At 67.6% G+C, this 55,761-nt stretch carries 55 protein-coding genes and 4 tRNA genes (2 of these 59 only partly in view); 46 read left to right on the top strand and 13 right to left on the bottom strand.

Annotated features, from left to right (window positions below):
- From aspS to D577_RS0104625, 26 genes are all read left to right on the top strand, one after another.
- Positions 1–634, top strand: the final stretch of a protein-coding gene (gene aspS / locus D577_RS0104750) for an aspartate--tRNA ligase (protein WP_018946413.1). It extends 1,154 nt beyond the left edge of the window; 634 of the gene's 1,788 nt are visible here — the last part of the coding sequence; its start codon lies beyond the left edge, outside the window; its stop codon occupies positions 632–634.
- Between the two features lie 19 nt (positions 635–653).
- Entirely contained in the window at positions 654–1,283 is a 630-nt protein-coding gene (locus D577_RS0104745) for a triacylglycerol lipase (protein ID WP_018946412.1), read from the top strand.
- A gap of 57 nt (positions 1,284–1,340) precedes the next feature.
- Positions 1,341–2,084, top strand: a complete 744-nt coding sequence (locus tag D577_RS0104740) for a YebC/PmpR family DNA-binding transcriptional regulator (RefSeq protein ID WP_018870022.1) — start codon at positions 1,341–1,343, stop codon at positions 2,082–2,084.
- 29 nt (positions 2,085–2,113) lie between these two features.
- Positions 2,114–2,626: a crossover junction endodeoxyribonuclease RuvC gene (gene ruvC, locus D577_RS0104735; RefSeq protein WP_018946411.1), complete on the top strand. Its 513-nt coding sequence runs from the start codon at positions 2,114–2,116 to the stop codon at positions 2,624–2,626.
- On the top strand, positions 2,623–3,234 hold the full coding sequence (ruvA, locus tag D577_RS0104730) for a Holliday junction branch migration protein RuvA (RefSeq protein WP_018946410.1): 612 nt from the start codon (positions 2,623–2,625) through the stop codon (positions 3,232–3,234). Before ruvC ends, ruvA begins: the two co-directional genes overlap by 4 nt.
- Positions 3,235–3,332: 98 nt before the next feature.
- Positions 3,333–4,361: a Holliday junction branch migration DNA helicase RuvB gene (gene ruvB, locus D577_RS0104725; RefSeq protein WP_018946409.1), complete on the top strand. Its 1,029-nt coding sequence runs from the start codon at positions 3,333–3,335 to the stop codon at positions 4,359–4,361.
- Positions 4,358–4,795 carry a tol-pal system-associated acyl-CoA thioesterase gene (gene ybgC, locus D577_RS0104720; RefSeq protein WP_018946408.1) on the top strand — a complete coding sequence of 146 codons (438 nt, stop codon included), beginning with the start codon at positions 4,358–4,360 and terminating at the stop codon, positions 4,793–4,795. Before ruvB ends, ybgC begins: the two co-directional genes overlap by 4 nt.
- Positions 4,796–4,825: 30 nt before the next feature.
- On the top strand, positions 4,826–5,503 hold the full coding sequence (gene tolQ / locus D577_RS0104715; protein ID WP_024329003.1) for a protein TolQ: 678 nt from the start codon (positions 4,826–4,828) through the stop codon (positions 5,501–5,503).
- A gap of 3 nt (positions 5,504–5,506) precedes the next feature.
- Complete coding sequence (tolR, locus tag D577_RS0104710; protein WP_018946406.1) at positions 5,507–5,956, top strand: protein TolR; 450 nt, start codon at positions 5,507–5,509, stop codon at positions 5,954–5,956.
- Between the two features lie 10 nt (positions 5,957–5,966).
- Positions 5,967–6,926, top strand: a complete 960-nt coding sequence (gene tolA / locus D577_RS0104705) for a cell envelope integrity protein TolA (RefSeq protein WP_018946405.1) — start codon at positions 5,967–5,969, stop codon at positions 6,924–6,926.
- Between the two features lie 43 nt (positions 6,927–6,969).
- On the top strand, positions 6,970–8,259 hold the full coding sequence (tolB, locus tag D577_RS0104700; protein WP_018946404.1) for a Tol-Pal system beta propeller repeat protein TolB: 1,290 nt from the start codon (positions 6,970–6,972) through the stop codon (positions 8,257–8,259).
- Between the two features lie 53 nt (positions 8,260–8,312).
- Entirely contained in the window at positions 8,313–8,882 is a 570-nt protein-coding gene (pal, locus tag D577_RS0104695; RefSeq protein WP_018946403.1) for a peptidoglycan-associated lipoprotein Pal, read from the top strand.
- The gene (gene ybgF, locus D577_RS0104690) at positions 8,882–9,709 is read left to right on the top strand and encodes a tol-pal system protein YbgF (RefSeq protein ID WP_018946402.1); all 828 of its coding nucleotides are present in this window, start codon (positions 8,882–8,884) and stop codon (positions 9,707–9,709) included. Before pal ends, ybgF begins: the two co-directional genes overlap by 1 nt.
- Entirely contained in the window at positions 9,706–10,404 is a 699-nt protein-coding gene (gene queE / locus D577_RS0104685; protein ID WP_018946401.1) for a 7-carboxy-7-deazaguanine synthase QueE, read from the top strand. The genes ybgF and queE overlap by 4 nt, the downstream gene beginning before the upstream one ends.
- Complete coding sequence (queC, locus tag D577_RS0104680) at positions 10,404–11,090, top strand: 7-cyano-7-deazaguanine synthase QueC (RefSeq protein ID WP_018946400.1); 687 nt, start codon at positions 10,404–10,406, stop codon at positions 11,088–11,090. The genes queE and queC overlap by 1 nt, the downstream gene beginning before the upstream one ends.
- Positions 11,091–11,252: 162 nt before the next feature.
- A complete protein-coding gene (locus D577_RS0104675) occupies positions 11,253–12,524 on the top strand; it encodes a YeeE/YedE family protein (RefSeq protein WP_018946399.1) in 1,272 nt (423 codons plus the stop codon).
- Between the two features lie 103 nt (positions 12,525–12,627).
- Positions 12,628–12,703: transfer RNA gene (locus tag D577_RS0104670), tRNA-Lys, on the top strand.
- Positions 12,704–12,798: 95 nt separating this feature from the next.
- Positions 12,799–12,885: transfer RNA gene (locus tag D577_RS0104665), tRNA-Leu, on the top strand.
- Between the two features lie 76 nt (positions 12,886–12,961).
- Positions 12,962–14,269 carry a trigger factor gene (gene tig, locus D577_RS0104660; RefSeq protein ID WP_018946398.1) on the top strand — a complete coding sequence of 436 codons (1,308 nt, stop codon included), beginning with the start codon at positions 12,962–12,964 and terminating at the stop codon, positions 14,267–14,269.
- Positions 14,266–14,919: an ATP-dependent Clp endopeptidase proteolytic subunit ClpP gene (gene clpP, locus D577_RS0104655; RefSeq protein ID WP_018946397.1), complete on the top strand. Its 654-nt coding sequence runs from the start codon at positions 14,266–14,268 to the stop codon at positions 14,917–14,919. The genes tig and clpP overlap by 4 nt, the downstream gene beginning before the upstream one ends.
- A gap of 91 nt (positions 14,920–15,010) precedes the next feature.
- Positions 15,011–16,291, top strand: coding sequence for an ATP-dependent Clp protease ATP-binding subunit ClpX (gene clpX, locus D577_RS0104650; protein WP_018946396.1), 1,281 nt, complete (start codon positions 15,011–15,013; stop codon positions 16,289–16,291).
- Between the two features lie 87 nt (positions 16,292–16,378).
- Complete coding sequence (gene lon / locus D577_RS0104645; RefSeq protein WP_018946395.1) at positions 16,379–18,859, top strand: endopeptidase La; 2,481 nt, start codon at positions 16,379–16,381, stop codon at positions 18,857–18,859.
- Between the two features lie 232 nt (positions 18,860–19,091).
- Positions 19,092–19,379 carry an HU family DNA-binding protein gene (locus D577_RS0104640; RefSeq protein WP_255349426.1) on the top strand — a complete coding sequence of 96 codons (288 nt, stop codon included), beginning with the start codon at positions 19,092–19,094 and terminating at the stop codon, positions 19,377–19,379.
- Between the two features lie 11 nt (positions 19,380–19,390).
- A tRNA-Val gene (locus tag D577_RS0104635) sits at positions 19,391–19,466 on the top strand.
- Between the two features lie 40 nt (positions 19,467–19,506).
- Positions 19,507–19,583, top strand: a tRNA-Asp gene (locus D577_RS0104630).
- A gap of 118 nt (positions 19,584–19,701) precedes the next feature.
- Positions 19,702–21,591, top strand: a complete 1,890-nt coding sequence (locus tag D577_RS0104625) for a SurA N-terminal domain-containing protein (protein ID WP_018946394.1) — start codon at positions 19,702–19,704, stop codon at positions 21,589–21,591.
- Positions 21,592–21,718: 127 nt separating this feature from the next.
- Here the strand turns inward: D577_RS0104625 and D577_RS0104620 are convergent, their stop codons facing one another.
- Entirely contained in the window at positions 21,719–22,519 is an 801-nt protein-coding gene (locus D577_RS0104620; RefSeq protein WP_018870002.1) for an enoyl-ACP reductase, read from the bottom strand.
- An 88-nt stretch (positions 22,520–22,607) separates the two neighbouring features.
- On the bottom strand, positions 22,608–24,203 hold the full coding sequence (locus D577_RS0104615) for a LysM peptidoglycan-binding domain-containing protein (RefSeq protein WP_051073620.1): 1,596 nt from the start codon (positions 24,201–24,203) through the stop codon (positions 22,608–22,610).
- Positions 24,204–24,294: 91 nt separating this feature from the next.
- Here D577_RS0104615 and D577_RS0104610 point away from each other — a divergent pair, with 91 nt between their 5' ends.
- The 3 genes from D577_RS0104610 to dnaQ are packed head-to-tail and all read left to right on the top strand — an operon-like array spanning position 24,295 to position 26,177.
- Positions 24,295–24,969: a hypothetical protein gene (locus D577_RS0104610; RefSeq protein WP_018946392.1), complete on the top strand. Its 675-nt coding sequence runs from the start codon at positions 24,295–24,297 to the stop codon at positions 24,967–24,969.
- On the top strand, positions 24,962–25,423 hold the full coding sequence (gene rnhA, locus D577_RS0104605; RefSeq protein WP_018946391.1) for a ribonuclease HI: 462 nt from the start codon (positions 24,962–24,964) through the stop codon (positions 25,421–25,423). Before D577_RS0104610 ends, rnhA begins: the two co-directional genes overlap by 8 nt.
- A gap of 37 nt (positions 25,424–25,460) precedes the next feature.
- Positions 25,461–26,177 carry a DNA polymerase III subunit epsilon gene (dnaQ, locus tag D577_RS0104600; protein WP_018946390.1) on the top strand — a complete coding sequence of 239 codons (717 nt, stop codon included), beginning with the start codon at positions 25,461–25,463 and terminating at the stop codon, positions 26,175–26,177.
- A 7-nt stretch (positions 26,178–26,184) separates the two neighbouring features.
- On the opposite strand, the gene smpB is transcribed toward dnaQ, so the two are convergent.
- Positions 26,185–26,664 (bottom strand): SsrA-binding protein SmpB, encoded by a 480-nt coding sequence (gene smpB / locus D577_RS0104595; RefSeq protein ID WP_018946389.1) that lies wholly within the window; start codon positions 26,662–26,664, stop codon positions 26,185–26,187.
- A gap of 110 nt (positions 26,665–26,774) precedes the next feature.
- Between smpB and D577_RS0104590 the strand changes: the two genes are divergently transcribed.
- The 3 genes from D577_RS0104590 to D577_RS0104580 are packed head-to-tail and all read left to right on the top strand — an operon-like array spanning position 26,775 to position 28,895.
- Entirely contained in the window at positions 26,775–28,133 is a 1,359-nt protein-coding gene (locus D577_RS0104590; RefSeq protein WP_018946388.1) for a sodium-dependent transporter, read from the top strand.
- On the top strand, positions 28,133–28,573 hold the full coding sequence (locus D577_RS0104585) for a type II toxin-antitoxin system RatA family toxin (protein ID WP_018946387.1): 441 nt from the start codon (positions 28,133–28,135) through the stop codon (positions 28,571–28,573). The genes D577_RS0104590 and D577_RS0104585 overlap by 1 nt, the downstream gene beginning before the upstream one ends.
- Complete coding sequence (locus D577_RS0104580; protein WP_018946386.1) at positions 28,566–28,895, top strand: RnfH family protein; 330 nt, start codon at positions 28,566–28,568, stop codon at positions 28,893–28,895. Before D577_RS0104585 ends, D577_RS0104580 begins: the two co-directional genes overlap by 8 nt.
- Before the next feature lie 28 nt (positions 28,896–28,923).
- Here the strand turns inward: D577_RS0104580 and D577_RS0104575 are convergent, their stop codons facing one another.
- Complete coding sequence (locus D577_RS0104575) at positions 28,924–29,283, bottom strand: outer membrane protein assembly factor BamE (protein ID WP_018869993.1); 360 nt, start codon at positions 29,281–29,283, stop codon at positions 28,924–28,926.
- Between the two features lie 101 nt (positions 29,284–29,384).
- On the opposite strand from D577_RS0104575, the gene fur reads away from it, so the two are divergent.
- Complete coding sequence (gene fur / locus D577_RS0104570) at positions 29,385–29,810, top strand: ferric iron uptake transcriptional regulator (RefSeq protein ID WP_018946385.1); 426 nt, start codon at positions 29,385–29,387, stop codon at positions 29,808–29,810.
- A 23-nt stretch (positions 29,811–29,833) separates the two neighbouring features.
- Here fur and recN read toward each other — a convergent pair whose 3' ends face one another.
- Together recN and D577_RS0104560 are read right to left on the bottom strand one after the other, a co-directional pair.
- Entirely contained in the window at positions 29,834–31,498 is a 1,665-nt protein-coding gene (gene recN, locus D577_RS0104565) for a DNA repair protein RecN (protein ID WP_018946384.1), read from the bottom strand.
- A 1-nt stretch (position 31,499) separates the two neighbouring features.
- Positions 31,500–32,378, bottom strand: a complete 879-nt coding sequence (locus D577_RS0104560; protein WP_018946383.1) for an NAD(+) kinase — start codon at positions 32,376–32,378, stop codon at positions 31,500–31,502.
- A gap of 115 nt (positions 32,379–32,493) precedes the next feature.
- Here D577_RS0104560 and hrcA point away from each other — a divergent pair, with 115 nt between their 5' ends.
- The 4 genes from hrcA to dnaJ all read left to right on the top strand — a co-directional run bounded on the left by hrcA (position 32,494) and on the right by dnaJ (position 37,609).
- Positions 32,494–33,555, top strand: coding sequence for a heat-inducible transcriptional repressor HrcA (hrcA, locus tag D577_RS0104555; protein WP_018946382.1), 1,062 nt, complete (start codon positions 32,494–32,496; stop codon positions 33,553–33,555).
- 99 nt (positions 33,556–33,654) lie between these two features.
- Complete coding sequence (grpE, locus tag D577_RS0104550; protein WP_018946381.1) at positions 33,655–34,233, top strand: nucleotide exchange factor GrpE; 579 nt, start codon at positions 33,655–33,657, stop codon at positions 34,231–34,233.
- 159 nt (positions 34,234–34,392) lie between these two features.
- On the top strand, positions 34,393–36,327 hold the full coding sequence (gene dnaK / locus D577_RS0104545) for a molecular chaperone DnaK (protein WP_018946380.1): 1,935 nt from the start codon (positions 34,393–34,395) through the stop codon (positions 36,325–36,327).
- 136 nt (positions 36,328–36,463) lie between these two features.
- A complete protein-coding gene (gene dnaJ / locus D577_RS0104540; protein WP_018946379.1) occupies positions 36,464–37,609 on the top strand; it encodes a molecular chaperone DnaJ in 1,146 nt (381 codons plus the stop codon).
- 24 nt (positions 37,610–37,633) lie between these two features.
- Here the strand turns inward: dnaJ and D577_RS0104535 are convergent, their stop codons facing one another.
- From D577_RS0104535 to epmB, 3 genes are all read right to left on the bottom strand, one after another.
- Positions 37,634–39,700 carry an EAL domain-containing protein gene (locus D577_RS0104535; protein ID WP_018946378.1) on the bottom strand — a complete coding sequence of 689 codons (2,067 nt, stop codon included), beginning with the start codon at positions 39,698–39,700 and terminating at the stop codon, positions 37,634–37,636.
- A gap of 18 nt (positions 39,701–39,718) precedes the next feature.
- Complete coding sequence (locus D577_RS0104530) at positions 39,719–41,587, bottom strand: hypothetical protein (protein WP_018946377.1); 1,869 nt, start codon at positions 41,585–41,587, stop codon at positions 39,719–39,721.
- A gap of 104 nt (positions 41,588–41,691) precedes the next feature.
- On the bottom strand, positions 41,692–42,714 hold the full coding sequence (epmB, locus tag D577_RS0104525) for an EF-P beta-lysylation protein EpmB (protein WP_371180223.1): 1,023 nt from the start codon (positions 42,712–42,714) through the stop codon (positions 41,692–41,694).
- Between the two features lie 100 nt (positions 42,715–42,814).
- Here epmB and efp point away from each other — a divergent pair, with 100 nt between their 5' ends.
- Both efp and epmA read left to right on the top strand, forming a co-directional pair.
- Positions 42,815–43,378 carry an elongation factor P gene (gene efp, locus D577_RS0104520; protein WP_018869982.1) on the top strand — a complete coding sequence of 188 codons (564 nt, stop codon included), beginning with the start codon at positions 42,815–42,817 and terminating at the stop codon, positions 43,376–43,378.
- Positions 43,379–43,388: 10 nt separating this feature from the next.
- A complete protein-coding gene (gene epmA, locus D577_RS0104515) occupies positions 43,389–44,369 on the top strand; it encodes an EF-P lysine aminoacylase EpmA (protein ID WP_018946375.1) in 981 nt (326 codons plus the stop codon).
- A gap of 18 nt (positions 44,370–44,387) precedes the next feature.
- Here the strand turns inward: epmA and asd are convergent, their stop codons facing one another.
- Entirely contained in the window at positions 44,388–45,251 is an 864-nt protein-coding gene (gene asd / locus D577_RS0104510; RefSeq protein ID WP_018946374.1) for an archaetidylserine decarboxylase, read from the bottom strand.
- A gap of 84 nt (positions 45,252–45,335) precedes the next feature.
- Here asd and prmB point away from each other — a divergent pair, with 84 nt between their 5' ends.
- Positions 45,336–46,229 carry a 50S ribosomal protein L3 N(5)-glutamine methyltransferase gene (gene prmB / locus D577_RS0104505; RefSeq protein WP_018946373.1) on the top strand — a complete coding sequence of 298 codons (894 nt, stop codon included), beginning with the start codon at positions 45,336–45,338 and terminating at the stop codon, positions 46,227–46,229.
- Between the two features lie 22 nt (positions 46,230–46,251).
- Here prmB and D577_RS0104500 read toward each other — a convergent pair whose 3' ends face one another.
- Together D577_RS0104500 and D577_RS0104495 are read right to left on the bottom strand one after the other, a co-directional pair.
- Positions 46,252–46,713 carry a rhodanese-like domain-containing protein gene (locus D577_RS0104500; protein ID WP_018946372.1) on the bottom strand — a complete coding sequence of 154 codons (462 nt, stop codon included), beginning with the start codon at positions 46,711–46,713 and terminating at the stop codon, positions 46,252–46,254.
- A gap of 22 nt (positions 46,714–46,735) precedes the next feature.
- The gene (locus tag D577_RS0104495) at positions 46,736–47,284 is read right to left on the bottom strand and encodes a heme-binding protein (RefSeq protein ID WP_018946371.1); all 549 of its coding nucleotides are present in this window, start codon (positions 47,282–47,284) and stop codon (positions 46,736–46,738) included.
- A 130-nt stretch (positions 47,285–47,414) separates the two neighbouring features.
- Here D577_RS0104495 and aroC point away from each other — a divergent pair, with 130 nt between their 5' ends.
- The 6 genes from aroC to greA all read left to right on the top strand — a co-directional run bounded on the left by aroC (position 47,415) and on the right by greA (position 55,697).
- Positions 47,415–48,542, top strand: a complete 1,128-nt coding sequence (aroC, locus tag D577_RS0104490; protein ID WP_018946370.1) for a chorismate synthase — start codon at positions 47,415–47,417, stop codon at positions 48,540–48,542.
- A 139-nt stretch (positions 48,543–48,681) separates the two neighbouring features.
- Positions 48,682–49,848, top strand: coding sequence for an MFS transporter (locus D577_RS0104485; RefSeq protein ID WP_026288908.1), 1,167 nt, complete (start codon positions 48,682–48,684; stop codon positions 49,846–49,848).
- A gap of 55 nt (positions 49,849–49,903) precedes the next feature.
- The gene (gene dapB, locus D577_RS0104480) at positions 49,904–50,698 is read left to right on the top strand and encodes a 4-hydroxy-tetrahydrodipicolinate reductase (protein WP_026288907.1); all 795 of its coding nucleotides are present in this window, start codon (positions 49,904–49,906) and stop codon (positions 50,696–50,698) included.
- 79 nt (positions 50,699–50,777) lie between these two features.
- Positions 50,778–51,911 carry a glutamine-hydrolyzing carbamoyl-phosphate synthase small subunit gene (carA, locus tag D577_RS0104475; RefSeq protein WP_018946367.1) on the top strand — a complete coding sequence of 378 codons (1,134 nt, stop codon included), beginning with the start codon at positions 50,778–50,780 and terminating at the stop codon, positions 51,909–51,911.
- Between the two features lie 73 nt (positions 51,912–51,984).
- Positions 51,985–55,221 carry a carbamoyl-phosphate synthase large subunit gene (gene carB, locus D577_RS0104470; RefSeq protein ID WP_018946366.1) on the top strand — a complete coding sequence of 1,079 codons (3,237 nt, stop codon included), beginning with the start codon at positions 51,985–51,987 and terminating at the stop codon, positions 55,219–55,221.
- A complete protein-coding gene (gene greA / locus D577_RS0104465) occupies positions 55,218–55,697 on the top strand; it encodes a transcription elongation factor GreA (protein WP_018869971.1) in 480 nt (159 codons plus the stop codon). Before carB ends, greA begins: the two co-directional genes overlap by 4 nt.
- On the opposite strand, the gene yhbY is transcribed toward greA, so the two are convergent.
- On the bottom strand, positions 55,690–55,761 hold the final stretch of the coding sequence (yhbY, locus tag D577_RS0104460; protein WP_018946365.1) for a ribosome assembly RNA-binding protein YhbY. Its footprint extends 231 nt past the window's final position; 72 of the gene's 303 nt are visible here — the last part of the coding sequence; the start codon falls outside the window, past its right edge; its stop codon occupies positions 55,690–55,692. The two genes, greA and yhbY, sit on opposite strands and share 8 nt — an antisense overlap.

Raw genomic sequence — 55,761 nt, 5'->3', positions numbered from 1 at the left:
TACTGGCGCGGCCGCCGGCGACCTGATCTTCTTCGGCGCGGACCGCGCCGACGTGGTGAACGAGGCGCTGGGTGCGCTGCGCGTGCAGGTCGGCCATGATCGCGGCCTGGTCGAGCCCGGCTGGCGCCCGCTGTGGGTGGTGGATTTCCCGATGTTCGAGTGGGATCCGGACGACAAACGCCTGTACGCCCTGCATCACCCGTTCACCGCCCCGGCCACCGACAGCCCCGACGCTCTGCGCGAGAACCCGCGCGAGGCCATGTCGCGGGCCTACGACATGGTGCTTAACGGCACTGAGGTCGGCGGTGGCTCCATCCGTATCCACAACCCGGAGATGCAGCAGGCCGCGTTCGAGGCGCTGGGCATCGGCGAGGAAGAGGCGCGCGAGAAATTCGGCTTCCTGCTGGATGCGCTGAACTTCGGCGCCCCGCCGCATGGCGGCCTGGCGTTCGGGCTGGATCGGCTGGTGATGTTGATGAGCGGCGCCCACTCGATCCGCGACGTGATGGCGTTCCCCAAGACCCAGACCGCGGCCTGTCTGCTGACCGACGCCCCGGCGCCGGTGGGCGAGAAGCCGCTGCGCGAACTGGGCATCCGCCTGCGGGCCGGGGTTGCCGGCGACGGCGCGCAATAGGCCCGGGGGCAGCGCGGCGATGACGGCCATGCGGACCACGGTGGTGACCCTGCATGGCTGGCACATGACCGGGGTGGAGATGGTGCTGCTGCGGCGCCGTCTGCGCGCGGCGGGCTACCGGGTGCGGGCGTTTCGCTATCCGTCGCGCCGGGCCAGTCCCGAGGAAGTCGCGCGCGCCCTGGCGGCCTGGCTGGAGACCCTGCCGGACGACATGGTGCACCTGGTCGGCCACAGCCTTGGCGGGGTGATCCTGCGGCACCTGTTCGCGGTGGCGCCGGTGCAGCGGCCGGGGCGCGTGGTGATGCTGGGTTCCCCGCTCGCCGGCAGTCGGGTGGCCGCGCGGCTGGCCGCCAACCGGGCCGGGCGCTGGTGGCTGGGGCGCGCGCTGGATCGCGGTCTGCTGGGCGGCAGCCCGGTGCTGCGCGGGCGCCAGGTGGGGATGATCGCCGGTACCCGCGGGCGTTTTCCGGGGCCGCTGCTGACCGAACTGCCCGAACCGCATGATGGCCTGGTCGCGGTGGAGGAGACCCGGGGGCCGGAAGTGTCCCGGCATCTCCAGGCACCGGTCACCCACATGGGCCTGATCTTCAGCGATCCGGTCGCGCAGGCCGTCGCGCATTTCCTGGAGCACGGGGAATTCGACCTCTGAACCCCGTTACACTGAGCAGCGTTTCCCTGAGCACAGGCAACGAGGAGGCGGAACACCATGGCCGGTCACAGCAAGTGGGCGAACATCAAGCACCGCAAGAGTGCGCAGGACGCCAAGCGCGGCAAGCTGTTCACCAAGCTGATCCGCGAAATCACCGTCGCCGCGCGCCATGGCGGGCCGGATCCGGAGACCAATCCGCGGCTGCGTCTGGCCTTTGACAACGCCCTCAAGAACAACATGACGCGCGACACCATCGAGCGCGCGGCGAAGCGGGGTGCCGGGGAGACCGAGGGCGAGGCCTACGAGGAGCTGCGCTACGAGGGCTACGGCCCCGGGGGGGCGGCGATCATGGTCGACTGCATGACCGACAACCGCAATCGTACGGTGTCGGAGGTGCGCCATGCCTTCAACAAGATGGGCGGCAATCTCGGCACCGACGGTTCGGTGGCCTATCTGTTCGAGAAGAAGGGCGTGATCAGCTTTGCTCCGGGGCTGGACGAGGAGACGGTGATGGAGCCGGCGCTGGAGGGCGGTGCCGAGGACGTGCTGGTGGACGATGACGGTTCCATCGAGGTCCTCACCGACCCGGACGCCTATCAGGACGTGCGTCAGGCCCTGCTGGATCACGGTCTGGAGCCGGAAAATTCGGAGGTCACCATGCGTCCGGAGACCCTTTCCCCGCTGGACGAGGAAACCGCCGAGACGGTGCTGAAGCTCCTGAACATGCTGGACGATCTGGACGATGTGCAGAACGTCTACACCAACGCCAACTTCCCCGAAGGGGTGGGCGGCGATGGTTGAGCTCCGGATTCGGCGGCGGGGCTGAAACGGTGCGCATCCTCGGCATTGATCCCGGTTCGCGCCTGACCGGTTTCGCGGTGATCGAAACCGGGTCGCGGCAGTCGCGCTCGCTGGGGCACGGCGTGGTGCGCCCGCGGGCGAAGGCGTTCCCCGAGCGCCTCGGCGAGATCTTTGCGGGGATCGAGGAGGTGATCGCCGAGCTGGCCCCCGACGTGCTCGCGATCGAGAGCGTGTTCGTCGCACGCAATGCGCAGTCCGCGATCAAGCTCGGGCAGGCGCGCGGGGCGGCAATCTGTGCCGCTACCCGGGCGGGGTTGCCCGTCCACGAATACACCCCGCGCGCGATCAAGCTGGCCGTGGTCGGGGTTGGCGGTGCCGGCAAGGAGCAGGTACAGCACATGACGCAGCAGATCCTTTCTCTCGGCGAACCGGCGTCCAGCGACGCCGCCGACGCCCTGGCCGTGGCGCTGTGCCATGCGCATACCGATGCCAGCCAGGCGCGGTTGCAGCCGGCCGCCGCCATCGGCGGAGGCCGCACATGATCGCGCGTCTGGAGGGGACCCTGATCAGTCGCGAGCCCGGCGGCGTGCTGCTGGACGTTGGCGGCGTCGGCTACGAGGTGGACGTGCCGGTGTCCACGCTGGCCCTGTTACCGGACCCGGGCGAGACCGTGGTGCTGGCCACCCATCTGGTGGTGCGCGAGGACGCCCATCAGCTGTACGGGTTCCATCATCGCCGCGACCGTGACCTGTTCCGCCGGCTGATCCGGGTGAACGGCATCGGTGCGCGTCTGGCGCTGGCGATGCTGTCGACCTATGCCGGCGACGAGCTCGCCGGGCTGATCCGGTCCGGCGACACCACCGGGCTGGCGAAGGTGCCCGGGATCGGCAAGCGCACAGCCGAACGCGTGGCCCTGGAGCTGGGCGAGCGTCTGGGCGAACTCGGCTTTGGCGGGTCGGCTCCGGAGGCGGGGGGCGATGCGGCGCCGGTTACGGCCGGCCCGTCGATGGAGGACGAGGCCCTGGCGGCGCTGGAGGCCCTGGGCTATGCGCGTGCCAGCGCGGAGAAGATGGTGGCCGCGGTGCGCGAACAGGCGGATTCGGTGGAGACCCTGGTGCGCCTCGCCCTGCGTGCGACCGTGCGTTCCTGAGGCTGCATGCCGGGCCGGCGTGATCCGGCCCGGATTCCGCGAAAACCACAGCCGGGAGCCCCTGTAAATGGTTCCCGGCAGGATGCATACTGCAGCGCATGGAATCCCGCCTGGTCGACATGCAGCATCAGTCCGAGGACGCCGGCGCCGAAGTGAGCCTGCGGCCGAAACGGCTGACGGACTACACCGGCCAGCCGCAGGTCGTGGAACAGCTGGGTCTGTTCATCGATGCCGCCCGCGGCCGGGGCGAGGCCCTGGATCACACCCTGGTGGCCGGTCCGCCGGGGCTGGGCAAGACGACCCTGGCGCACATCGTCGCCCACGAACTGGGGGTGGGGCTGCGCCAGACCTCCGGCCCGGTGCTGGAACGCGCCGGGGATCTGGCCGCGATCCTCACCGCGCTGGAACCGCGCGATGTGCTGTTCGTCGACGAGATCCACCGCCTGCCCACGGTGGTGGAAGAGGTGCTGTACCCCGCGCTGGAGGACTCGCAGCTGGACATCGTGATCGGCGAAGGGCCGGCCGCGCGCTCCATCAAGGTCGATCTGCCGCCATTCACCCTGGTCGGGGCCACCACCCGCGCGGGGCTGCTGTCGGCGCCGCTGCGTGACCGTTTCGGCATCGTGCAACGCCTCAATCATTATTCCGTCACCGACCTGGCGCATATTGTCGAGCGGGCCGCCGGGCTGCTGGGCGTGGGCATCGATGCCGCCGGGGCCGAGGCCATCGCGCGGCGCGGGCGTGGGACCCCGCGGCTGGCCAATCGCCTGCTGCGGCGGGTGCGCGACTACGCCGAGGTGCGCGCCAGCGGGGTGATTACCGCCGAGGTCGCGGAGCACGGTCTGGATCTGCTGGCGATCGACGCCGGTGGCCTGGACGCCCAGGACCGGCGCCTGCTGGAGGTGCTGGTGGACAAGTTCGATGGCGGGCCGGTGGGCGTGGAGAGCCTGGCCACCGCGCTCAACGAGGATCGCGGCACCCTCGAGGACGTGGTCGAGCCGTTCCTGATCCAGCAGGGTTACCTGCAGCGCACCCCGCGCGGCCGCCAGGCCACCCGGCGCACCCTGGCGATGTTCGATCTGCCCGGCGGGGACGGCGACCTGCTGGCCGGCGGAGGGCGTGCATGACTGCAGCCACGGATTTTCGCTGGCCGGTGCGCGTCTATTACGAGGACACCGACGCCGGCGGGCTGGTCTACCATGCCAACTACCTGAAATTCATGGAACGGGCGCGCACGGAATGGCTGCGGGAACTCGGCTACGGGCAGGACCGTCTGAGGGCCGATTGCGGTGTGGTGCTCGCGGTCCGTCGCGCCAGCCTGGACCTGCGCCGGCCGGCGCGTTTCGACCAGTCCCTGGAAGTGACGTGCCGGCCGCAGCGGCTGCGCCGCGCGAGCGTGGGGTTTTACCAGGAGGTTATCCGCGACGGCGAGGTGCTGGTGCAGGGCGAGGTAATGATCGCCTGCATGGATCCGGATCGGGGCGTGCCGGCCCCGGTGCCCGAGCCCGTACACCGCGCGATGCAGACGGCCATCGCAGACACGACCGAAGCAACCGGCTGAGGGGGAGGACCCGTGGAAGTCGATTTTTCGATGTACCAGCTCATCATGGAGGCCAGTCTGGTGGTCCAGCTGGTGATGATCATCCTTGTGCTGGCCTCGGTGTTCTCGTGGCTGGCCATCATCGTAAAGGCGCGCACGCTGCGCGGCGTGGACCGTGCGGCCGATGACTTCGAGGAACGTTTCTGGTCGGGCGCGGATCTGTCCCATCTCTACGAGGGATTGCGGCGCAAGACCGTACTGAACCCGATGGAACATGTGTTCTCCTCCGGGTTCAAGGAGTTCCTGCGTGCGCGCCAGCACGGAATGGCGCCCGCCGAGCCGGCCCAGGGCGCGATGCGGGTGGCGATCTCGCGCGAGCTGGACGGCATGGAGCGCTATCTGCAGTTCCTGGCCACGGTCGGGTCGACCAGCCCGTACATCGGCCTGTTCGGTACCGTCTGGGGCATCATGCATGCGTTTCTCGGGCTTTCCGGGGTGCAGCAGGCGACCCTGGCAATGGTCGCCCCGGGCATTGCCGAGGCCCTGATCGCGACCGCGCTGGGGCTGTTCGCGGCGATCCCGGCGGTGATCGCGTACAACCGTTTCTCGGGGGACGTGGATCGCATCGCCGGGCGGTTGGAGAACTTCAGCGAAGAGTTCGCGGGCCTGCTCAACCGCCAGTCCCATCCGCGCGCAAGCGAGGCGTCGGTCGCCACGACCGGCGAATAAACCATGGCGAAGACCTCGCTCCGCAGTCAGCGTCGCAGCCGGCGGCCGATGTCGCAGATCAACGTCGTGCCGTTCATCGACGTGATGCTGGTGCTGCTGATCATCTTCATGATCACCGCGCCCATGCTGCAGCAGGGGGTGGAAGTGGATCTGCCCGAGGCTCAGGCCGAGGCGCTGGATGACGGGACCGAGGCGGCCGAACCGCTGGTCGTCACGGTGGACGCCGCGGGCGCGCTGAGCCTCAACCAGGGACCGCGGGTGAATGAACCGCTGGCGCCCGAGGAGATGACCGAGATCGTTATCCAGTTCCTCGAGGACCACCCGGGCACGCAGACCTACGTGCGCGGCGACCGCAATGTGGACTACGGACGGGTGATCGACGCGATGATCGCGCTGCAGCGGGCAGGGGGCGGCCGCGTGGGCCTGATCACCGAACCGCCGCGCGACGACTGAACCGGCCGCCGTGTTCGAACTGCTGCGACAACATCCGTTTGCCCTGCTGCTGGTGCTGGCGCTGCATGGCGTGCTGTTCGCGGCGCTGTTGCTGAACGTCAACCTTGCGCCGGACAGCCGTTCCGGGGAGCCCCTGGAGATCACGACCGGCGACGAGGTGGAAGTGGTTCAGGCCGAGGCGGTCGACGCCGAGACCTTCGACCGCATCCAGCATGAACGCGAAGTCGCGGAGCAGGAGGCGATCGCCGAGGCCCTGCGCGAGGAAGAGGAACGCCGCCGCGCCGAGGAACAGCGCAGGCTGGAAGAACAGCGCCGGCGCGAGGCCGAGGAGCAGGCCCGACGCGAGGCACTGGAAGAGGCGGAACGGGCGCGGCGGCAGGCACAGGAAGAAGCCGAACGTCTGGAGCGCGAGCGCGAGGCCGCTGAACAGGCCCGGCGCGAGGCGGAAGCGGAACGCGAGCGCGCGGAGCAGGAACGGCGCGAACGCGAGGAGGCCGAACGTCAGGCCCGCGAGGAACAGGAGCGTCGCGAGCAGGAGGAGGCCGAACGCAGGGCACGCGAGGAAGCCGAGCGGCGTGCCGAAGCCGAGCGCGAACTCGAGGAGCAGCGCCGGCGCGAACGCATGGAAGAGGAGATGCAGCGCATGGCCGAGGCCGCGGAACGGCGCGAGGCGGCGCAGGCGGCCGCCGAACGCCGCGAGGCGATCGAGGAGTGGCAGGCACAGGCCAGCGCGGTGGTCCAGCGCCGCTGGCGCGAACCCGCGGACGTCAGCGCGTCGGACCGGGCGACGGTGCACGTGCGGGTCAACGAGACCGGGCGTATCATCAGTTTCGAGGTGGAGCGCTGCGCCGGAGGGCCGGCCTTCTGCGCGTCCGTGGAGGAGGCGATCGAGCGCCTGCGTGCCCTGCCGGAGCCGCCGGATGCCGACGCCGCGGCGCGCGGAGTCCGGATCCAGTTCGAACCGCAGTGACGGTGAGGTTTCAATGGCATTGCAGGCACCAATGATGAAAAAGATGTTGCGGCCCCTGACGGGCCTGCTCGGGATTGCCCTGATGCTGGGGGCCTCCCAGGCGCACGCGGTGCTGGAGGTCACGGTGACCGAGGGCGTGTCGGGGGCGATCCCGGTAGCCGTGGCGCCGTTCGAGTGGCGCGGCGAAGGTGAGCCGGAGACCCGCATGAGCGGGATCCTGGGGGACAATCTGCATCGCAGCGGGTTGTTCGAGGTGCTGCGCGAAGACCTGCCTTCGGGGGCCACCGGGCCTGCGGACTTCATTCCGGAGCCCTGGGGTGCGGCCGGGGCCGAGTACGTGGTGGTCGGCAGCAAGCGCCCGGACGGCGACCGTGTGGTGGTGGATTTCCATGTGTTCGACGTGCTTGCCGAGGAACGCCTCGGCGGCTGGCGCATCCCGGTGCCGGCCGACATGCTGCGGCGCGGCGGGCACCGGGTGTCGGATCTCGTGTTCGAGGCCATCACCGGTGATCCGGGCGCGTTCAGTGCGCGCATCGCCTTCGTCCAGGTGCAGCGCGACGGCGACGGCCGCGAGTTCCGGCTGCAGGTCGCCGACTCCGACGGCGCGAATCCGCGCACCCTGTACCGCTCGTCGGATCCGGTGATGTCTCCGGCCTGGTCGCCGGATGGCAACGAACTGGTGTATGTGTCGTTCGAGAACCGCCAGTCCGAGGTCTTCCGCCACGACGTGCGCAGCGGCGAGCGGGTGAGCCTGGCCCGGTTCCGGGGAATCAACAGTGCGCCGGCGTGGTCGCCGGACGGACGCTACCTGGCGCTGAGCCTCTCGCGCGACGGCAGTCCCAATATCTATCGGCTGGATCTGCAGAGCGGGGACCTGGAGCAGCTGACGCGGTCCTCCGCGATCGAGACCGAGCCGGCGTGGTCGCCGGACGGCGGGACCATCTATTTCACCTCCGACCGTGCCGGGGCACCGCAGATCTACCGCATGGACGCCGACGGCGGGGATGTCCGGCGGCTGACCTTCGAGAGCGGATATGCGGCGGGTGTCACGGTGTCCCCGGACGGTGATTCGGTAGTGTACGTGGAGGGGGGCGATGGCGGCTTCCGTCTGGCCCGCCTGGATCTCGGCGACCGTCGTGTCACGCGACTGACCGATTCCGGTAATGCCGAATCCCCGAGCTTTGCTCCCAACGGCAGCATGATTCTGTACGCCATCAGCGAAGGCACTCGTGGCGTCCTGGGCTCGGTGAGCCGGGATGGCCGGGTACACCAGCGGCTGGAGGGCCGGGACGGCGAGGTGCGTGAACCGGCCTGGTCGCCACTCGGCGAATAATGAGGGTCTGCCCGGATTCTTTGATGATTGACAACACCCTGAGGAAACAAACGATGAACCACCTGATTCGCTGGGGCATTCTGGCCCTTGTCGTGGGCTCGCTGGTGGCCTGCGCCCAGCCGGTGCGCGATGCCGAGGATCCGGCCGAGCGTGAGGCACGTGAGGCGGCCGAAGCCGAAACCGAGGCCGAGCGTGAGGCCCGCGAGCGGCGCGAGCGCGAGGCACGCGGGTTGGGCGAGGACCGGCGCCTGGACGCCGCGGCGCTGGATGACCCGGACAGCCTGCTGGCCGAGCGTCTGGTGTATTTCGAATTCGACCGTGACGAGGTGAAGCGCGAGTACGAGGAGATGCTGGAGGCGCATGCCGAGTATCTCGCGGCCAACCCCGGTGCGCGGCTGCGTCTGGAAGGGCATACCGACGAACGGGGTACCCGTGAGTACAACCTGGGGCTGGGCGAGCGCCGTGCGCAGTCCGTGCGTCGGGTGCTGAACCTCAACGGGGCCGAGGACGAGCAGATCGAGGTCGTCAGCTACGGCGAGGAGATGCCGGTGGCCTTCGAACAGACCGAAGAGGCCTGGGCGCAGAACCGGCGCGTGGAACTGGTATACGACCGTCGGCAGTGATGATGGTGATGGATACGCGTCCCATGCAGGCGATTCGGCGGCGGGCCGGGCAGCGTTTCCCGCAGGGTGCCCTTCGGGGCGCCCTGCTGGCCGGGATGCTTCCGGCGCTGCTGCTGGCCGGCCCCCCGGTGCTGGCGCAGGAAGACGGCATCGTGGCGACGCAGTCGCAGGTGCGCGAGCTGGACCGCCGGCTGGATCGCATCGAGCGCAGGCTGGATTCCAGTGCGCTGGCGGACATGCTGCGCGGCGTCGAGGAGATGCAGCGGGATCTGCGCAATCTGCGCGGAGAAGTCGATACCCTGAATCACCGCCTTGACCGCCTGGAAGAGCGCCAGCGGGACCAGTTTGCTCATCTGGACGAGCGGCTGGCGACGCTGGAGGCCGGAGGCGTCGCCAGCGAAGGCGAGGCGCCGCAAGAAGAAGTGGTGGATTTCGATCTGCCGGACGCGGGCGAGCAGGAGGCCTACCAGGAGGCCTTCTCGGTCCTGATGGACGGGGATTATGCCGGGGCGATCCGGCAGCTGGAGGCGTTCATCGAGCGGTTCCCGGACGGGGATTTTGCCGCCAACGCCTGGTACTGGCTGGCCGAAGCCAAATACGCCAGTGGCGATTTCGAGGCCGCGCTGGAAGACTTCGAGCGGTTGCGTGAGCAGTTCCCGGAGAGTGACAAGCAGGGCGATGCCCTGCTGAAGATCGGTTACTCGCATTACGAGCTCGAGGATTTCGAGGCCGCAAGCGAGGCGCTGGAACAGGTGCGCGAGGAATACGGCGGCACCACGCTGGATCGCCTCGCGCGCGAACGCCTGCAGCGGATGGATGGCTCGTGAACGTGGAAGCACCGCTGCGCCGCGCCACGGCACCGGCCTCCGCGTCCGGGGGTGCACCCCGGCTGCGCCTGAGCGAGATGTTCGTTTCGCTGCAGGGCGAGGCCGCGCAGGTGGGCTGGCCCACGGTGTTCGTGCGCCTGACCGGCTGCCCGCTGCGCTGTCGCTGGTGTGACACCGAATACGCCTTCGAGGGCGGCGAGACCACCGACGTGGCCACGGTGCTGCAGCGGGTGACGGGCGAGGGGGTGCGCCACGTGTGTGTCACCGGGGGTGAGCCGCTGGCCCAGCCGGGCAGCCGTGCCCTGATCACGGGCCTGTGCGATGCCGGCCTGGCGGTCACGATCGAGACCTCCGGTGCCATGGACGTGAGCGACGTGGATCCGCGCGCCGGGCTGGTCATGGACTGGAAGGCACCCGCGTCCTGCGAGTCCGGGCGTAACCGGGCGGAAAACCTCGCGTATCTGGGGGAGGGCGACCAGCTGAAGTTCGTGCTCGCCAACCGGGCGGATTTCGAATGGGCGCGTGACGCCCTCTCCGGGATGGGCCTGGATTCGGCGGTGGAAGTCCTGTTTTCCCCGGTACATGGCGAGCTGGAGCCGCGGCTGCTGGCCGACTGGATCGTGGCCGAACGCCTGCCGGTGCGTTTTCAGATGCAGCTGCACAAGTGGCTGTGGGGCGACGAGCCGGGGCGTTGATGGCCACGGGGGCGAATGAACGCGCCGTGGTCCTGCTGTCGGGCGGACTGGACTCGGCCACCTGCCTGGCGCTGGTGCAGGAACAGGGGCTGGAATGTCACGCCCTGTCGGTCGACTACGGGCAGCGCCACGCCACCGAGCTGCAGGCGGCGCGGCGTGTGGCCGCGGCCGCCGGAGTGGCCGACCATCGCGTGGTCCGTGTCGACCTGACTGCCATTGGTGGCTCCGCGCTGACCGACTCGGCCATCGAGGTGCCCGAGGCCGGCGGCGAAGGTATCCCGGTGACCTACGTGCCGGCGCGCAACACCGTGTTTCTGTCGCTGGCACTGGGGTTTGCCGAGACCCTGGGCGCCCACCGCCTGGTGGTGGGCGCCAACGCGGTCGACTACTCCGGCTATCCCGATTGCCGCCCCGCGTTCATCGAGGCCTTTCAGTCCCTGGCGCGCGTTGCGACGGCCACCGGCGTGGAGGGCGCGCCATGGTCGGTGGAGGCCCCGCTGATGCATCTGAGCAAGGCGCAGATCATCCGCGAAGGGGCGCGTCTGGGCGTGGACTATTCGCTGACGGTGTCATGTTACCGGGCCGACGCGGACGGGCGCGCCTGTGGCACCTGCGATTCCTGCCGCCTGCGTGCCGACGGTTTTGCGGCGGCCGGGATCCCCGATCCCACCCGTTACGCCGGATGAGCCCCGGCCCCGGAAGATTCGCCCGGGGAAGCACGGAATGAAACCTCTCTCGATCTCGTCTGGTGGTCGATGTATGCTGCGCGGCCCTGAACGGCGAAACCGGATACCTTGCTCCGGTCGGTCGTGCAGCCCGAGTGACAACTGATCAAGAGGGTTTGACGCATGGAATTCTCCAGCTTTTCCGCAGCCGCCACGGCGGTGCTGGTCGGGACGTTCATCCTCGCCTTCATCATGGGGGCGGTCGCCAACAAGACCAACTTCTGCACCATGGGCGCGGTCTCCGACTGGGTGAACATGGGTGACACCGGGCGCATGCGCTCCTGGCTGCTGGCCATCGCCGTGGCCATGCTGGGCGTGAGCACCCTGGAATTCTTTGGCGTGCTGAGCGCCGAAGGTTCGTTTCCTCCCTATCGCATGGACAACCTGAACTGGCTCGGGCACGTGCTGGGCGGTTTCCTGTTCGGGATCGGCATGACCTACGGCTCGGGCTGCGGTAACAAGACCCTGGTGCGCGTGGGCGGCGGCAACATCAAGTCGGTGATGGTGATGGTCCTGATCGGCATCGTCGCCTACTTCCTGCTGAGCACGCAGTCGGTGTTCGGCACCGGCGAGACCCTCAATCAGCTGCTGTTCGGCTGGATGGACGCCACCGCGATCACGCTGTCCGGCGGCCAGGATCTTGGCTCGATCGTCGCGGGCGATGCCGACGGCACCGCGCGTCTGGTGCTGGGCCTGGTCATCGGCGTGCTGCTGCTGGCGCTGATCTTCAAGGCGGCGGACTTCCGCAAGAGCTTCGACAACATCCTGGGCGGGCTGGTGATCGGCCTGGTGGTGATCGGTGCCTGGTGGCTGACCAGCAACGTGCAGGTCGCCGACGAGATGGGTGACACCTACACCCCGACGGCCTATCTGGCCGACTGGGATTTCCTGGGCGAGCCCGGTGAAGAGCGCCCGGCCGACCAGGTGCGTTTCTGGAACAACCAGTCCTTCACCTTCATCGCGCCGATGGGCCAGAGCGCGGCCTACGTGAAGGAAGGCTTCGACAGCCGCTTCCTGTATTTCGGCGTGATGGCGCTGGCGGGCGTGATCCTGGGCTCGTTCTTCTGGTCGCTGGTGTCGCGCAGCTTCCGCATTGAGTGGTTCTCGTCCCTGCGTGATTTCTGGAACCACTTCGCCGGGGGCATCCTGATGGGCGTGGGCGGCATCCTCGCGATGGGCTGTACCGTGGGGCAGGCCATCACCGGGGTCTCCACGCTGGCGATCGGCGGGTTCCTGACCTTCATCTTCATCGTGTTCGGCGCGGCCCTGACCATGAAGATCCAGTACTACAAGATGGTCTACGAAGACGAAGCCAGCTTCGGCAAGGCGCTGATCACCTCGCTGGTGGACATGAAGCTCCTGCCGTCGAAGATGCGCAGCCTCGAAGCGATCTGATCGCCGGCGGGGCGGGAACCTTCTGCCCGGGCGGGCCGCGATCGCGGCCCGCCTTGCGTTTTGGTGACGGGGCCGTACACTACGCCCCCGTTGCAGATCACACGGGTCGTTAGCTCAGTTGGTAGAGCAGTGGACTTTTAATCCATTGGTCGTAGGTTCGAATCCTACACGACCCACCATCTCCCCGGTCCCGGACCGGCACAAGGCCCGTTCAGCGGGCCTTTTGTGTTTCCGGCATGCAGACACGCTACAATGTCGGGTTACGAAACCAACGGCGAAAGTGGCGGAACTGGTAGACGCGCTGGGTTTAGGTCCCAGTGGGGTAACACCCGTGAGAGTTCGAGTCTCTCCTTTCGCACCAGGAACCCCGTCCGGCCGCGAGACGACGGCCCCGCGCCCGGACACGACGATTTCCGAACCATTTGACGAGGCCCTCCATGCAAGTTTCCGTTGAAGCCACTGGCAACCTGGACCGCAAGATGACCGTCCAGGTCCCCTCCGAACGCGTCGACACCGAGGTCGACAACCGCCTGAAGAACCTCGCCAAGCGGGTCCGGCTCGACGGGTTCCGCCCGGGCAAGGTGCCGCTCAAGGTGGTGCGTCAGCGCTACGGGGCCGGGGTGTACCAGGAGGTGCTCAGCGAAGTCCTGCAGGAGAGTTACCGCGAGGCGGTGCAGCAGGAGGGCCTGGAGCCGGCCGGCAGCCCGAGCATCGAGCCGAAATCGGTGGAAAACGGTCAGCCGATCGAGTTCGAGGCGTCCTTTCAGGTCTTCCCGGAGATCGAGGTCGCCGACCTGTCCGGGGTCGAGATCGAACGCCCGGTGGCCGAAATCGGTGACGAGGACATCGATCGCGTGATCGACACCCTGCGCGAACAGCACAAGGAATGGCAGGCGGTCGAGCGTGCGGCGGCCTCGGGCGACCGCATCACCCTGGACTTCCTCGGCAAGCTCGACGGCGAGGCCTTCGAGGGTGGACAGGCCGAGGACTTTCAGGTGGAGATCGGCAGCGGGCGGCTGCTGGCGGAGTTCGAGAACCAGCTCGAAGGCGTGAAAACGGGCGAGGAAAAGACCATCGAGGTCACCTTCCCCGAGGATTACCCGGCGGAGGTCCTCAAGGGCCGGACCGCGACCTTCGATATCACGGTCAAGGCGGTGGAAGAGGCCCGGCTGCCCGCGGTCGACGCGGCCTTCGCGGAGAAATTCGGCATCGAGGACGGCTCGGTGGAGAAACTTCGCGAGGATGTGCGGTCCAACATGGAGCGGGAGCTGAATCAGGCTCTGAAGAGCAAGATCAAGCAGCAGGTCATGGATGCGCTGGTGGAACGCCACGGCTTCGACCTGCCGGATGCCCTGGTGAAATCCGAAATCAACCGCCTGCGCGAAGACGCCGAGAAGCGGTTCGGCGGGGCGGAGCAGACGCAGCCGCTGCCGGACAGCCTGTTCGAGGAAGAGGCGAAACGGCGGGTGCGCCTGGGCCTGGTGCTGCGGCATCTGATCGACGACAAGGGCTTCGAGGTGGATCGCGAGCGGGTCGAGCAGGAGCTCGACAACATGGCCGCGACCTACGAAGACCCCGAAGAGGTCAAGCAGTACTACCGCACGCAGCCCCAGGCCATGCAGAACCTGGAGTCCATCGTCCTGGAAGACCAGGTGGTGGACTGGGTGGTGGAACAGGGCAACGTCACCGACAAGCCCACCACCTTCCAGGACGTAATGAATCCGAACAAGGAGTCGAGCGAATGACGCACGACATGGGCGATCAGGGCGCGCAGCATACCCAGGGCCTGAACCTGGTGCCGATGGTGGTCGAGCAGACCGCCCGCGGCGAACGCGCCTATGACATCTACTCCCGGCTGCTGAAAGACCGGGTGATCTTCTGCGTGGGGCCGGTCGAGGACTACATGGCCAACGTGATCGTCGCGCAGATGCTGTTCCTGGAATCCGAGAATCCGGACAAGGAAATCAGCCTCTACATCAATTCGCCGGGTGGTGCGGTCACCGCCGGCATGGCGATCTACGACACCATGCAGTTCATCAAGCCGCAGGTGTCCACGCTTTGCGTGGGCCAGGCGGCGAGCATGGGGGCGGTGCTGCTGGCCGGCGGCGCCGAGGGCAAGCGCTACGCCCTGCCGCATTCGCGCGTGATGATCCACCAGCCCCTGGGCGGCTTCCAGGGTCAGGCGACGGACATCGACATCCATGCCCGCGAGATCCTCAAGATCAAGGAAGAACTCAACCGCGTGCTGGCGAAGCACACCGGTCAGACGGTGGAACAGATCGAGCAGGACACGGATCGCGACCGCTTCATGACCGCGGCCGAAGCGCAGGAATACGGCCTGGTCGACAACGTGCTGGCCGATCGTGCGGAAGCCGGCGAGAAAGCCGGATCCTGATGCCTAGACCGCACGAACACTTGGCTCGTTTGCACCGGTCGGTGAAACGGGGCATGTTCGAAAGGAATTGCAATCCAATCGAGGGCAACGGATGAGCGACGACAAGACCCCTCCCGCGGACGGCAAGCTGCTGTACTGCTCCTTCTGCGGGAAAAGCCAGCACGAGGTGCGCAAGCTGATCGCGGGACCCTCCGTGTTCATCTGCGATGAGTGCGTTGAGCTGTGCAACGACATCATCCGCGAGGAAATGCAGGAGGCCGGCCAGACCGAGCATGCCTCGCTGCCGCGGCCCCGTGAAATCCGGGACACCCTGGATGATTACGTAATCGGCCAGAACGACGCGAAGAAGATCCTCTCCGTCGCCGTCTACAACCATTACAAGCGCATGGAGGCGCGGGCCGGCAAGGATGAAGTGGAGCTGTCGAAGTCCAACATCCTGTTGATCGGCCCGACCGGATCCGGCAAGACCCTGCTGGCGGAGACCCTTGCGCGGGTGCTCAACGTCCCGTTCACCATCGCCGACGCGACCACCCTGACCGAGGCGGGCTACGTTGGCGAGGACGTCGAGAACATCATTCAGAAGCTGCTGCAGAAGTGCGATTACGACGTCGAGAAGGCCGAGAGCGGGATCGTCTACATCGACGAGATCGACAAGGTGTCGCGCAAGGCCGACAACCCCTCGATCACCCGTGATGTCTCGGGCGAGGGCGTGCAGCAGGCCCTGCTCAAGCTGATCGAGGGCACGACCGCCTCGATCCCGCCGCAGGGCGGACGCAAGCATCCGCAGCAGGAATTCCTGAACGTCGACACCAGCAACATCCTGTTCATCTGCGGTGGTGCCTTCTCCGGCCTGGACAAGGTGATCCAGCAGCGGGCGGAGAAAGGGACCGGCATCGGTTTTTCCGCGGCGCTGGCAAGCAAGGACGAGGACGCCTCCTCGGACCGCTGGCTGAAGCAGCTGGAGGCCGACGATCTGGTGCGTTACGGCCTGATCCCGGAATTCGTCGGGCGTCTGCCGGTGCAGGCGACCCTGGACGAGCTCGACGAGGATGCGCTGATCACGATCCTCACGCAGCCGAAGAACGCGCTGATCAAGCAGTATGCACGGCTGTTCGAGATGGAGGGTGTCGAACTGGAGTTCCGCGACGATGCACTGCACGCGATCGCCGCGAAGGCGCTGGAGCGCAAGACCGGTGCCCGCGGCCTGCGGACCATCCTGGAGAACATCCTGCTGGACACGATGTACGAACTGCCGTCCATGGAGGGGGTCACCAAGGTCGTGATCGACGAGGCGGTGATCCGCGGGGACGCCGAGCCCTACCTGATATACGACAACACCTCGTACACCCGGCAGGCCGCCGCGGACTCCTGAGCGGGAAACATCGGCCGGGCGACCCTTGAAAGCCGCGCGGGTCGCCCCCATTTCCCCCCTACATTCGCCCAGCCCTGAGGGGGCCACATGACCGACGACCGTCCTTCCCAGAACGAGGTGGAATCGCCCGTGAAGCGCGTTGCGGTGCTGCCGCTGCGCGATGTCGTGGTGTATCCGCACATGGTCATTCCGCTGTTCGTCGGGCGCGAGAAATCGATTCGCGCGCTGGATTCGGCGATGGCAGAGAACAAGCAGGTCCTCCTTGTCGCGCAGAAGAGCGCCGAGGTGGACGAACCCGACGCCGGGGATCTCCACGAGATCGGAACCCTCGGCAACATCCTGCAGCTGCTGCGCCTGCCCGACGGCACCATCAAGGTGCTGGTGGAAGGCGCGCAGCGTGCCCGCGTGATGGATGTCTCCACCACCGGGGATCCGGAGCAGGAAGAAGACTACTTCGTCTCCGACATCAAGCTGATCGACGAGGAATTCGATACCGAGGACAAGGAACTCGAGGTCCTCGGGCGCTCCGCGCTGAACCAGTTCGAGCAGTACATCAAGCTGAACAAGAAGGTCCCGCCCGAGATCCTGACCTCGCTGGCCGGGATCGACGACACCTCGCGCCTGGCCGACACCATCGCCGCGCACATGTCGCTGAAGCTCGAGGAGAAGCAGCAGGTCCTCGAGATCGCCAACGTGCGCGAGCGCCTGGAGCATCTGGTCGCCAAGATCGAGGGCGAGATGGACGTGCTGCAGATCGAGAAGAAGATCCGCGGCCGCGTGAAGCAGCAGATGGAGAAGTCCCAGCGCGAGTACTACCTGAATGAGCAGATGAAGGCCATTCAGAAGGAGCTGGGCGACCTCGAGGACGCACCCAACGAGCAGGAGGACCTGGCGGAAAAGATCGAAAACGCCGGGATGTCCGAAGAGGCGAAGAAGAAGGCGACCGCCGAGCTCAACAAGCTCAAGATGATGTCGCCGATGTCCGCCGAGGCCACGGTGGTGCGCAGCTACATCGACTGGCTGGTGTCGCTGCCGTGGAAGAAGAAGACCCGCGTCTCCAAGGATCTCAAGCGTGCCGAGAAGATCCTCAACGAGGATCACTACGGGCTGGAAGAGGTCAAGCAGCGCATCCTGGAATACCTCGCCGTGCAGTCGCGCGTGCGCAAGCTGAAGGGCCCGATCCTGTGTCTGGTGGGGCCGCCCGGCGTCGGCAAGACCTCGCTGGGGCAGTCCATCGCGCGGGCCACCAACCGCAAGTTCATGCGCATGGCGCTGGGCGGGGTACGCGACGAGGCCGAGATCCGCGGTCACCGGCGCACCTATATCGGGTCGCTTCCGGGCAAGATCATCCAGAACCTGTCCAAGGTCGGGGTGCGCAACCCGCTGTTCCTGCTCGACGAGATCGACAAGATGGCCATGGATTTCCGTGGCGATCCGGCCTCGGCGATGCTCGAGGTACTGGATCCGGAACAGAACCACACCTTCAGTGACCACTACCTGGAGGTGGACTTCGATCTCTCGGACGTGATGTTCGTGGCCACGGCCAACAGCATGCACATCCCCGGGCCGCTGCTGGACCGCATGGAAGTGATCCGCTTGTCCGGCTACACCGAGGACGAAAAGGTCAATATCGCGCACACCTACCTGATCCCCAAGCAGATCAAGACCAATGGTCTGAAGAAGGGCGAAATCAACATCTCCGATGCGGCGGTGCGCGACGTGGTCCGCTACTACACCCGCGAGGCCGGGGTGCGTGCGCTGGAGCGCGAGATCGCCAAGATCTGCCGCAAGGTGGTCAAGCAGCGCACCCTGTCGAAGGGCAGAGACGCCGACCGCATGACTTCGGTGACGCCGAAGACCCTGGACAAGTACCTGGGTGTCCGGCGCTACCGCTTCGGCCAGGCCGACGAGGCCGACCGGGTCGGCCAGGTTACCGGGCTGGCGTGGACCGAGGTGGGCGGTGAACTGCTGACCATTGAGGCCTCGGCGGTGCCCGGCAAGGGCAAGACCCAGCAAACCGGCAAGCTGGGGGACGTGATGCAGGAGTCCATCCACGCCGCGCTGACAGTGGTCCGGTCCCGCGCTGCCGCCCTCGGTCTGGAAGAGAATTTCCACGAGAACAAGGACCTCCACATCCACGTTCCCGAGGGGGCCACGCCCAAGGACGGACCGTCTGCAGGTATCGGTATGTGCACGGCCATCGTTTCCGCCCTGACCGACATCCCCGTGCGTGCCGATGTGGCCATGACCGGCGAGATCACCCTCCGCGGGCAGGTGCTGCCGATCGGCGGGCTCAAGGAGAAACTGCTGGCGGCGCATCGCGGGGGTATCCGTACGGTCCTGATCCCCGAGGAAAACGAGAAGGATCTGGTGGATATCCCGAAGAACATCAAGCAGAAGCTGGATATTCGCCCGGTGCGCTGGATCGACGAGGTGCTGGAAGTCGCCCTGGCCGAGATGCCGGAAGCCCGTACCGGCGAGCCGGCGGAGGGCGAGGAGCCCGCCGAAGAAGTCGTCTCCGGCAAGAAGAAACCGTCGCGGGGGCGTGGTCGAGTCCGGCATCACTGATCGGTCCGCACACCCGGGGGAGAGGGCCCGGGGGAGAGGGCTTTTGTCGAGCCGGTCGCAGGGAGCGGCGACCGGCGTTTGACACCATTTTCGCAGCCTTGCTATAACCCTGATCGCATTGTCCGGATCCGGCTGTCGAACCCATTCCCGTTCCCTGCACAGGCCGTGGCGGCATCGGCCCGGATTGTTGTAAGCTTGGCTCTGCCGGCTGCACGCCCGAGTCACCAAAACGATAAGGAACCGTTTCATGAATAAATCCGAATTGATCGACGCGATCGCCGCGGAAGCCGATGTTCCCAAGGCTCAGGCCGGCAAGGTGGTCGATGCCATGGTCAGCGTAATCGGGGATTCCCTTGCCAAGGGTGATCAGGTATCATTGGTTGGCTTCGGGACGTTCCTCGTCCGCGAACGTGAGGCGCGCACGGGGCGCAACCCGCGCACCGGCGAGACGATTCAGATCGCCGCGTCGAAAACGCCCGGTTTCAAGGCTGGCAAAGCGTTGAAGGATCGGGTAAACTAAAGAGCTTTACCGGGTGCTTAGCTCAGTTGGTAGAGCGTCGCCCTTACAAGGCGAATGTCGGCGGTTCGAATCCGTCAGCACCCACCAGGCGCAGACCTGCTCGATGCGGCTGCGCTGAAAAGAATACGGAGCGGTAGTTCAGTTGGTTAGAATACCGGCCTGTCACGCCGGGGGTCGCGGGTTCGAGTCCCGTCCGCTCCGCCATATTTCGAAAGGCGCCCTCCGGGGCGCCTTTTTTGTTGGTGCGTCCGACAGACGGCGGAGGACGCGCCTGCTACCATTGATCTGTTTTTCCTGCTGAACCCGAACGGACAAAACCAGCATGCTGCAAGCAATTCGAGATCGGGCGACCGGCTGGCTCGCCTACGTAATCATCGGCCTGATCGCGGTCCCCTTCGCCCTGTGGGGCGTGGGCGAATACTTCGGCGGAGCCGGCGACATCGTGGCTGCCGAGGTCGATGGTGTGGACATCGATACCCGGTCCGTGCATCAGGAGGCGCGCGCCCAGCGTGATGAGCTCCGCCGCATGTTCGGCGGCGAGATCCCGGACGAATTCGACGACGAGGGGATTCGGCTGCAGGCGCTGGAGAGCCTGATTCGCGAGACCCTGTTGCGTCAGGCGGCCGGTGATCTCGGGTTTACCGCCGCCAGCGAATCGGTGCGCCGCGAGATCCGTGCGATGCCGGTGTTTCAGGAGGGCGGGCAGTTCAGTCCCGAGCGCTATTCCCAGCTGCTGTCGGCCCAGCGCATCAGCCCCGCGGATTTCGAGGATGACATCGGTCGCTCGCTGGTGATGTCGCAGATCCAGACCGGGATTCGGGAGTCGGGTCGCTTCGACGAAGGCCTGGTGGACGAGTACGCCGCGCTGCGCAATCAGGTGCGCACGGTGAGCTGGCGGGTGTTCGCGGCGGAAGACTTCGATCGCCCCGGCGTGGTGGATGAGGACGCCGTTGAGGCGTACTACGAGGCGAATCCGGACGAGTTCACGACCGAAGAGCGTCTGCGGGTGGAGTATCTTCAGCTCGATCCGGCATCGCTGGAAGAGGCCGTCGAGCTGAGCGAGGAAGACATCGAGGAGCACTACCGTGCCAACCGGTCGCGTTACGAGGAACCGGAGCTGCGTGATGTCCGGGTCATTCGCCTGGCGGACGAGGATGACGCCGAGGCACGGATTGGCGAGCTGCATCAACGGGTCGAGGACGGGGAAGATTTTGCAGAGCTTGCCGAGGAATACTCCGAGGACTCCCTGAGCGCGCCGCGGGGCGGACGCATGGGGGAGCTGGCCCGCGGGGATCTGGGATCGTCGACCCTGGAGACGGTGATCTTCAGTCTGCCCGAGGGGATGGTGAGCCAGCCGGTGCGGACCGATCAGGGCTGGTACATCATCCAGGTGACTGCGGTCGAGGATGCCCGCGCACAGCCGCTGGAGCAGGTGCGTGACGACGTGGAATCCGACCTGCGCGACCGGCGTGCCGAGCAGATGCAGATCGATGCACTGGACGACTTGATGTCGCTTACCGTCGAGTTTCCGGAAAGTCTGGAGCCCGCGGCCGAGGCGACCGGGCTGGAGATCCGCACGACCGACTGGTTCACCCGCGACTCGGGCAGCGGCATCGCGGACTCACGTTCCGTGCGCGATGCGGCCTTCGGCGAGCGGGTGCGCGAGCGCGGAGAGAACAGCGATGCCCTGGATCTTGATGATGGCTCGACGATCGTGCTGCGCGTGGCCGAACGGGAAGAGTCGGAGCTGCGTCCGCTGGCCGAGGTCGAGGACGAGATTCGGTCCCGGCTGCAGGCCGAAGCGGCCGCCGACGCGGCGCGCGAAGCCGGCGAGGCCCTGCTGGAAGACCTGCGCGAGGCTGACGACTGGGCGGCTGCCATCGAAGACGAGGGCAGCTGGACGCGCTCGCGCGAGCTGCGCCGGGATACCCGCGACGGTGACGTGCCGGACGGCCTGGTGGCACCGGTGTTCCGTCTGGCCGCACCCGAAGAGGACGCGCCGCGGCTGGCGGGCCTGACGCTGTCCGGCGGTGACTTTGCCGTGGTGGCCCTGGAGGCGGTGCAGGCCGGGGGCGTGCAGGAGGACCCGGCTCTGCGCCAGCAGGCCCGCGATCAGCTGCGCAACGCCTACGGCGGTGCCGAGATGCGTGCCTATCTGGAGTGGCTGGAGTCCGAGGCCGATATTCAGCGGTATCCGGAGAACCTGGATTAGAGGGAGTAGAGAAAGAGCCGGGCGGTACCCAGACCGCCCGGCCGCGCACAAAAAAGGCCCGGCCAGATGACTGGCCGGGCCTTTCTCGGTTCAGAGCCCCGGCAGCCGGCAGGCCGCTGCTTGTGGCCTAGCTGTCCAGGCCGATCTCGTGCTGGCCGAGGCCGACGGTGTTGTAACCGGAGTCGACGTACATCACCTCGCCGGTGATTCCGGAGGCCAGGTCGGAGCACAGGAACGCCCCGGCATTGCCAACCTGATCAATGGTGACGTTGCGCCGCAGCGGGGCGTTGCTCTCGACATGGTCGAGGATGCGCTTGAAATCCCCGATCCCGGATGCCGCGAGGGTGCGGATGGGGCCGGCGGAGACGGCGTTCACGCGGGTGCCCTCCGGACCGAGGGTGTAGGCCAGATAGCGGACATTCGCTTCGAGGCTCGCCTTCGCCAGACCCATCACGTTGTAGTTGGGCATGGATCGCTGGGCGCCCAGGTAGCTGAGCGTCAGGATGGAGGCATCGCGATCCTTCATCATCGCGCGTCCGGCCTTGGCGAAGGCCGCCAGCGAGTAGGAGCTGACATCATGCGCGGTGCGAAAGCCGTCGCGCGTCATGTTGTCGAGGAAATCGCCGTCCAGTTCCTCCTTGGGCGCATAGGCCACGGAGTGAACCAGAATGTCGACGCCGTCCCAGTAGTCGTCCAGGTGCTCGAAGACCTGTTCGATCTCTTCGTCGCTCTCGACGTTGCAGGGAATCAGGATGTCCGAGTCGAAATCGGCGACCAGTTTTTCCACGCGGTCGCGCATCCGTTCGTTCTGATAGGTGAAGGCCAGCTCCGCGCCCTCCCGGTGCAGCGCCGCGGCGATGCCATAGGCGATGGAACGGTTGCTGGCGACCCCGACGACCAGGGCGCGCTTGCCGGTGAGAAAGCCCATGAAACTCTCCTTGCGGGTTTGATGCGATTGGCGTCGCGGACGCGTGTTTCCGGGATCATACCGATGTGCCCCGGGTCGGGCCAGCGCGTCAGGTGTCCGCGCGGGCCACGGTCGCGTCATCGTCGCGCTCGATGTGCAGGACCAGGGTCTCGCCGGCGCGGATGCGGTCGCCGTTAAGGCCGTTCCAGCGCCGCACGTCGTCCACCGAGACCTCGAAGCGCCGGGCGATGCCGGACAGCGAATCCCCCGGGCGGACCTCGTACTGCACCGTGCCTTCATCGCCGGGTGCCGCCGCGACCTGGAGTACATCCCCGGGCTGCAGGGTGGTGTCGCGCCCGAGGTCGTTGACCCGGCGCAGTTCGCTCAGGCTCATGCCGGTGGACTGGCTGATGGTCCAGAGGCTGTCGCCGCGGCGGACTTCGTATTCCGTCAATGAATCCGCATCGCCGGCCTCGGCGACGGCGGTGGTGGCCCCGGCGTCGTCCCCGCCCACTGGCAGGCGCAGGGTCTGGCCCGCGCGAATCAGGTCGCCATTGAGATCGTTCATCTGCCGTACGACCGCGACCTCGGTGCCGGCGTCGCGTGCGATACGGCCGAGGTTGTCGCCCGCGCGCACGGTGTATTCGCGGAAACGCAGTAGCGGATCGTCGCCGTGTTCCGCCAGCGCGGTTTCCAAGCGGTCCGCGGCTTCGGTCGGCACGAACAGGTGCCGCGCATGCTCGGGATGCGTGGCATGCCGGTGGTAGCCGGGGTTCAGGCGTTCCAGCTCGGCGGGGTCCAGCTCGGCCATGTCCGCGACCAGGGCCAGATCCGCCTGGCGTTCCGGGCGGATGATCTCGAGTGCCGGTTCGTTGGCCACGGGGGTCAGGGTCACGCCGTGTTCATCCGGGGCGCGGAACAGCTCGCGCAGGGCCAGCAGGCGGGGAACGTAGGCATGCGGTTCGGCCGGCAGGTCGAGGCTCCAGTAGTCGGTGTCGCGGCCCTGCGCGGCATTGGCATCCATCGCCCGGCGGACGTTCCCCTGGCCCCAGTTGTAGGCGGCCAGGGCGAGGTACCAGTCGTCGAAGCGGGAATGCAGGTATTCGAGATAGTCGAGTGCCGCCAGGGTCGACTGGTAGACATCGCGCCGGCCGTCATACCAGTCGTCGCGGTGCAGGTCGAAATGATCCCCGGTGGACGGTATGAACTGCCAGATCCCGGCGGCACGTCCGCTGGAGGTGGCTTCCGGGGCATAGCCGCTCTCCACGATGGGAAGCAGCAGGAGTTCCGCCGGCATGTCGCGAGCCTCGAGCTCCGACAGGATAAAATAGGCGAAGGGTTCGGCCCGCCGCGTGGAGAGTTCGATGATCCGCGGCTGATCGCGATAATGGTCGAGATAACGCTGGACGCGATCGTGGTCGAGTTCGTCGCTGAAACCGTAGTTCAGTCGGGCACGTTCCCACAGGTCGTCGGTTTCGGCAGCACGCTTTTCCGCCTTTTCGGCCTGGCGCTGCATGGCGGATTCGACGTCTTCGGTGTCGTAGGTGCGCGCCTGTGGCGTACGCGCCTCGGCCGGACTCCCGGTACCGGTGTCGGCGGTATCCAGTGACCGCTCGCGGTCGTGTAGGCTACAACCGGAGAACAGGGCCACGGTAACGGCGAGGGCCAGCGGGCGAACGGGGACAGCGGGGCATCGAAGTTTCATGGGGACGAAGGATAAACCAGCCAACCCGGAGCACCAAGCACGCGCACGCGATTGCCTCGCCCGGTGGTATGCCCAGCCTCAGGGCCAGCGGGTGCGCGCGCGCCTGCTGGACCGCATGCGCCGCCACGCGACCGGGAGCCCGCTGAACGTCGCGGTGGAGCTGGCGCCGGCGCCGTTGATGGATCCCGACGCCCCGGATCAGGCACGGGTGCTGCGCGTGGCGGATCCGGGGGCGCAGGTCCGGATCGATCCGGAGGCCTGGGCGCTGGAATCCGCCGGGGCGCGGATCATCGTGCTGGGCCATCCCTGCAGCTGGAGTCCGGAGCCGCAGGTGGTGGTCAACGAGGCGGCCCGGGTCCTGGAGCCCGAGGGGCATCTGTTCATGCTGGAGGCCAACCGGCTGCACGGCGATCCGGAAGCCGGCCTGCGCCCGTCCCCGCTGCCCGAGGGACTGCGCAGCGTACGCTATCGCGGGATGCTGGCGGCCGCCGGCCTGGAAGTGCTGGAGCAATGGAACCTCAGCGTGCTGCCGCCCGGCCTGTCGGTGGCCTGGCAGCGACGGCTGGCGCGACTGGATCCGTGGACCCTGCGCGGGCTTCCGCCGCTGGCGGGGGTGATCCTGACCATCGCGCACAAGCGGGTGGAGGAGCCCCTGCGGCCGGCACGTGCGCTGCGCTTCGCGCCGCCGACGGGTGCTCCCGGCGTGGCCGTTTCGCGCGTATCATGCGCCGGCGAACGCGGCCGAACGAGGGACGGCAATGAGTGACGACGACGAGCAGGTGTACATCTATACCGACGGCGCCTGCCGCGGCAACCCCGGTCCCGGCGGCTGGGGGGCGGTGCTGCGCTACCGCGGGCACGAGCGCGAGCTGTACGGCAGCGAGGCCGAGACCACCAACAACCGCATGGAGCTGACCGCGGCCATCCGGGCGCTGGAGACCCTGCAGCGGCCCTGCCGGGTGGAGCTGGTCACCGATTCCAAGTACGTGAAGCAGGGCGTGACCGAATGGCTGCCCGGCTGGAAACGGCGCAACTGGCGCTCGGCCAGCGGCCAGCCGGTGAAGAACCGGGATCTTTGGGAGGCCCTGGATGCCGAGGCGGCGCGCCATTCGATCGAGTGGTACTGGGTCCGCGGCCACAGCGGGCACCCGGAGAACGAACGCGCCGACGAGCTGGCGAATGCCGGCATCGATGAACTCCTGAGCGGGGCGGCCAGCTGAGCCATCCGCGGGACGACCGAATCGAAGGGGACGCAACATGCGCCAGATCGTGCTGGACACCGAGACCACCGGCCTGGAACCGGCGGACGGGCACCGCATCATCGAGATCGGCTGTCTGGAGGTGGACAATCGCCGGCCGACCGGCCGGGTGTGGCATCACTATATCCAGCCGGACCGGGAGATCGATGCCGGTGCGGTGGCGGTGCACGGGATCGACAACGAGTTTCTCGCGGACAAGCCGCGTTTCGCCGATCTGGCCGGGGAATTCGTGGAGTTCGTGCGCGGGGCGGAACTGGTGATTCACAACGCCCCGTTCGACATCGGCTTCCTCGATCACGAGCTGGCGCTGCTGGGCGAGCAGGCGCCGGCGGGCTCCATCGGGGAGATCTGCGGGGTGCTGGATTCGCTGGTGCTGGCGCGGCGCATGCATCCGGGCAGCCGCAATTCGCTGGACGCGCTGTGCAAGCGTTACGGGGTGGATGCCTCGGACCGGACGCTGCACGGCGCGCTGCTGGACGCGGAGCTGCTGGCCGATGTCTACCTGGCGATGACCGGCGGGCAGGTGAGCCTGACCCTGGACAGCGACAGCGAGCAGGATGCGGGGGATCAGGCGCCGGCGCGGGCGCGGCGGTCGGGGCAGCCCCTGCCGGTCGTGGAGCCGTCGGCGGAGGAGGCGGCCGCCCATGCCGAGCTGCTGGCGGTGCTGGACGAGGCGGCCGGGGGTGCCTGCCGCTGGCGCGCGGCCCGCGAGTGAGGCCGCGTCAGCCGTTCTTCATGATGCGCGCGCGTTCGCGCTGCCAGTCCTTTTCCTTCTTGTCGGCGCGCTTGTCGTAGGACTTTTTGCCCTTGGCCAGGCCGATCTCCACTTTGGCCCGACCGCGTTTCCAGTACAGGGCCAGCGGGACCAGGGTGAAGCCGCGGCGTTCCACCGCACCGATCAGTCGGTTGATCTCGGAGCGGTGCAGCAGGAGCTTGCGCGTGCGGCTCGGATCCGGATTGATGTGCGTGGAGGCGGTGGGCAACGGAGTGAAATGGGCGCCGAACAGAAACGCCTCGCCGTTGCGCAGCAGGACATAGGCCTCGCTGATCTGTGCGCGGCCGGCCCGCAGCGACTTGACCTCCCAGCCCTCGAGGGCCAGCCCGGCTTCCAGCCGGTCCTCGATGTGGTAGTCGTGACGCGCGCGGCGGTTGAGCGCGATGGTACTGGAGCCGTCCCCGGCGGTTTTCTTCTTCTTGCCCATGGGGGCGGAGTGTACTCCAGGCGTCAACGTCGGGCATCCATGGACCGGCACTCAGTTGAGTGCCGGCCGGCCTTGGCTCACAATCCACGGGCAAAAACACGGAGATCCGCATGCCACCCACCGCATCGATCCATGGTCAATGGACCACCCGTCTGGCCTTCATCCTCGCGGCGACGGGCTCGGCCGTCGGGCTCGGGAATATCTGGCGTTTCCCCTACATCGCCGGCGAGAACGGCGGTGGCGCCTTCGTGCTGGTGTATCTGGGCTGCATATTGCTCATTGGCCTGCCGGTGATGATCGCCGAGATCATGCTGGGCCGTCGCGGGCGGCAGTCGCCGATCAACACCATGACCAGCCTGTCGCGCGAGGAAGGGGTGTCGGCCGGCTGGTCGTCCATCGGCTGGATCGGCGTGGTGACCGGTTTCCTGATCCTGTCGTTCTACTCGGTGGTCGCGGGCTGGGCCCTGTCGTACATCTTCAAGAGCGGGGCGGGCGGCTTTGTCGGCCTGGACGCCGGGGGCTCCGAGGCGATGTTCGACGGCATGCTGGCATCGCCCGAGGCGCTGCTGGCCTGGCACACCATCTTCATGGTGATGGTGGGCATTGTGGTCGCGCGCGGGGTGCAGTCGGGGCTGGAGAAGGCCGTGACCATCCTGATGCCGCTGCTGTTCGTGATGCTGCTGGTGATGGTCGGCTACGCGGTGGTGCAGGGCAACTTCGCCGAGGGTCTGGCGTTCATGCTGGCTCCGGACTTCTCCGAGCTGTCCGCGAACGCGGTGCTGCTGGCGATGGGGCAGGCCTTCTTCACCCTGAGCCTGGGCATGGGCGCGATCATGATCTACGGCAGCTATCTGCAGAGCGATGCCTCCATCCCGCGCACCGCCGGGGTCGTCGTGGGGGCGGATACCCTGGTCGCGATCGTGGCCGGGCTGGCGATCTTCCCGATCGTGCTGGGCGCCGGGCTGTCGCCGGGCGAGGGGCCGGGGCTGATCTTCGTGACCCTGCCGCTGGCCTTCGGCGAGATGCCCGGCGGGCTGATCTTCGGCACGGTGTTCTTCATCCTGTTGAGTTTCGCGGCCTGGACCTCGGCGATCTCGATCGCCGAGCCGGCCGTGGCCTGGCTGGTGGAAACCGTGGGCATGACGCGGGTGGCCGCGACCACGGTGCTGGCGATCGCGGCATGGACTCTGGGGCTCGCCGCGCTGCTGTCGCTCAACGTCTGGTCGGACTACACCCTGTTCGACATGGGCGTACTCGATTTCCTCGACTACCTGACCGCGAACATCCTGCTGCCGCTGGGCGGATTCCTGATTGCCGTGTTCGCCGGCTGGCGCATGACTCGCGGGTCGGTGAGTGCGGAGCTGGCGATGCGCTCCCCGGCGCTGTTCGGGCTGTGGTACTTCCTGGTGCGTTTCGTCGCGCCGGTCGCGATCCTGCTGGTGTTCCTGCGTGCGGTGGAGCTGATCTGATGGGCTCGAAGATCCAGCGTTCGGCCGACGTACCGCATTCGCGCGAACAGATGTTCGACCTGGTGGACGACATCGACGCCTACCCGGAATTCCTGCCGGGCTGTCGCAGCGCGTCCGCACGCAACCGGACCGAGACCCAGGTGGAGGGCACCATCGAGCTTGCCAAGGGGGCGCTGCACAAGTCCTTCACCACCCGCAACACGCTGCGGCGGCCGGAGTCCATCGACATCCGTCTGGTGAAGGGGCCGTTCCAGCGCCTGCACGGTACCTGGCGCTTCACCGAGCTGGAGGGCGGCGGCACGCGTATCTCGCTGGAGCTGGAATTCGAGTTCGCCAGCCGGCTGATGTCGTTCGCCATCGGACCGGTGTTCCACCAGATCGCCAACTCCCTGGTGGACGCCTTCGTCCGTCGCGCGCAGGAGGTGCACGGGAATGGCTGAGGCAGACGATGGCGGCGAGGGGCCGATGACGGTCGAGGTCGCCTATGCGCGGCCCGACCGTCAGGTGATCCTTGCGCTGGAGGTCTCGCCCGGAACGACCGTGGAGCAGGCGCTGCGCCAGTCCGAGATCGACCGGCAATTTCCGGAGATCGATCTGGACAATGCGAAGGTCGGCATCTTCGGCAAGATTACCCGCCGCGATACCGTGCTGCGGCCGCGCGACCGGGTGGAGGTCTATCGGCCGCTGATCGCGGATCCGAAGGAGGTCCGGCGCCAGCGCGCCGGCAAGGGCAAGACGAAAGAAAAGGGCGGGGAGGCGTGACCCCGGTGACGCAGCTCGCTCGTCTCCCTCAGTCGTCCATGTCCACCGGGTGGTCCTCCAGGGCGACCGGCTGCGGCACGTCGGAGTCGATGTAGGCGACCACGCCGTCCTGGAAATACACGCTCACGCGCTGGCGTTCGGTGGGGCCGATCCCCGGACGCCGATAATAGACGTAATCCCAGCGGTCCTCGCTCTTGAAGGCCGCGTCCAGTTGCGGCGTCCCCAGCAGGAAACGCACCTGGCCGGGCGTCATGCCGGGCTGGACGCGCGCGACGTCGGTGGCGTCGATCACGTTGCCCTGCTGCACGTCGAGACGGAACTGGTTAAAGCCACTGCACGCGGTAAGCGTGCTTGCGGCGACCGCGATAGTAATGAGAATCTTGTACATCAAGCGCGCGGGACCTTGAACGAGTCTGGAAACGCGCATGGTACACCAAAGCATCCGGTGGCTCTCAATGCCCGGAGCCCGACGCGATGCAGGGATCGTGCATGGAAACGAGCAATCTCAAGAAGGCCGGTCTGAAAGTCACGCTGCCGCGGATGAAGATCCTGGAGATCCTGGATCAGTCGGAGACGCGGCACCTCACGGCCGAGGCGATCTACCGCGAGCTACTGGATTCCGGCGAGGAGATCGGCCTGGCCACGGTGTATCGCGTGCTCACCCAGTTCGAGGCCGCGGGCCTGGTGTGCCGGCTGCATCTGGAAGGCAATCAGGCGGTATTCGAGCTGGAGCGTGGCGGTCATCACGACCACATCGTCTGCAACCAGTGCGGGCGGGTCGAGGAGTTCTACGACGAGACCATCGAGCAGCGCCAGCAGAAGATCGCCAGTGACCATGGGTTTTCGATCCGGGATCATGCCCTGGTGTTGTACGGCGACTGCAGCGACGAGGCCTGCCCTCGCCGCCCCGCCTGAACCTTCTCCCCCGGGAGCGGGGATCAATCGCCGGGCGTTTCCAGCAGCTCCCGTGCGTGGGCGCGGCTGCTCTCGGTGAGGGCACTGCCGCCGATCAGGCGGGCCAGGGCGTCCACCCGGTCCTCGTGATCCAGGCGGCGGATGCCAGTGCAGGTGTGATCCTCGGCCGTGGTCTTGGCCACTTCCAGCTGATGATGGGCCTGCGCGGCGACCTGCGCGAGGTGGGTGACGCACAGCACCTGGTGGCGTTCCCCCAGTCGCCGCAGCTTGCGCCCGACGACCTCGGCCACCGCGCCGCTGATGCCCGAATCGACCTCGTCGAAGATCAGGGTGGGCACGGTCTGCTGCTGGCTCGCGAGCACCTGCAGGGCCAGGCCGATACGGGACAGTTCGCCGCCCGATGCCACCCGGGCCAGCGGCTGCGGGGTCTGGCCGGGGTTGGCGGCGACGCGGAATTCCACCCGGTCGGCACCATGGGCGCGGGGTTCGTCGTCGGGTTCCACGGCGATCTCGAAACGCCCGCCGGCCATGCCCAGTTCCTGCATGGTCTCGGTGACCGCGGTCTCGATGCGCCGCGCGGCCTGTTCGCGTGCGCGGGTGAGTTCCGCCGCGGCGTCCTCCAGCGCGGAACGCGTCTGTGCGGCCCGGGTTTCCAGTTCTTCTACCGTGCGGTCTCCGGATTCCAGACGCTCCAGTTCGTCCATCAGACGCCGTTGCAGCCCGGGCAGTTCCTCCGGTTCCATCCGGTGCTTGCGCGCCAGACGCAGGTATTCCCCCAGTCGCGTATCCAGCTCCGCCAGGCGCTGCGGGTCGGGGTCGATGTCCTCGGCCAGACGGCGCAGGGTGTCTCCGGCCTCGTCGATCTGGATGCGGGCCGATTCCAGCAGCTCGATCCCGGGCTGCAGGCGGTTGTCATGGCGGGCCGCCTCCTGCAGCCGGTGCAGCATCTGGCCGAGGAGGGCATCCAGCCCGTTGTCCTCGCCGATGGTGTCGTCGGCGGCCTGGAGGGCCTGCAGGACCTCGGTGCCGTGCGCCAGCCGGCTCTGTTCGGTGGATAGCTCGGGGTATTCGTCGGGCTCCGGCGCCAGTTCGGCCAGTTCGCCGGTCTGAAAGCGCAGCAGGTCCAGCCGGTCGCCGGCCTCGGCCAGTTCCGCGCGGGCCTTTTCCAGGGCGCTGCGGGCCTCGCGCCATTGCTGGAAAGCCGTGGTGACTGCGTGGCGCAGGGGCGCCTCGACAAAGCCGTCGAGCCAGGCCCGCTGGGTATCGCGCCCGAGCAGCTGCTGATGGGCATGCTGCCCGTGGATGTCGACCAGCCATTGGCCCAGTTCCCGCAGCTGGGTGACGGTCGCGGGGCGCCCGTTGATCCAGGCGCGGCTCTTGCCCTGGCGCGTGAGCACGCGCCGCAGCAGGAGCGGGTCGCCGTCCTCGCCGGCCAGGCCGGCCTCGGCGAGCCAGGCATGCGCCGGGCTGTTGTCCGGGAGTTCGCATTCGGCCCCCAGTTCCGCCTGTTCGGCGCCCTCGCGCACCATGGAAGCGTCGGCCCGGTCGCCCAGCAGCAGGCCGACCACGTCGACCAGGATGGACTTGCCGGCGCCGGTCTCGCCGGTCAGGGCGTTGAGGCCGTCGTCGAGCTCGAGTTCGAGTTCGTCGACGATGGCGAAATCGCGGATGTGGATCAGGCGCAGCATGTCAGGGCTGTTCTCCCCAGCGCAGCTTGGAGCGCAGCATGCGCAAGAACTGGTGGTTGTGCGGGTGGATCAGGGTCATGCCGTATTCGCGGCGGCGGATGCGCAGGCGGTCGCCGGGCCCGAAGTCGACGTTCTCCTGACCGTCCAGCGCGACCTGTGCCGGCGAGCGGCTGTCGGGGGACAGCTGGATCTCGATGACCGAATCACCGCCTACCACCAGCGGGCGGTGGTTCAGGCTGTGCGGCGCGACCGGGACGATCACCATGCCGTCCATCTGCGGGGTGAGGATGGGGCCGCCGGCCGACAGGGCGTAGGCGGTGGAGCCGGTGGGTGTGGCTACCACCAGCCCGTCGGCCCGCAGGCGCCCGACGTCCACGCCATCGATGGTGGTGTCGAACTCGATGATGCGCACCACGCTGAGCACGTGCAGGACGGCGTCGTTGACCGCCACTCCGGTGTGCACGGTTACGCCGTCGCGGATAACCTCCGCCTCCAGCATGGAGCGGGGTTCCAGGACATAGGCCCCGTCGAGGACCTCGCCCAGTTCCTCCACGGCGTCCTCCGGCGAGACGTCGACCAGGAAGCCCAGGCGGCCGAGGTTGATCCCCAGCAGCGGGGTACCGATCCCGGCGGTCACCCGGGCGGTGGCCAGCAGCGTGCCGTCGCCGCCAATCACGATCAGGAGGTCCGCTTCGCGCGCCAGCTCGCCGACCGGCCGGATCGGAACGTCGGCCGGGCGCTGGAAACCCTCGATGTCGGCCTCCATCAGTATGTGTCGCTCGCGCTCGCACAGCAGCTGCACCAGCCGGTCCACCAGCGGAGCGGTGCGCGGGTCGTTGGCCTTGCCGATCAGGCCGACGGTCTTGAACTCTGGCATCATGCCGGCATTATCCGGAAAACGGGGTGGTCCTGCATCCAGCCGCTTGACGCTGGCGCAACGCCCCCGAAAACTTGGACGGTTGTGGCACTCGTCCGGAAGGAGCGCTGATACCAGCATGAATGACTCGTCGATCCAGCTCGATTCCCGCGAGCGGACCCTGCTGCGGACGCTGATCGAGAGCTATATCAGCGACGGTCAGCCGGTGGGGTCCCGCAACCTCGCGCGCGCATCGGGCCTCAAGGTGAGCGCCGCGACGGTGCGCAACGTGATGGCCGATCTCGAGGATCGTGGCCTGATCCAGGCGCCGCACACCTCGGCCGGGCGGGTTCCGACCACCGCCGGCTACCGGCTGTTCGTCGACAGCCTGCTGGAGGTGCGCAAGCCCAGTCGCGAGCAGATCGATGCGATCGAATCGCGCTTCGATCCCGGCGCCTCCACCCAGGACCTGCTGGACAGCGCCAGCAGCGTGCTGTCCCAGGTGACGCGCATGGCCGGGATGGTGCGGCTGCCGCGGCATCGCAACGTCGCGTTGTCGCAGATCGAGTTCCTGCGGCTGGGCGAGGGCCGGGTGCTGGCGATCCTGGTGATCGACGGCCGCGAGGTGCAGAATCGCGTCCTCGAACTGGAGCGGGACTTCAGTCAGGACGACCTGCAGCGCATGGCCAATTATCTCAACGCGCATCTCGCGGGGAAGAGCCTGCATACGGTGCGCGCCGAACTCCTGCGGGAAATGCGCGAGGTGCGCGACGACCTGGACGTGCAGATGCTGGCTGCCATCGACCTGGGCGAACAGGCGCTGGGCGACGAGGACCCCGACGACGTGGTGGTGGCCGGTCAGACCCAGCTGCTGGGTTACGAGGAGCTCGCGGACATGGAGCGCCTGCGGCAGCTGCTGGAAGCGTTCAACGAGAAGCGCGAGATCCTCGGTATCCTGGACCAGTGCATCCGCGGGGACCGGGTGCAGATCTTCATCGGCCGCGAGTCCGGTCTTGACTGGTTCGAGAACTGCTCGGTGGTGACCGCCCCCTACAGCGTGGATGGCGAGGTCGTGGGCGTGCTGGGTGTGATCGGTCCGACACGCATGTCCTACGACCGGGTCGTCCCCATCGTGGACGTCACCGCCCGATTGCTGGGCTCGGCCTTGAATGTGCGCGGGGAATCCCCAGACTCCCAGTAAACACCGCGAAGGCGGGGCCGCGAGCCCCGCCTTCCTGCTTGTGCGCCGGCGACAGGCGGCGCCCGTCCGAACAACACTCGATACGAACGCGAGGGAAGCATGTCCGAACAGCCGGAATCCCGGGAAACCCCCGAAAACGAAGCGCAGGAGTCGCCCTCCCCCGAGGAACAGGAAGCGGCCGCGGCGGCCGGCGAGGCCGATCGCATCCAGGAGCTGGAGGCGCTGGCCGAGGAGCGGCGCGACCAGGCCCTGCGCGCGCAGGCCGAGCTGGAGAACCAGCGCCGGCGCTTCGAACGCGAGCTGGAGAACGCGCACAAGTATGCGATGGAGAAATTCGCCTCCGAGATGCTGGAGGTCTGTGATTCCCTGGAGATGGGGCTGCAGGCCGCGCGCGAGTCGCAGGACGTGGACCGCGTCATCGAGGGCGTGGACCTGACCCTCAAGAACCTGCACAAGGTCTTCGACAAGTTCGGCATCCAGGCCGAGGAGCCCACCGGCGAGCGTTTCGATCCGGAGCGCCATCAGGCGATGTCGATGCAGGAGGATCCCGAGCAGCCGCCGAACACCGTGGTCGCGACCATGCAGAAGGGTTACATGCTGCAGGACCGGGTCCTGCGTCCGGCGATGGTCATGGTTTCCAGGGCTCCCAGCTCCCCTGGCATCGACGAGAACGCCTGATCGCCCTTCGCGCCCGGTGGCGAGCGTCCCGGGCGTGGCGGCTCGACAACGATTTTTTGTCCGCGGCGGTTGAAAAGACCGTCACGGCCCCCAGATCACCGGACAAACGGGCAGGGTTCCCCCTGTCCCGCGAACTTTCAATTTCAGGAGAATTCAGCCATGGGCAAGATGATCGGAATCGACCTCGGGACCACCAACTCCTGCGTCGCCGTGATGGAAGGCGACCAGGCCAAGGTCATCGAGAACGCCGAGGGCGCGCGCACCACGCCGTCCATCGTCGCCTTCAGTGAAGACGGCGAGGTGCTCGTCGGCCAGGCGGCCAAGCGCCAGGCGGTGACCAACCCGCAGAACACGATCTTCGCGGCCAAGCGTCTGATCGGCCGCAAGTTCGACGAAGGCGAAGTGCAGAAGGACATCGATCTGGTGTCCTACAGCATCGTCAAGGCCGACAACGGCGATGCCTGGGTCGAGGCGCAGGGCAAGAAGATGGCCCCGCCGGAGATCTCCGCGCGCGTGCTGCAGAAGATGAAGAAGACCGCCGAGGACTACCTGGGCGAAGAGGTGACCGAAGCGGTCATCACCGTGCCGGCCTACTTCAACGACTCGCAGCGCCAGGCGACCAAGGACGCCGGCAAGATCGCCGGGCTGGAGGTCAAGCGCATCATCAACGAGCCGACGGCCGCCTCGCTGGCCTACGGCATGGACAAGCAGCGCGGTGACCGCAAGATCGCGGTGTACGACCTGGGTGGCGGTACCTTCGACATCTCGATCATCGAGATCGCCGAGGTGGATGGCGAGCACCAGTTCGAGGTGCTGGCGACCAACGGCGATACCTTCCTCGGTGGCGAGGACTTCGACAACCGCCTGATCGACTACCTGGCCGACGAGTTCAAGAAGGACCAGGGTATCGATATCAAGGGCGATCCGCTGGCCATGCAGCGCGTGAAGGAAGCCGCCGAGAAGGCGAAGATCGAGCTGTCCTCCGCGCAGCAGACCGAGGTCAACCTGCCGTACATCACGGCCGACAATACCGGGCCCAAGCACCTGGCGATCAAGGTTACCCGGGCCAAGCTGGAGAGCCTGGTCGAGGACCTGATCCAGCGCTCCATCGAGCCCTGCAAGGTGGCGCTGAAAGACGCCGGCCTGTCCGCCTCCGAGGTGGACGACGTGATCCTGGTCGGCGGTCAGACCCGCATGCCCAAGGTGCAGGAAGCGGTCTCCGGCTTCTTCGGCAAGGATGCACGCAAGGACGTGAACCCGGACGAGGCGGTCGCGGTCGGCGCCGCGGTGCAGGCCGGCGTGCTGGGTGGCGACGTCAAGGACGTGCTGCTGCTGGACGTGACCCCGCTGTCGCTGGGCATCGAGACCATGGGCGGCGTGATGACCAAGCTGATCGAGAAGAACACCACCATCCCGACCCGGGCGCAGCAGGTGTTCTCCACCGCCGAGGACAACCAGACCGCGGTGACCGTGCACGTGCTGCAGGGTGAGCGCGACATGGCCAGCGCCAACAAGTCGCTGGGCCGCTTCGACCTGCAGGACATCCCGGCCGCGCCGCGTGGCGTGCCGCAGATCGAGGTCACCTTCGACATCGACTCCAACGGCATCCTGAACGTCTCGGCCAAGGACAAGGCGACCGGCAAGGAGAACAAGATCGTCATCAAGGCCTCCTCCGGCCTGTCCGAGGACGAAGTCGAGCAGATGGTCAAGGATGCCGAGGCCCATGCCGAAGAGGACAAGAAGTTCCAGCAGCTGGTGCAGGCGCGCAACCAGGCCGATGCGATGGTGCACTCCGCGGAGAAGTCGCTCAGTGATCTGGGCGATCAGGTCTCCGACGAGGAACGCTCCGAGATCGAGTCGGCGGTGAGCGAGGTCAAGACCGCGATGGAAGGTGACGATGCCGAAGCCATCGAACAGACCACCCAGAAGCTGGCCGAAGCCTCCGGCAAGATCGCCGAGAAGGCCTACGCGCAGCAGGGCGGCGATGCCGCCGGGGACGATGCCGGCGGGGAAGCCGGCGGCCAGCAGCAAGGTGACGACGTGGTCGACGCCGAGTTCGAGGAAGTCGACGACAACGACAAGAAGAACGGCTGATCCGCCGTGGCCGGCCGGCCACGCGCCGGTCGGCCCCCCCTTGCCAGCCACCACGCCCGGGCCCGCGCACGCGAACCCGGGCGCTTTCGTTCCCGGCAACGGCTGAACGCCCCGGACTATCCGCAGGAAAACGATCATGGCAAAACGCGATTACTACGAGGTGCTGGGGGTGTCGAAGGACGCCTCCGCCGCCGACATCAAGAAGGCCTTTCGCCGTCTGGCGATGAAGTATCACCCCGACCGCAACCCCGGGGATGAGGATGCCGAGGCCCGTTTCAAGGAGGCCCGCGAGGCCCACGACGTCCTGAGCGACGATCAGAAACGGGCGGCCTACGACCGTTACGGCCACGCCGGTGTGGACGGCTCGGCCGCCGGCGGCTTCGGCGGCGGTGCCGGAGGGTCCAACTTCAGCGACATCTTCGAGGATATCTTCGGCGACATCTTCGGTGGCGGCGGCGGTCGCGGCGGGCAGCGGGCTTACCGCGGTTCGGACCTGCAGTACAACCTGGAGCTGACGCTGGAGGAGGCGGTGTTCGGGACCGAGGTGCAGATCCGGATCCCGACGACCAGCACCTGCGAAGTCTGTGACGGATCGGGGGCCGAGCCGGGGACCTCCACCGAGACCTGTCCCACCTGTAACGGCATGGGTCAGGTCCGTATCCAGCAGGGCTTTTTCTCGGTGCAGCAGAGCTGCCCCCGCTGTCATGGCAGCGGGCGCATCATCCCCACGCCCTGCAAGGCCTGCGGCGGCCAGGGCCGGGTGCAGGAACAGAGCACCCTGGATGTCAAGGTGCCTGCCGGAGTGGACACCGGCGACCGCATCCGCCTGTCCGGGCAGGGCGAGGCCGGACTCAACGGGGGCCCGCCGGGGGATCTCTACGTGCAGGTGCGGGTCAAGCCGCATCAGTTGTTCCGGCGTGACGGCAACGACCTGCACTGTGAGGTCCCGATCTCCTTCGCCACCGCCGCTCTGGGCGGCGAGCTGGAGGTGCCGGCGCTGGACGGCCGCGTGAACCTCAAGATCCCGCCGGAGACCCAGAGCGGCAAGCAGTTCCGCGTCAGCGGCAAGGGCGTGAAATCGGTGCACGGTGGCGGCGTGGGCGATCTGATCTGCCGCGTGGTGGTGGAGACGCCGGTTAACCTGACCAAACGGCAGAAGGAACTGCTGCAGGAATTCGAAGAAGAGACCCGGGCCGGCGGCACCAAGCACAGCCCCAAGGAACACTCCTTCTTCGACGGGGTGCGCTCGTTCTTCGACGACCTGAAGTTCTGGTCGAAATAGGGGCGCGAGCCGGCCCCGATTGCCTCAGACGGACTCGAAGTCGAAGTCCGGCTCGGGCATCGGGGCCTGCAGGAAGAAGCCCTGCACCAGGTTGACGTTGAGGCCGTACAGCACGGCAAGCGCGGAGGCGTCCTCGATGTGCGGGACGATGACCTGCTTGCCCTTGGCGTGGGCGGCCTCGGTATATTCGCGGATCGTCTCCTGGTTTTCCTCGCTTTCGGCGAGGTTCTTGACGAACGAGGCGTCCAGCTTGATGTGGTCGGCATCCAGGTGTTGCAGCAGCTGGAACGGCTTGAGGCCGTTGCCGAAATCGTCCACGCACAGGTGACTGTGCATTTCCTTCAGCCCGCGGCCCACGTTCATCGCCGGCTTGAGATGGGTGACGATGGTCGGTTCCTTGAGTTCCACCACCACGTTGTCCGCGGGGATGCGCAGGGCGTGCAGGTCGTCGTTCAGCCAGGTCAGGACGGACGGGTCGCCCAGCGAACCGTTGGTCAGCTTGAGGAAGAACTGCGTGCGCGAGTCCTTCTTCAGCTGCCGGGCCAGCACCGCCAGGGCATGGCGCAGGATCCAGCGGTCGATCCGGGTCGCCACCTCGGTGCGTTCGGCGCTGGGCAGGAATTCCACTGGCTCGTGTACCGTGCCGTCGGCGTCCAGCAGGCGTACGAACACGCTGTAGCGCGGCCGGTCGGCGCCGTGCAGGTTGACCACCGGCTGATAGCGCAGCTCCAGACGGTTCTCTTCCAGCGCCTCGAGGATGCGGTTCTTCCATTGCTGATCCAGCTGCGCCTGGGTCAGCTCGCCCTCGGCGGGGCGGTAGAAGCGATGGGTGCCGCCACCGGCCTTCACCGCGTCTTCCAGTGCACGGTCGGTCTGCGCCAGCAGTTCCTCGGTGTCCGGCGCGGTCTCGTCGGCGATGACCCCGCCGGCCGAAACGCTGCCGTGGGTGGACAGCGTGCCCACCTCGAACACCCGCGAGGCGATGGCCTCCTGCAGCGCATTCAGGCGTTCTTCTGCGGCGGCCTGCTGGGCTTCGGGCAGCAGCACACCGAAGCGTTCGGCCTCCAGCCGTGCGATCACCGCGGTTTCCGGGAAATGGCTCTCGATGATCTGGCCGACGTCGGCCAGCATCAGGTCGGCCCCGGACATCCCGGCGTTGGCGCGGATTTCGGGGAAATGGTCCACCGCCACGGTCAGCAGGGCGAAGGGCTTTTCGGTTTCCGCGGCCCGCGTGCGCGTGGTTTCGATGGCGTCCTGGAAGTACTGCCGGTTGTACAGGCCGGTGACCAGGTCGCGCTGTGACAGATAATCGATCTTCTGCGCCAGCTCCTTGTCTTCGCCGGAGCTGAGCTGGACCTGGGTCGCGGCCTCGCCTTCCACGGTCGTGGAGGACAGGTGCAGCTCCGCCTCGAAGGCCTCGCCGTCCAGCGTGCGTAACTGGAAATGTTGCGCCATGGCCTCCTCGCTGCCCTCCTGGTAGCTGCGCAGGAAGCGCTTGAGGTCGTCGCGGCTGTCCGGCGCGACCAGATCCATCAGCGGCAGACCCTCGATGTCGTCGGGATCGTCAACGCCGAAGCGTTCGCGCCAGGAGGCGTTGGCGTACACATGCATGCCGTCATGGATGTAGGCGATGGCGTCGCGCGAGTTGTCCAGCAGCAGCTGGCTGCGCCGCTCGGACTCCTGCAGCGAGTTCTCCATGCGCTTGATCTGCTGTCGCAAATGCAGCGAGTCGGCCGCACGCAGGGTCAGGATCGCGGTGAGCTCCACCAGCTGATGGTCCACCACGGCGAATACACCGGCCTCGTAGTCGGGCAGGCGTTCCTCCTCCGGGCGTTCCGTCATCAGGACCAGGGGGGTGCGGCGGCCACTGGCCTGCAGGGCCGCATCCACGTCGCTGCGCGCCAGATTGAGACCAGGTTCGGTGAAGACGACGACCTCGAAGCGGGTTTCCCGCAGCGCCGTGGTCAGACCCTCGCCGTCATCGACCTGTTCCGGGCGCACCGCGCACCCGCGGGACCGGATGCTGCTGATGACCTGTTCCGCCAGGTTGGGATTGGCGGTCACGAAGAGGACGCGAATGGATTCGATCATGGAAGTGGGGGTACTCGGTTAATGCGGGTCCAGGGAGAGCGCATCTCCCGCATCCGGGGTTCCCGGTTCGTCCGTCGGGGCCTCGTCCAGCTCGATATCGGTCATGCGGCAGCCGACTTCCGTGAACAGTGTAGTGCCCGTGCGCTCTGCGTCCAGAGCCAGCACGCGTGCGCGGCCGTTGAGCCAGACCACGAGGCGCTGTTCGTGATCCAGTTCCTGTGCCGGCAGCATAAGTGCCGCCCCCTCCTGACCGATGCGGACCGGCGCGAACAGCCCCGGTCGTGGCTCGCGCACGGCACGGCCGGCGCGATACAGCTGGACCAGGACCGGCATGCAGCGCTGGGCGAGATATTCCACGCCGATGCTGATCTCGTCGTCGGTTTCGAAGCGGATCCAGCGCAGCACGCCCACGGTCCACCCGATCTGACCGGGGTCCTGTTCGCGCAGTCCGACCAGATCCCCGATCAACAGTGTCTGCTGCGGATTCTGCAGGCGCAGGCGGACACCGCCGGCGCCGATGTCCTCGACCTGCCAGTGCTCCGGCTGCTGGCGCTTGACGATCGGGGCCTTTGGCTCTTCGTGGTCTGCGATTTCCAGGCCCCGGCCAACGTCCTCCCAGGCGTGGCCGGCCCGGTCGGTACCCTGGTCGGCCAGGGGGTGCGGATCGTCGTCGGGCTCCGTGGAACGGTGGCCGTCACTGAGGCTCAGTCCGCTGTCGGCGCGCGCAGCATCCGACATCTGAATCACGTTAACCGTGGCCGGTCGTCCATCGGGATGAACGTCGTCGTCTTGCGGGGCCTCGGTTGTCGCCGTATCGGTGGGTGCCGGCCGGGCAGGGCCCTGCCGGCTGTCCAGTGCCGCCTGCATGTAGGCCTGGATGCGGGTCAGGCCGAACAGGCAGTAGCGTTGTTCGTTGACGCTTTCGCGCGAGTGGCGGCGGGTGGGCAGGCGCGACCACAGGCGCAGCATGCGCTCGGCCAGAGTGCGACCGTCGGCCCGGCGTGCGGGGTCCAGCGATTCGGGCTGGTTGCGCAGGGCTTCGAGCAGGGGGCCGAGTTCAACATGCGTGCTGTTTTCTCCGGCCGGCAGGTTGCGCAGTACGAGGCCGGGCGGGTGATCGGTATCGAGGTCCGCGCGCAGCACCGGAAGATCCGGGTGCTCCTCCGGATTCGGGGTCGCGCTGCCGTGCACCGGGAGCTCGGCGATCCAGCGTGCCAGGAGGTCGATGTCGCCGATCTCCAGCGCGTTGACGCCGGTGCTGCCCAGCACGAACAGGCGTGCCGTGGTGGCGTCGATGGTGTCGGGGCCCAGCGGGCTGATGGCCTCCCGGCGCAGCGCTTTTTGCTGATCCACGCCCAGCTCACGGGCGAAGAACAGCAGGCCGTAGATCTGTCGCCACAGCCCCCGCGGCAGCGGCTGGTACAGGCGCCAGTGATGGATGGCCAGCGCGGCCAGGGCATCCACGGCGGCCTGCAGGTGGGGAACGGCCTTTTCGCGCGATGCCTTGTTGCTGGGCACGCTGACCGGGGTCAGCAGAAGGTGCATGTTGGCCAGTTCGCGCAGGGCGTCGCCGAAGATCCGGGCACGATGCAGACTGCGGTTGGCCAGAGGCAGCGGCCGGCGACGCAGGCCGCGTTCGACTTCCGGGATCAGCGGCAGCAGATGTTCTTCGATGAGGTCTGCTAGTTCGTCCCGCACGCCGGGCTTGAGCGCGACCCGGTTGAGGGAGCCGAGAACGGCGCAGAGCTTTTCGATGGCCGCCTCGCGGTCGGCGCGGGGCAGATCTTCGCACCACGTACGCAGGGCCCTGACCGTGTGCGGCGGGAAACCCTCCGGCTCGGGTTCGGTCTCGGGCAGGGGTGGAAAGACGGCATCCGAATCGATCATGGCCTGTTCCGGCAATAGTGGGATATCCCCAGAAGGTACCCGATCAAAAGTCGGGGTAAAAGTCGGGGAATGACGATTGTTTCGCATTGGCGTCTGTCAGGGGATTATTCAGGCGTGTTCCCCCCGAGCGGGGTCTTTCCCGGCTCGCCGGGGATCTCGCGGACCCGGCGCGGCAGCAGGTAGCCCGGCAGACGGCGGTGCATCTCCGCGTACAGCACGGCAGCACGCTCCGCTCCGACCTCGAAATGGGCGGTGCCGCGGGTGCGATCGAGGCAGTGCAGATAGTAGGGCAGCACGCCGTGGCGGAACCCGGTTTCCTGCAGGTCGACCAGGGTGTCGGCGTCGTCGTTGACCCCGGCCAGCAGCACGGCCTGGTTGAGCAGCGTGATGCCGCTGGCCCGCAGGCGTTCCAGCGCGCGATCGGCCGGGGCCGCGAATTCACGCGGGTGGTTGGCATGCAGCACCAGCACGTGCTGCAGGCGTCCCCGGCCCAGCCAGTCCAGCAGGGCGTCGTCCACCCGCTCCGGCAACACCACCGGGAGCCGAGTGTGGATGCGCAGGCGTTCGACGTGAGGAATGGCTTCCAGACGCGCTACCAGACGCGCCAGCCGGGTGTCGGACTGGCTCAGGGGATCGCCACCGCTGAGGATGACCTCGTGGATGTCGGGGTGCGCCGCGAGATAGTCCAGCGCCGGGCCCCAGTCGTCGCGCGCCGGGTTGTGGTCGGCGTAGTCGAATTCGCGGCGGAAGCAGTAGCGACAGTGGATGGCGCAGGCCCCGGTGGTCAGCAGCAGGGCGCGTCCGGCGTACTTGTGCACCACGCCCGGAGCCGCCAGCGCGTCATGGTCGCCGACCGGGTCGGCGATGAAGCCGGGCACCTCGTCGGCCTCCTCCGCCAGCGGAAGCACCTGGCGCAGCAGGGGGTCCGCCGGGTCGCCCGGCGCGATGCGCGCGAGCCAGCTCTCGGGCACGCGGATCGGGAAACTTGCGTGGCCGGCGTGCATCCCGGGCAGGTGCTCCGGGGCGAGGGACAGGCGCCGGGCGAGGGTGACCGGGTCGCGGATTGCGGTGGCCAGCGCGCGCTGCCAGGGGGGCGTATGGGTTGCCGGCGGCGTACGCGTTATCATGATCGGATTTTTGGGCATGGTCGGTTCCCGGCGGGACGGCCGGCCCGCGTTGTTTGAACGGCTGGAAGAACTGGCTGGAAACCCTCGAGGACTACGCGCAATGGCAACCTACAGTACCAACGAATTCAAGGGCGGTCTCAAACTCCTGCTGGACGGCGATCCGATGTCGATCGTGGAGAACGAGTTCGTCAAGCCGGGCAAGGGGCAGGCCTTCAACCGCGTGAAGCTGCGCAACCTGCGCACCGGGCGCGTGGTGGAGAAGACCTTCAAGTCGGGCGAGTCGGTGGAGGCCGCCGACGTGCTCGAGACCGAGATGCAGTATCTCTACAACGACGGCGAGTTCTGGCACTTCATGACCCCGGAGAGCTTCGAGCAGTATGCGGTGAGCAAGGCCGCGCTCAACGGCTCCGACCAGTGGCTGAAGGAACAGGACATGTGCACCGTGACCCTGTGGAACGGCGAGCCGCTGTCGGTGGAGGCCCCGGCCTTCGTCGAGCTGCAGATCACCCAGTGCGACCCGGGCATCCGCGGCGACACCGCCCAGGGCGGGACCAAGCCGGCCACCCTGGAGACCGGCGCGGTGGTCAAGGTGCCGCTGTTCGTCGAGGAGGGTGAAACCATCAAGGTGGACACCCGCAAGGGTGAATACGTCTCGCGCGTCTGATCCGGCGTCCGTGTCGGACTGGCGGCCGCGGGCCGCCGGGTCGCGCGTGGCCCGGGCCCGCCTGCTGGCCGAACTGCGGGGCTTCTTCGCGCGCCGCGGCGTGCTGGAGGTGGAGACCCCGATCCTCGGCCGGGGCACGGTCCTCGACCCCGCCATGGAGAGCTGGCATGCGCAGGCCGGCGATGGCGCCGGCGGGCGCGAGGGGGGCTGGCTGCAGACCTCGCCGGAATACCCGATGAAGCGCCTGCTGGCAGACGGCTCCGGGGACATCTACCAGATCGCCAGGGTGTTCCGCGGCGGCGAAAGCGGTGCCCGCCACAACCCCGAGTTCAGCCTGCTGGAATGGTATCGCCTCGGGTTCGACGACCGGACGCTGGCCGACGAGGTGGTGACCCTGCTGCAGGAGGTCGCTGCGGCGGACCCGGCGTGGCAAGCGCCGGACCCGGAGCCGCGGGTGGTCGCCTACCCGGACCTGCTTGACGAGGTTCTGGGCGTCGACGCGCTGAACGACGACGCGGCGCGCCTGCAGGCCGTGGCCGCGGAGCGCGGCCTGACCGTCCACGGCGAACTGGACCGCGATGCCTGGCTGGATGCGCTGATGTCGCTGTGCGTGGTGCCCGGGTTCCCGCCGGGACGTATCACCATCCTGCACGACTATCCGGAAAGTCAGGCGATCCTCGCGCGGCGCAGTCGCGAGCGTCCCGGCTGTGCCGCGCGTTTCGAGGTCTACTGGGGCGATCTGGAGCTGGCCAACGGCTACTTCGAGCTGACCGACCCGGTGGAATTCCGCCGGCGCCGCGAGCAGGACCGGGCGCGGCGGCGCGCGCGCGGCCAGCCGGAACCCGCGGCCGATCCGTTCCTGGAGGGTGCGCTGGAGGCGGGACTGCCCGACTGCGCCGGGGTGGCGCTGGGGGTGGACCGCCTGCTGATGCGCCTGCTGGGCGAGGACGATATCCGGCGGGTGATCGATTTCCCCTGGGGACGCGCCTGAAGTGCCCGCGGGGTTGGCTCAGTCCCGGCCGGTGTAACGGCCCAGGGCGCTGCGAACCTGCACCTCGGTTTCGGGCGTCAGCGCCGGTTCCAGTTCCAGCGGGCCCGGGGGCAGCAGGAGGACCACCGAGGACCCCAGGTTGAAGCGGCCCATCTCCGCGCCGCGCTCCAGTGCGATGTCGCGTTCCGGCCAGGTCACGCAGCTGGCCTCGCGGGCCGCGGGCGGCGTGATCTCCCCGGCCCATACGGTCTCGATCGAGCCCACGTTCTGGGCGCCGATCAGGGCCGTCGCCATAGGGCCGAAGCGGGTGTCGAACAGCGCCACCACGCGCTCGTTGCGGGCGTAGATGCGCGGCACGTGACGCACGATACGCGGGGCCACCGAAAACAGCCGCCCGGGGACATGGATCGCGTGGGTTAGCGTGCCGTCCAGCGGCATATGCAGGCGGTGGTAGTGGCGCGGGGACAGGTACAGGGTGACGAAATGCCCGTCGCGAAATGGCACCGCGAGGTCGTTCTCGCCGCCCAGCAGTTCTTCCACCGAGTAGTCGTGCCCCTTGGCCTGGAAGATGCGCCCGGCCTCGATGCGCCCGCTGGCGCTGACCCGCGCATCCGCCGGGCTGACCACGGTGGCGGGATCGCCCTCCAGCGGGCGTACCCCGTCGCGCAGGGCGCGGGTGAACAGGGCGTTGAAGCTGGGGTAGGCGGCGATGTCCGGCTCCGCGGCCTCGCTCATGTCGAGCCCGAACCGGCGGACGAAGGCACGCAGCAGCGGCTGCACGCGCGGGGACTCGATGCGGGCCAGCCGGTGCACCAGCCGCGACAGGGCGTGATGGGGCAGGGCGTGGGACAGGCGGGCAAGCCAGGGATCGACGGCGCTCATGGGGTTCTCGTGGCGTGGGATCGGGTGCATGATGCCGGTCGCGGTTTATCATGACGACCCTTCAACCCCTCCCGGAGTGTGAAAATGGAACCCGGTACCGGTTTGCTCACCCTGCGCGACTTCATTCGCTACGGCGCGTCGCAGTTCCGTGCGGCGGGGCTGTCCTTCGGGCACGGCACCGACAACGCCTTTGACGAAGCCGCCTGGCTGACCCTGCACGCGCTGCACCTGCCGCTGGACCTGGAGGCGCACTGGTGGGACAGCCGGTTGACCGAGGCGGAGCGCGAACGGGTCGAGGGCCTGCTGCGCGAGCGCATCCAGTCGCGCAAGCCGGCGGCCTATCTGGCGCGCGAGGCGTGGTTCGCCGGGTTGCCCTTCCACGTGGACGAGCGCGTGCTGGTACCGCGTTCACCCTTCGCCGAAGTGATCGAGTCGGGGTTCGAACCGTGGGTGGATCCGGACGCCGTGGAGCGCGTGCTGGACCTGGGCACCGGCGCGGGCTGCATCGGCATCGCCGTGGCGCTGGTGCTGCCGCAGGCGCGCGTCGATCTGGCCGACATCTCGCCGGATGCGCTGGCGGTGGCGCGCGACAACGTGGCGCGTTACCAGCTGGAGGACCGGGTCCGGCTGGTCGAGAGCGATGTCTTCGAAGGGCTGGGGCCGGAGGATCGCTACGATCTCATCGTGACCAATCCGCCGTACGTGGACGCCCGCGACATGGCCGAACTCCCGGACGAATACCGCCACGAACCCGAACTGGGGCTGGCGGCCGGGGAAGACGGTCTCGACATCGTGCGCCGCATCCTCGCCGGCGCGCGCCGGCATCTGACCGACGAGGGGGTGCTGATGGTGGAGGTCGGCAACAGCCAGGAGGCCGTAGAGGATGCGTTCCACGACATCCCGATGGTGTGGCTGGATTTCGAGGCCGGCGGTCACGGGGTGTTCGTGGTGCGGGCAGAGGACCTGCCCGCGGACTGAAGCCGCACCGGAGGGGCGCGGATCAGCACTGCTCCCAGGGCAGGCCGTGGTAACGCCACCCGCCCACGGTGGAACGGTGGTGCTGCTCGTCCAGCGGACCCTCGAAACCCTCTTCCACCGAATACACGTTGTGCATCCCGGCCTGCAGCAGGGCCTCGGCGGCCGCCAGGGTACGCTTGCCGCTGCGGCAGATCAGGTACACCGACGGGGCGTCCTCGGCGGTGTCCATGGCCCCGCCCAGCAGCAGCTTGCGCACCTGCGGCACGAAGTCCGGGTTCACCGTCCAGTCCGGTTCGTCGATCCACGGGATGTGGATCGCCCCGGCGGGGTGTCCCACGAACAGGAACTCCATGGTCGAACGAACATCGACCAGCAGATCCCGGGGCCGTTCGCGCAGGCGCTCCCGGGCCTCCACCGGGTGGATGCGGGGGACGTCGGCGCCGGTGTCCGGCGAGTGTCCGTGCGGGTCGGAATGTTCGCTCATGCGATGGTCTCCGGTTGCAGGGTTACATGGCGAAGTCCAGTTCTTCCCGGATCGCCTCCATGCCTTGTTCGGCGCAGGCGCGGTCCAGATCGCCGCCCGGGGCGCCGGAGACCCCCACCGCACCGAGCATGCGGCCGGCGGCCTCGATCAGGATGGCCCCGTCCAGCATCAGGATGCCGTCGACGTTGTTCATTTCGTCACGGATATCCTCGCGGTTGGCCACGAAGTCACCGGAGTCCAGGCCGGACATGACCGAGGCGCGGGCCTTGTCACCGGCGATCGAGATGGTCTGCGGTGCGGCCCGGTCGTCGCGCATGACGACGCGATCGTTGCCGCTGCGGTCCACCACCACGGCGCTGACCTGGTGTCCGTCGTCGCGGCAGGACTGCACGGTGGCCATCGCCAGCTCCTGGGCCAGGTCCAGGTTCAGGCTGGGCAGCTCGGTGTAGACGTCGGCCGCGGCCGAGCCGCCGAAGCCCAGCATCCCGCTCAGGACGGTGGCCAGGGCGGTGCGGCGGAGCGATTGCAGACGGGTCATGGAGAACTCCTTGCGGTTGAATGACAGGAGCATAGACGACGCGGCGGCGGCGCGGATTCCTCGGCCGCATTTTGTGTCGGCGCATGGGCCGAGGCACGGGCCGGTTCCCGGGCCGTGGCCGGGGACGGGCGACATCCCCGGCGGCTGGCGGTAAACTGGCGCCATGTCAGGAAACAGCTTTGGACGACTGTTCGTCGTCACCACATTCGGCGAGAGTCACGGACCGGCCCTGGGCGGGGTCGTGGACGGCTGCCCACCCGGGATCCCGCTCACCGAGGCCGATCTGCAGAAGGACCTGGACCGGCGGCGTCCGGGTCAGTCGCGTCATACCACCCAGCGGCGCGAGCCGGACCAGGTGCGCATCCTGTCCGGGGTGTTCGAGGGCGTGACCACCGGCACCCCCATCGGGTTGCTGATCGAGAATACCGATCAGCGCTCGAAGGACTACGGCGAGATCAAGGACCAGTTCCGGCCGGGACACGCGGACTACACCTACCACCGCAAGTACGGCGTTCGCGACTATCGCGGGGGCGGACGCAGTTCCGCGCGCGAGACCGCGCTGCGGGTGGCGGCCGGATCGGTGGCCCGGCGCTTCCTGGGGGAGCGCTACGGCATCGTGATCCAGGGCTGGCTGTCGCAGCTGGGGCCGCTGGGGCTGGAGGAGAAGGACCTCGCACGCACCGAAGATAACCCGTTCTTCTGCCCGGATCCCGACCGGGTCCCGGAGCTGGAAGAATTCATGGACCAGCTGCGCAAGTCGGGGGATTCCATCGGGGCGCAGGTGACGGTGGAAGCCCGGGGGGTCCCGGCCGGCTGGGGCGAGCCGGTGTTCGACCGCCTGGACGCCGAGCTGGCCCACGCCCTGATGAGCATCAATGCGGTCAAGGGCGTGGAGATCGGGGCCGGCTTTGACAGCGTGGCCCAGCGCGGCACCGAGCACCGCGACGAAATCACCCCGGAGGACGGTTTCCTGTCCAACCATGCCGGGGGCGTGCTGGGCGGGATCTCCACCGGTCAGGCGCTGCGCGCCAACCTGGCGCTCAAGCCGACCTCGTCGATCCGCCTGCCGGGCCGCAGCATCGACACCGCCGGCGAGCCGGTGGAGGTGGTGACCAAGGGGCGTCATGACCCCTGCGTGGGCATCCGCGCCGCGCCCATCGCCGAGGCGATGACGGCGCTGGTGCTGGCCGATCACGCGTTGCGCCATCGCGGTCAGAATGCCGACGTGCCGGACCGCGGCCCGCATCCCGGGGAAGGCCCGGGACCCGAGTCCGGGTATCGCTCCGGGTAATGCGCCGGAGGCGTGACCCCGGCTCCTGAGTCCGGGGTCACGCCTCCGGCGTCGATGCCCGGGGTCGAGCCCCGGCGCCTTTCAGCGTTTTCACCCTCCGTGCCGGATCCGGCACGGAGCGTTATCCGTGGTTCCGGTCGTGACGCCCAATCTGCGCCTGTCCAGCTTCTACTTCTTCTATTTCGCCACCATCGGGGCGTTCATGCCCTACTGGGGGCCGTATCTGTCCGAGCTGGGGTTCTCCGGCTCGCAGATCGGCGAGCTGATGGCGATCGTGCTGGCGACCAAGATCATCGCGCCCAATGTGTGGGGATGGCTGGCGGATCGTACCGGCACCCACATGCCGCTGGTGCGCTCGGGGGCGCTGGCGGGGCTGATCGCCTTCACCGGGGTGCTGCTGTATTCCGGCTACTGGTGGCTGGCGGCGGTGATGGCAGTGTTCAGCTTCTTCTGGAACGCGATCCTGCCGCAGTTCGAGGCCACCACCCTGCGCACCCTGGGGCGCGACAGCCACCGCTACGCGCTGGTGCGGCTGTGGGGGTCGGTGGGCTTCATCGTGGCGGTGGCCTCGCTGGGCTGGCTGTTCGACTACATCGACGTGGCCTGGCTGCCGTGGCTGGTGCTGCTGCTGTTCGTCGGCCTGTATGTCAGCACGCTGCAGGTCCCGGAGCCGCCGCGTGACGAGGTGGCCGAGAACAACGTGCCGTCGATCGGGAGCGTGCTGCGGCGGCCCGAGGTCATCGGGCTGTTCCTGGCGTGTTTCTTCATGCAGGCGAGTCACGGGCCGTACTATGCATTCTTCACCCTGTACGTGGAGGAGGCGGGTTTCTCCCGCTCGATGGCCGGGCAGCTGTGGGCCCTGGGCGTGCTGGCCGAGGTGTTCCTGTTTCTGATCACGCCGCGACTGATCCTGCGTTTCGGCGCGTGGTTCCTGGTGACCCTGGCGCTGGTGCTGACCACGCTGCGCTGGTCGCTGCTGGCGGCGGTGCCGGAGTCACTGCCGATGCTGCTGTTCATCCAGACCCTGCATGCCTTCAGCTACGGGGTGTATCACGCGGCGGCGATCTCGCTGATCCATTATTTCTTCCCCGGCCGGCTGCAGGGGCGCGGACAGGCGCTTTATTCGTCGCTGGCCTTCGGCATCGGAGGTGCGCTGGGCAGTCTGGCCGCCGGCTATCTGTGGGACGGCGTGGGCTCGGCCTCGGTCTACGTGCTGGCCGCGGGGCTGGCGGCAGCCGGGGTAGTGGCCTCGCTGTTCGGCCACTGGCGCCACCGGCGAGTGGCGGCCCGGACCCGGGCGGGCTGACGCATCGCCGGGGCTCGCGTAGGCTTTGTGCAACTGACAGGAGGACGCAACGATCATGATCCGAGTAGCAGTCGCGGGCGCCGCCGGGCGCATGGGCCAGAACCTGGTGCGCGCGGTGGAGGAACACCCGCAGGCGGAGCTGGGTGCGGCCAGCGAACGCCCCGGCAGCGAGGCCATCGGCCAGCCGGTGGATACGGCCGGCCGCGTGCACCTGGTGGAGGATCTGGGCACGGTGACCGGGGATTTCGACGTGCTGATCGATTTCACCCGCCCCGAGGCAACTATGGAACACCTCGAGATCTGCCGTCGGGCGGGGCGCACCCTGGTGGTCGGCACCACCGGCCTGGATGCGACGCAGGAGGCGGCGCTGCGCGAGGCGGCCGCGGAGCATACGGTCGTGTATGCCCCCAACATGAGCGTCGGGGTCAACCTGACCTTCAAGCTGGTGGAGCTGGCGGCGCGCGCCCTGGGCGACAGCACTGACGTGGAGATCCTTGAGGCCCATCACCGGCACAAGGTGGATGCCCCGTCGGGCACCGCGCTGCGCCTGGGGCGCATCGTGGCCGACACCCTGGGGCGCGACCTGGAGCAGGACGCGGTGTACGGCCGCGAGGGTCACACCGGCGCGCGCGAGCGCAGCACCATCGGCTTTGCCACGGTGCGCGGCGGCGACATTGTCGGCGAGCACACCGCGCTGTTCGCCGGCGAGGGCGAGCGGGTGGAGATTACCCACAAGGCTTCGGACCGCGGGATCTTCGCATCCGGGGCGGTACGTGCGGCGGTGTGGGCCAGCGAACGCGGCCCCGGGCTTTTCGATATGCAGGATGTCCTCGGCCTGCGCGAGCTGTGACGCCGCGTTGGACGGGGATTTGGGCCCTGGCGTACACTTGTTACATCCCGTTTGATGATCCCCTGCCGGAGGTTCGCCCGTGCCCGCGCCCGCCCTGCTCGTCCTTGAAGATGGCACCGTGTTCCATGGTCAGGCGATCGGCGCCCTCGGCCAGACGGTTGGCGAGGTGGTGTTCAACACCGCCATGACCGGCTATCAGGAGATCCTGACGGATCCCTCGTATGCGCGGCAGATGGTGACCCTGACCTATCCGCATATCGGCAACACAGGGACCAACCCGGAGGACGACGAGTCGTCGCGGGCGCAGGCCGCCGGGCTGATCGTGCGCGACGTGCCGCCGCTGGTGTCGAATTTCCGCTCGCGCGAATCGCTCCCGGATTACCTGCTGCGCCACGGGATCGTGGCCATTTCCGGCATTGATACCCGCAGGCTGACCCGTCTGCTGCGAGAGAAGGGCGCGCAGAACGGCTGTATCCAGGCAGGCGAGGTGGACGAGTCCGCGGCCCTGGCCGCCGCCCGCGAGTTCCCCGGCATCAAGGGCATGGACCTGGCCCGGGAAGTCACCACGCGCAAGCGCTACGAGTGGCTGGAGGGCACCTGGCAGCTGGGCGGGGAGCCGCGGCAGCTGAGCCCGGACGCGGCCGAGTATCACGTGGTCGCCTACGACTTCGGAATGAAACAGAACATCCTGCGGATGATGGTGGACCGGGGCTGCCGGGTGACCGTGGTCCCGGCCGAGACCTCGGTGGAGGAGGTGATGGAGCTGTCCCCCGATGGCGTGTTCCTGTCCAACGGGCCGGGGGACCCTGAACCCTGCACCTACGCAATCGAGGCGATTCGCGGTTTCTGCGAACGCCGTGTGCCGCTGTTCGGGATCTGCCTGGGGCACCAGCTGCTGGGGCTGGCCAGCGGGGCGCAGAGCGTGAAGATGAAATTCGGCCACCACGGCGCCAACCACCCGATTCGTCACGAGGCCAGCGGACGCGTGATGATCTCTTCGCAGAACCACGGGTTCGCGATCGACGAGGACCGTCTGCCCGGGACCCTGACGCCGACCCACCGTTCGCTGTTCGACGGTACTCTGCAGGGGGTCGCACGGACGGACTGTCCGGCGTTCAGCCTGCAGGGCCACCCGGAGGCGAGCCCGGGGCCGCATGACGTGTCCGCGGCGTTCGACGATTTCGTCGAGATGATGCGCGCCGCCCGCGCCTGAGAATCCCGGCGGCGCGCCCCGCGTGCCGTCCGCCGAACCCGAATCCTGACCCGACAGCCAGCGAGAGGGCCTCATGCCCAAGCGTACCGATATCCAGAGCGTCCTGATCCTCGGGGCCGGCCCGATCGTGATCGGCCAGGCCTGCGAGTTCGATTACTCCGGCGCCCAGGCCTGCAAGGCCCTGCGCGAGGAGGGCTACCGGGTGATCCTGGTGAACTCCAACCCGGCGACCATCATGACCGATCCGGAGATGGCGGATGCCACCTATATCGAACCGGTCGAATGGAAGACGGTGGAGAAGATCATCGCCGCCGAGCAGCCGGATGCCCTGCTGCCGACCATGGGCGGACAGACCGCGCTGAACTGCGCGCTGGACCTCTCGCGCGAAGGGGTGCTGGAGAAGCACGGCGTGGAGATGATCGGCGCCAACGAGGCGGCCATCGACATGGCCGAGGACCGCGATCACTTCAAGGCCGCGATGGCCGACATCGGCCTGGACACCCCCACCGCGGAGCTGGCGCATTCCTGGGAAGAGGCGCAGCAGATCCAGCCGCGCATCGGCTTCCCGGTGATCATCCGGCCGTCGTTCACGCTTGGTGGTTCCGGCGGCGGCATCGCCTACAACCGCGAGGAGTTCGAGTACATCGTCAAGAACGGGCTCGACCTCTCGCCGGTGAATCAGGTGCTGCTGGAGGAATCCGCACTGGGGTGGAAAGAGTTCGAGATGGAGGTGGTCCGCGACCAGGCGGACAACGCCATCATCATCTGTTCGATCGAGAACGTCGACCCGATGGGGATCCATACCGGCGACTCGATTACCGTGGCCCCGGCGCAGACCCTGACCGACAAGGAATACCAGATCATGCGCGACGCCTCGCTGGCGGTGCTGCGCAAGATCGGCGTGGAGACCGGCGGCTCCAACGTGCAGTTCGCGATCAACCCGGAGAACGGGCGCATGATCGTGATCGAGATGAACCCGCGGGTGTCGCGTTCCTCCGCGCTGGCCTCCAAGGCGACCGGCTTCCCGATCGCCAAGGTCGCCGCCAAGCTGGCGGTGGGGTACACCCTCGACGAGCTGAAAAACGAGATCACCGGCGGGCTCACCCCGGCGTCGTTCGAGCCGTCGATTGACTACGTGGTCACCAAGATCCCTCGCTTTACGTTCGAGAAGTTCCCCCAGGCCGAGGCGCAGCTGACCACGCAGATGAAGGCCGTGGGCGAGGCCATGGCCATCGGCCGGACCTTCCAGGAGTCCCTGCAGAAGGCGCTGCGCTCAATGGAGACCGGCATGGACGGACTGGACGAGCGCATCGATCTCGATGCGCAGGATGTGGTGGAACGCTTGCGCACCGCACTGGCCAACCCGACGCCCGACCAGCTGCTGTACGTGGCCGACGCCTTCCGCCATGGCTTCAGCGTGCAGGACATCTTCGAACTGACTGCCATCGACCCCTGGTTCCTGGCGCAGATCCAGGAGCTGGTGGATCTGGAAAAGGCGGTGCGCGACCGCATCCTCGGTGAGATCGATGCCGAGGAGATGTATCGGCTGAAGCAGCGCGGTTTTTCCGACCTGCGCCTGGCCCGGCTGCTGAACGAGACCGAGAAGGCCGTGCGCAAGCACCGTCATCGTCTTGGCGTGCGCCCGGTGTACAAGCGGGTGGACACCTGTGCGGCCGAGTTCGCCACCACCACCGCATACATGTATTCCTCCTACGAGGAGGAGAACGAGGCGGAGCCGACCGACCGGCAGAAGATCATGGTGCTGGGCGGGGGTCCCAACCGCATCGGCCAGGGCATCGAGTTCGACTACTGCTGCGTGCATGCCGCACTCGCCATGCGCGAGGACCAGTACGAGACCATCATGGTCAACTGCAACCCGGAGACGGTTTCCACCGACTATGACACCTCCGACCGGCTGTATTTCGAGCCGCTGACGCTGGAGGACGTGCTGGAAGTCGTGGAGACCGAACGGCCCACCGGCGTGATCGTGCAGTACGGCGGGCAGACCCCGCTGAAGCTGGCGCGCGACCTGGAGGATGCCGGGGTCCCGATTATCGGCACCAGCCCCGACTCGATCGACCTGGCCGAGGACCGCGAGCGCTTCCAGGCCCTGCTGAACAAGCTGGGGCTCAAGCAGCCGCCCAACCGCACTGCGCGCAGCGAGGAAGAGGCCGAGAAGCTGGCCGACGAGATCGGCTATCCGCTGGTGGTGCGTCCGTCCTACGTGCTGGGCGGGCGCGCGATGGAGATCGTGCGTGACCGCGAGGACCTGCGCGGCTACATGCAAAGCGCGGTCTCGGTCTCCAACGAGGCGCCGGTGCTGCTGGACCGTTTCCTAGACGACGCGATCGAGGTCGACATCGACGCCGTCTGCGACGGCCAGGACGTATTCATCGGCGGGGTGATGGAACACATCGAACAGGCCGGTGTCCATTCCGGAGATTCCGCCTGCTCGCTGCCACCGTTCTCGCTGTCGCTGGAGCTGCAGGAGCGCATGGTGGATCAGGTGCGCAAGATGGCCGTGGGCCTTCGCGTGGTCGGTCTGATGAACACCCAGTTCGCGGTCAAGGGCGACGACATCTACGTCCTGGAGGTCAATCCGCGTGCCTCGCGCACCGTGCCCTACGTGTCCAAGAGCGTCGGTCTGCCGCTGGCCAAGATCGCCGCGCGCTGCATGGCCGGAACCTCGCTGGCCGAGCAGGGCGTCGGCGGCGCGGTGTTCCCCGACTACTATTCGGTCAAGGAAGCGGTTTTCCCGTTCGCCAAGTTCCCCGGGGTGGATCCGATCCTCGGGCCGGAGATGAAGTCCACGGGCGAAGTGATGGGGGTGGGCCGCAGTTTTGCCGAGGCCTTTGCCAAGAGCCAGCTGGGTGCGGGCGTTCTGCTGCCGTCCACCGGCAAGGCCTTCGTGTCAGTGCGCGACATCGACAAGCCGGAGGTTACCGGGATCGCCCGGCGGCTGGTCGAGCTGGGCTTCGAGGTGCTGGCCACCCGGGGCACCGCCGGGCTGCTGGAAGAACAGGGCATCGCCGTGACCCGCGTGAACAAGGTCACCGAGGGGCGCCCGCACATCGTCGACATGATCAAGAACGACGAGGTCAGCTTTATCATCAATACGGTGGAAGGCAAGCAGTCGACTGCCGATTCCTACACCATTCGGCGCGAGGCCCTGATGCACAAGGTGGGTTATACCACCACCATCGCCGGGGCCCGGGCCACGGTCCAGGCACTGGACCATCTGGAGGGCAGCGAGGTGTTCCGCTTGCAGTCGCTCCACCAGGAGAACCGAGCAGGAGGGTTGGGTTCATGAAGAAGACACCGCTTACCTTGAACGGCGCCGAGAAGATGAAGGAAGAGCTGCGGCGCCTGAAGGCCGAAGACCGGCCGAAAGTGGTCAACGCGATCGCCGAGGCGCGTGAGCACGGGGACCTCAAGGAAAATGCCGAGTACCATGCGGCGCGCGAGCAGCAGAGTTTCATCGAGGGGCGGATCCGCGAGCTGGAGGCGACCCTGTCCAATGCCGAGATCATCGACGTGACCGCCCTGCCGCAGACCGGCAAGGTGGTGTTCGGCACGACGGTGGTGCTGGAGGCCACCGAGGACGGGCGCGAGGTGACTTACAAGATCGTCGGGGACGACGAGGCCGATATCAAGCAGAACATGATTTCGGTGTCCTCGCCGATCGCCCGGGCGCTGATCGGCAAGGAAGAGGGCGACATCGTGACCGTTCAGGCGCCCGGCGGCGAGACGGAATACGAGATCCTCGAGGTGCGCTACGTCAACTGACGGGCTCGAGGCTGACCTTCGGCGCCTCCGGGTTGCGCCGGAACAGCGTGGCCACGTGGCCGAT

The organism is Thioalkalivibrio sp. AKL17, assembly GCF_000377885.1.
GTDB classification, from domain to species: Bacteria; Pseudomonadota; Gammaproteobacteria; order Ectothiorhodospirales; family Ectothiorhodospiraceae; genus Thioalkalivibrio; species Thioalkalivibrio halophilus.
This window is presented reverse-complemented; position numbering and strand designations above follow the sequence as displayed.

What these genes read in the sequence shown, in the direction of transcription:
- D577_RS0104745 (WP_018946412.1), top strand. Translation starts at nt 654, where the DNA reads ATGACGGCCATGCGGACCACGGTGGTGACCCTGCATGGCTGGCACATG.
- D577_RS0104740 (WP_018870022.1), top strand. Translation starts at nt 1,341, where the DNA reads ATGGCCGGTCACAGCAAGTGGGCGAACATCAAGCACCGCAAGAGTGCG.
- ruvA (WP_018946410.1), top strand. Translation starts at nt 2,623, where the DNA reads ATGATCGCGCGTCTGGAGGGGACCCTGATCAGTCGCGAGCCCGGCGGC.
- ruvB (WP_018946409.1), top strand. Translation starts at nt 3,333, where the DNA reads ATGGAATCCCGCCTGGTCGACATGCAGCATCAGTCCGAGGACGCCGGC.
- ybgC (WP_018946408.1), top strand. Translation starts at nt 4,358, where the DNA reads ATGACTGCAGCCACGGATTTTCGCTGGCCGGTGCGCGTCTATTACGAG.
- tolQ (WP_024329003.1), top strand. Translation starts at nt 4,826, where the DNA reads ATGTACCAGCTCATCATGGAGGCCAGTCTGGTGGTCCAGCTGGTGATG.
- tolR (WP_018946406.1), top strand. Translation starts at nt 5,507, where the DNA reads ATGGCGAAGACCTCGCTCCGCAGTCAGCGTCGCAGCCGGCGGCCGATG.
- tolB (WP_018946404.1), top strand. Translation starts at nt 6,970, where the DNA reads ATGTTGCGGCCCCTGACGGGCCTGCTCGGGATTGCCCTGATGCTGGGG.
- pal (WP_018946403.1), top strand. Translation starts at nt 8,313, where the DNA reads ATGAACCACCTGATTCGCTGGGGCATTCTGGCCCTTGTCGTGGGCTCG.
- ybgF (WP_018946402.1), top strand. Translation starts at nt 8,882, where the DNA reads ATGATGGTGATGGATACGCGTCCCATGCAGGCGATTCGGCGGCGGGCC.
- queC (WP_018946400.1), top strand. Translation starts at nt 10,404, where the DNA reads ATGGCCACGGGGGCGAATGAACGCGCCGTGGTCCTGCTGTCGGGCGGA.
- D577_RS0104675 (WP_018946399.1), top strand. Translation starts at nt 11,253, where the DNA reads ATGGAATTCTCCAGCTTTTCCGCAGCCGCCACGGCGGTGCTGGTCGGG.
- tig (WP_018946398.1), top strand. Translation starts at nt 12,962, where the DNA reads ATGCAAGTTTCCGTTGAAGCCACTGGCAACCTGGACCGCAAGATGACC.
- clpP (WP_018946397.1), top strand. Translation starts at nt 14,266, where the DNA reads ATGACGCACGACATGGGCGATCAGGGCGCGCAGCATACCCAGGGCCTG.
- clpX (WP_018946396.1), top strand. Translation starts at nt 15,011, where the DNA reads ATGAGCGACGACAAGACCCCTCCCGCGGACGGCAAGCTGCTGTACTGC.
- lon (WP_018946395.1), top strand. Translation starts at nt 16,379, where the DNA reads ATGACCGACGACCGTCCTTCCCAGAACGAGGTGGAATCGCCCGTGAAG.
- D577_RS0104625 (WP_018946394.1), top strand. Translation starts at nt 19,702, where the DNA reads ATGCTGCAAGCAATTCGAGATCGGGCGACCGGCTGGCTCGCCTACGTA.
- D577_RS0104620 (WP_018870002.1), bottom strand. Translation starts at nt 22,519, where the DNA reads ATGGGCTTTCTCACCGGCAAGCGCGCCCTGGTCGTCGGGGTCGCCAGC.
- D577_RS0104615 (WP_051073620.1), bottom strand. Translation starts at nt 24,203, where the DNA reads ATGAAACTTCGATGCCCCGCTGTCCCCGTTCGCCCGCTGGCCCTCGCC.
- rnhA (WP_018946391.1), top strand. Translation starts at nt 24,962, where the DNA reads ATGAGTGACGACGACGAGCAGGTGTACATCTATACCGACGGCGCCTGC.
- dnaQ (WP_018946390.1), top strand. Translation starts at nt 25,461, where the DNA reads ATGCGCCAGATCGTGCTGGACACCGAGACCACCGGCCTGGAACCGGCG.
- smpB (WP_018946389.1), bottom strand. Translation starts at nt 26,664, where the DNA reads ATGGGCAAGAAGAAGAAAACCGCCGGGGACGGCTCCAGTACCATCGCG.
- D577_RS0104590 (WP_018946388.1), top strand. Translation starts at nt 26,775, where the DNA reads ATGCCACCCACCGCATCGATCCATGGTCAATGGACCACCCGTCTGGCC.
- D577_RS0104585 (WP_018946387.1), top strand. Translation starts at nt 28,133, where the DNA reads ATGGGCTCGAAGATCCAGCGTTCGGCCGACGTACCGCATTCGCGCGAA.
- D577_RS0104580 (WP_018946386.1), top strand. Translation starts at nt 28,566, where the DNA reads ATGGCTGAGGCAGACGATGGCGGCGAGGGGCCGATGACGGTCGAGGTC.
- D577_RS0104575 (WP_018869993.1), bottom strand. Translation starts at nt 29,283, where the DNA reads ATGTACAAGATTCTCATTACTATCGCGGTCGCCGCAAGCACGCTTACC.
- fur (WP_018946385.1), top strand. Translation starts at nt 29,385, where the DNA reads ATGGAAACGAGCAATCTCAAGAAGGCCGGTCTGAAAGTCACGCTGCCG.
- recN (WP_018946384.1), bottom strand. Translation starts at nt 31,498, where the DNA reads ATGCTGCGCCTGATCCACATCCGCGATTTCGCCATCGTCGACGAACTC.
- D577_RS0104560 (WP_018946383.1), bottom strand. Translation starts at nt 32,378, where the DNA reads ATGATGCCAGAGTTCAAGACCGTCGGCCTGATCGGCAAGGCCAACGAC.
- hrcA (WP_018946382.1), top strand. Translation starts at nt 32,494, where the DNA reads ATGAATGACTCGTCGATCCAGCTCGATTCCCGCGAGCGGACCCTGCTG.
- grpE (WP_018946381.1), top strand. Translation starts at nt 33,655, where the DNA reads ATGTCCGAACAGCCGGAATCCCGGGAAACCCCCGAAAACGAAGCGCAG.
- dnaK (WP_018946380.1), top strand. Translation starts at nt 34,393, where the DNA reads ATGGGCAAGATGATCGGAATCGACCTCGGGACCACCAACTCCTGCGTC.
- dnaJ (WP_018946379.1), top strand. Translation starts at nt 36,464, where the DNA reads ATGGCAAAACGCGATTACTACGAGGTGCTGGGGGTGTCGAAGGACGCC.
- D577_RS0104535 (WP_018946378.1), bottom strand. Translation starts at nt 39,700, where the DNA reads ATGATCGAATCCATTCGCGTCCTCTTCGTGACCGCCAATCCCAACCTG.
- D577_RS0104530 (WP_018946377.1), bottom strand. Translation starts at nt 41,587, where the DNA reads ATGATCGATTCGGATGCCGTCTTTCCACCCCTGCCCGAGACCGAACCC.
- epmB (WP_371180223.1), bottom strand. Translation starts at nt 42,714, where the DNA reads ATGATAACGCGTACGCCGCCGGCAACCCATACGCCCCCCTGGCAGCGC.
- efp (WP_018869982.1), top strand. Translation starts at nt 42,815, where the DNA reads ATGGCAACCTACAGTACCAACGAATTCAAGGGCGGTCTCAAACTCCTG.
- asd (WP_018946374.1), bottom strand. Translation starts at nt 45,251, where the DNA reads ATGAGCGCCGTCGATCCCTGGCTTGCCCGCCTGTCCCACGCCCTGCCC.
- prmB (WP_018946373.1), top strand. Translation starts at nt 45,336, where the DNA reads ATGGAACCCGGTACCGGTTTGCTCACCCTGCGCGACTTCATTCGCTAC.
- D577_RS0104500 (WP_018946372.1), bottom strand. Translation starts at nt 46,713, where the DNA reads ATGAGCGAACATTCCGACCCGCACGGACACTCGCCGGACACCGGCGCC.
- D577_RS0104495 (WP_018946371.1), bottom strand. Translation starts at nt 47,284, where the DNA reads ATGCTCCTGTCATTCAACCGCAAGGAGTTCTCCATGACCCGTCTGCAA.
- aroC (WP_018946370.1), top strand. Translation starts at nt 47,415, where the DNA reads ATGTCAGGAAACAGCTTTGGACGACTGTTCGTCGTCACCACATTCGGC.
- dapB (WP_026288907.1), top strand. Translation starts at nt 49,904, where the DNA reads ATGATCCGAGTAGCAGTCGCGGGCGCCGCCGGGCGCATGGGCCAGAAC.
- carB (WP_018946366.1), top strand. Translation starts at nt 51,985, where the DNA reads ATGCCCAAGCGTACCGATATCCAGAGCGTCCTGATCCTCGGGGCCGGC.
- greA (WP_018869971.1), top strand. Translation starts at nt 55,218, where the DNA reads ATGAAGAAGACACCGCTTACCTTGAACGGCGCCGAGAAGATGAAGGAA.